Here is a 55,573-nt window from a genome sequence, read left to right as displayed (position 1 = left end):
GGCGAGCTGTCCATCCTCGCCGACTCCTGGCAGATCACCGCCAAGTGCCTGCGCCCGCTGCCGGAGAAGCACATCGGCCTCACCGACCCCGAGGCGCGGGTCCGCCAGCGTTACGTCGATCTCATCGTCAACGACGAGGCCAGGAAGATGGCGCGCATCCGCAGCGCCACTGTGCGCGCGGTGCGCGACTTCTGGCACGAGGAGGGCTACCTCGAGGTCGAGACGCCGATGCTGCAGCCGATCCACGGCGGCGCGGCGGCCCGGCCGTTCAAGACCCACATCAACGCCTACAACATGGAGCTCTACCTTCGCATCGCGATCGAGCTCTATCTCAAGCGTCTTGTGGTGGGCGGCATCGAGAAGGTCTTCGAGATCAACCGCAACTTCCGCAACGAGGGCGCCGACTCGACGCACAACCCCGAGTTCACGATGCTCGAGGCGTACGGCACCTACCTCGACTACAACGACATGGCCGACCTGACCCAGCGCATGTACCAGAAGGCCGTCGTGGCCGCGCTGGGCACCACGGTGGTCGTGCACGACGGCGTCGAGATCGACCTCGGCCTCAAGGAGTGGCCGCGCATCACCCTGTACGGTGCGGTGTCGGAGGCCGTGGGCGAGGAGATCACCACCTCCACCTCCCTTGAGGAGCTGCGCAAGATCGCCGACCGCCGCGAGGTCCACTGGGATCCGAAGTGGGGTCCGGGCAAGCTCGTGCAGGAGCTGTTCGAGGCGCTGGTCGAGCACACGCTGGTGCAGCCGACGTTCGTCATGGACTACCCGCTGGAGACCTCGCCGCTGACCCGCCAGCACCGCGACAACCCGCTGCTGACGGAGAAGTGGGACCTCATCGGGTTCGGCACCGAGCTGGGCACCGCCTACTCCGAGCTGATCGACCCGATCGAGCAGCGGCGCCGCCTGGTCGAGCAGTCGCTGCTGGCCGCCGGCGGCGACCCCGAGGCCATGCAGCTCGACGAGGACTTCCTGCAGGCGCTCGAGTACGCGATGCCGCCGACCGGTGGCATGGGCGCGGGCATCGACCGGATGATCATGGCGTTCACCGGCAAGAACATCCGCGAGACCATCCTGTTCCCGCTGGTCAAGCCCACTCACTGAGCATTCTGCGGGGCGGCGGCGCGGCCACACGTCGGCGCCGCCGCCCCGCGCTTTTATGGTGCGGCCGTTCCGCGCTGTACGGCGCGGCCGCTTTTACGGCGCGGCCGCTTTTACGGCGCGGCCGCTTTTACGGCGCGGCCGCTTTTACGGCGCGGCCGCTTTTACGGCGCGGCCGCTTTTACGGCGCGGCCGTTGCGCGCTTTTCACGGCGGGGGCCGCTCCGCGCCTTGCACGGTGCGGCCGCCGTCCCCCACTCGGCGCCTTCTCGACCGAAATCTGCCCGGGCCGCTCTGGAATGCGCGTTGGAGCGCTCAGGAGCGCGCCTCCGGGGCGTGCACGGCCGGTCCCCGGTAGTAGCCGTCGAACGCCATTCTGGCCCGTCCGGTTTCCGACAACTGATCGTCTGTAAGCACCGGGTCAAGTCCGCGGTCCGCCACCTCGCTTCAGCTGGTCCCGCCGCATGAGCGCGCCGGACGACCGGCTGATCACCATGACGGGCGGCGGGCAGGCCGGCTCCGCCCTGCGGTCGCGCTACTCGGGCGGCGCCTCGATCGGCGTCTCGCTGTGCTGCCTGAGCCGCTCCTGCATGCGCGGGGTGGAGGGCAGGCTCACCGGCACGCGCAGCCCGCTGCGGCCGGGTGGGCCGGGCGGAGGACCGATTCGAGTCGCTGACCTGGGGATCTTTCACTCAGCGTCACCCTGAGGTCAGGGGCGCGGCGTCATTGAGCGGCGGCGCTCGGCGAGCCGTCCCCCGCACATGCGGAAGAGCGGTCCGCGTGCGCTCGGCTCGCGGTAACGCGCGTGCGGATCACGCTGATATTCACCATCGAACGGATCGATTCCCGAAGATCGACGGCCGCCTGAGCCGTTGTTTCCCGAAGGGGGTGAGGCTCGCGAGACCGCTCAGGAGACACCGATCTGTAGCGCTTTATCGTCAGGGCGTCACATATTTCGGATCATGTCAATAGTGCTGGTCAAGTATGGAAGACGTCATTGCTTGACGACCTTTCCGAGATGCGTTTACGGTCTGCGAGGAGCAACCTGGGTCCGGTCGAGAGGCCCACGTTCTGCGCTGTTGGGGGGAGGGCTCCCGATGGAAGTGCTCACTGAGGATGTTCAACTCAGCCACGCCGATCTCGCGTTGCTGGCGGAGCTGGCCAAAGGGGTCACGGTCGACAGGGTCGGCAGGCGGCTGGACATCAGCGGCCGCACCGTACGACGGCGGCTGCGGGTCATCTGCGACCGCATCGGCGTCGCCACGGCGATCGAGGCCGTGGCCTGGGCGGCCCGCCGCCAGCTGATCTAGCCGCGCCGATCAAGCCCGGCGGTCAGGGCCGGGCGACGGGCGCTCATTGGCGGCGGATCAGTCGGCGATGCGGACCGCGCCGGCGTAGGGCCTGTTCGCGATGGAGGCGATACGGACGACGTCGCCGGTGCGCGGGGCGTGGATCATCATGCCGCCGCCGAGGTAGATGCCCACGTGGTGCAGGTCGCTGTAGAAGAACACGAGGTCGCCGGCCCGCAGCTCAGAGCGGTCGATGTGCCGTCCGGCCGTCCACTGGCTGCCGGTGTAGTGCGGCAGCGAGATGCCGACCTGCTGGTAGGCCGCCATGACCAGGCCGCTGCAGTCATAGGAGTTGGGGCCGTCGGCGCCCCAGACGTACGGCTTGAGCTGCTGCGTCAGCGCCCACCTCGCGGCCTGGGCGGCCTTGCCGCTGCCCGGGATGGGCAGGTCGACGCGCTGGGCACGGGTGCCGGGCCGGCCCGCCTCGCCGAGCGCCCGGCGGAAGAGGTTGCTCTCGACCTTGGCGACCAGCTTGGTGATCTTGTCGCGCTTGGCGCCGAGGTCGGAGATCAGCTTCTGGACCTCGTCGATGCGGGTCTTGGCGCTCGCCCTGGCGCGCTCCGCGGCCTGCCGGGCCCTGGTGACCTGGTTGACGGCCTCGCCCTGCTGCTGCTCCAGCACGTACGTGGTGGCGGCGCGGTCGAGGAACGTGTCGGGGTCGTCGGAGGTGGCGAAGGCCAGGATGCGGCTGAGCCCGCCGGTGATGTAGGCGTTCTCGGCCAAGGCGGCCGCTTTGGCGCGCTTGGCGGCGAGATCGGCCTCACTGGCGGCCAGGGTCTTCTTCGCGGCCTCAGCGGCCCTCTTGGCGCTCTTGAGCTTCTCCCGCTGGCCGTTGTACTGCTCGGTCAGCTGCTCGATCTCGGTGTGCATCTTCTCGACCTGCTTGGCCAGGTCTTGAAGCGAGGGCTTGGGGTCGGCGGATGCCGAGCCGACGGGGGTCGCGGCCATGAACGCCGCGAGTGTGACACTTATTACACCGAGCAGGCGGGACCGCCGTGCGGCGCGTTTCGGAGGGCGGGCGTGCTTGCCCGCCGTCGTCCTCTCACGCTCGCGCGTACGCTTCACCAACCAGCTCCTTCCATCGGCGCCTGCCGGGTTAGCTGACGGGTTCGGGCCGGAGCAGCCCTACCGGTGGTGCGGATTCACCCCGGGTGGCGTTGGGGGCGCCACCGGCGGTTCCCCGGCTCCTCCCTGCGGAGGATTAGGCGTGTCGCCCGCGCGCGACACGCGGGGAACATCGTCGCTGGACACTAATGCACTCCGGGTTCGTGCTCAACCAGAACTGCCGACTCTGTTGAGGTTTCACAACCGAAGGGTCACAAGGTGATCTCGTGCCTGGCCGTACAGAACCGGTTTTATGCCGGATTTGGCGCAACTTCGGATGGGCTGCACGCCTGCTCGGAGCGCGTGCTCGGATGAGCACGAGTTGTTACAGCATGGGGCGAGACGTGGGAGTTACGGCCGAGCCGTAATGACATCTGTACCCTGGAGGGCCATGGAGCAGGTGGCCGAACTGACAGCAGCCGAGACCGCGGTGGTGGTCCGGCGTGCCCGCACACCCGATGTGCGGGCCATCAGGAGGCTTGTGGACACCTACGCGGGAGCGGGCCCGCGGCTCCTGAAGAAGGCCACCGTCACCCTGTACGAGGACGTACAGGAGTTCTGGGTGGCCGAACGGGGCGGGCAGGTCGTCGGCTGCGGCGCGCTCCACGTGCTCTGGGAGGACCTCGCCGAGGTCCGGACGGTGGCCGTGGATCCGGAGTGCCGGGGCATGGGCGTCGGCCGTCGGATCGTCTCGGCGCTCATACAGCAGGCGAAGGATCTGGGTCTGAGGCGTGTATTCTGTCTGACTTTTGAGGTCGACTTCTTCGCCCGGCTCGGCTTTCGCCAGATTCAGGGCACGCCGGTCTCACCCGAGGTGTACGCCGAACTGCTGGCCTCGTACGACGAGGGTGTGGCGGAGTTTCTCGATCTCGAACACGTCAAACCGAACACCCTGGGCAACACCCGCATGCTGCTCCATCTGACATCGGGTGACGCGGACCCTGACCAGACGGAAAGGTGATTGTTGATACCTATGTCGATACGTTGGGCAGCACAGGCATGTGTCCTGACACGTGCCACATGCGCACTTGAAGCGAGGTGACACGGTGAGCACCGGACAGCCGCCGTATCCACAGGACGAATCCGGCGAGAATTCTGCACCCGGCACCCCTTACGGGCCGCAGAACGCGGGCCGCCACCCCGGCGCGCCCGACCCGGACGCGACTGTGGTCGGCTACCGGGCGGACGACGCCTACGGGCAGCAGCCCCAGTACGGACAACAGCAGTACGGCTATGGCCAGCAGCAGCCGTCCCAGCCGGGATACGGCCAGCAGCAGCCCCCCTATGGCCAGCAGCAACCCCCTTACGGCCAGCCGGGCTACGGCCAGCAGGCGCAGCCGGGCTACGGCCAGCAGGGCTACCCCCAGCAGGGCTACGACCCCCAGCAGCAGGCTTACGGGCAGCAGCCGCAGTCCCAGCCCGGCTACGGCCAGCAGGCCCCCTCCGGCCAGCAGGGCTACGACCAGCAGGCGCCGTACGGGCAGCAGCCCCAGTCGCAGCCGGGCTACGGCCAGCAGGGCTACGACGCCCAGCAGCAGTACGGCCAGCAGGGCTACGGCCAGCAGCCGCAGTCCCAGCCCGGCTATGGACAGCAGCCCCCGTCTCAGCCCGGGTACGGTCAGCAGCCGCAGTCCCAGCCTGGTTACGGTCAGGGCTACGACGCCCAGCAGCAGTACGGGCAGCAGCCCCAGTCGCAGCCCGGCTACGGTCAGCAGGGCTACGACGCTCAGCAGCAGTACGGGCAGCAGGGCTACGGGCAGCAGCAGCCGTCCCAGCCGGGCTACGCGCAGCCCGGGTACGGTCAGCAGGGCTACGACGCTCAGCAGCAGTACGGGCAGCAGGGCTACGGCCAGCCGCAGCCGTACGGTCAGCAGGGCTACGGGCAGCCCGGTTACGGTCAGCCCTACGGCCAGCCGATCGGGGTGCAGCCTCCGGGCGCGCCGGCGCCGCTGGCGGAGTGGTGGCAGCGACTGCTCGCCAGGCTCATCGACGGTGTGGTCTTCGGTGTCGTGATCGTCGTGGTGTCGCTGCTGCTGACGCCGCTGTATCCCTCGTACAGCTCGATCACGGGCGTCGCGAGCGGGCTGGCCTCGGCGCTGCTGTACACGGTGGTCTCCGCGGTCCTCATCACCTTGATCTACACCCTGTACGACTTCCAGCTGACCAGGATGAAGGGTCAGACGCTCGGCAAGATGGCGCTCGGCATCAAGGTCGTCCAGGTCGGCGGGCAGCTCCAGCCCGACGGCGTGCCGACCGGCCCCGCGCTCAAGCGCTCGGCGATGACGGTGGGCGGCTACATCTTCTACTGGGTGCCCTTCGTCGGATGGCTGATCACGCTGGTCGCCTACGGGCTCAACGGCGCGTCCCAGCTCTGGGACAAGCCGCTGCAGCAGACGTTCGCCGACAAGTTCGCCAAGACCGTGGTCGTCAAGGTCAGGTAGACCCCTCAGAAGTCCTCACAGGCGTCACAAGGGCCTGCTCGCGCCGGCCCTTGTGTTATGTCCGCAGACCCCGGAGAAAATGGTGAGGGCCCCCCGTGCTCCGCGAAGACGTGAGGTGGGAGATATGGCCGGGACACCGCAGGTACCGGACGCACCTCCCGCTGAATGGTGGGAACGCCTGGCCGCCCGGCTCATTGAAGCGCTCGTCTTCGGGGTCTTCTATTACATTCTGTTCATTGCGCTGTGGGCCATCTTGCGGACTGTCGGGATGTCGGAGATGTTCGGCGGCCGGCTGCCCGGAGTGGCAGGCTGGGCGGTGGCCGGGCTGGGTTATGCCGCTTACGACTGGTGGGCCCATTCACGGCGCGGGCGTACGTTCGGCAAGGCGATCATGCGCATTCGCCTGGAGCCGGCCGGCAGGCCCGTAAGCTGCTGAAACGGTCGCTGGTCTATCCCGCCCCGCTGATGCTCATGGGCATTCCCGTGGTCAATCTGCTGACCGGAATGCTGCTCTTCGGCGTGGGGCTGCTCATCCTCATGGACAAGCCGCTGGAGCGGGGCCCGCACGACAGAGCTGCTGGAACGCGGGTAGTAAAAGATCTTCGCTGAGCCTTGTGTACCAGGGGCGATGTCTTTTCGTAAAATTTTCGCTTGATCCGGTAAGGAGCCTGGAGAGACTGGCATTAGGCTATGGGGCGTCCGGGTTGCCGGATGTTGGCGCCCCTGCGACACGCAGGGCATCTGTGTGCCGCTATGGTCGGTTGCGGGTGGCATCGCACCGTGCGTCATGAGGAGCCGGGCTCTCGAGGTGACGCACCGGACGCTTTAAGCGCCCCCGAAACCCCGCTAGCCGTGGAGGCGAAGGACGAATGGAAGCCCTAACAGAGGTATTGTCAGCGCTCATCCCCCCGGCGGTGGTGGCGGGCGCCTTCATCTTTGGCGTAGTGAAGTTGGTCCGCTCCGAGGCTCTGGGGGGCCGCCGAAACCGCGAGGATCAGCCCGAGGGCCAGAACTGATCGGCCAGTCAGCCGAATCCCCGTAGCGCTGAATTGTCTCCACGCCTTTCCGGGTATATGTTTGGGCAGGCGAATGAAACAATGCTCCGCGAAAGGATTGCGTACATGGCCAAGCAGATCCAGGAGATTCTCATCGATGACCTCGATGGGGGCGAGGCCAATGAGACGGTCAGCTTCGCTATTGACGGCTCGTCCTATGAGATTGACCTCAGCGACCTTAACGCGAAGAAGCTGAGGGACGCTCTATCGCCTTTCGTGCAGCACGCGCGCAGGGCGGGCTCGGCCACCACGCGTCGTCGCGGGCGCAGCGGCAGCCGGGCCATGAGCCGGGAGAAGAGCTCGGAGATCCGTCAGTGGGCCAAGGCCCACGGCCTGCCCGTCAGCGAGCGCGGCCGCATCGCCTCCACCGTCGTGGAGAAGTACGAGGCCGCGCACTGACGCCGCTCTCTAACAGAGCGACAGCCGACCATGCGCTTATGATGTTCGCCTTGGACCCCGGCGACCGCCATAAGCGCATGATCGTATCCCCGGCGTCCACGAATCCGGACTTCGGTGGATGATGATCGCGTAAGGCGCCCATATCCGGGCGTAATGGGCACGCGCGTTCCTTGGCCATCCCCGGCGCGTTTCCGCGCCGGGGCCGCGATATGCGGGCGAGCGCGCGCCGAAAGCCGTGTGGGGCGGCCGTGCCGCTTTCAGCGTACGCTCCGTGTACGCCGCGGGGCGGCCGCCCACATTGCCGTTCGCCGGCCGTGCCCCCGCCGGTGCGGCGCAAATCCCGGGCCGCCGGTTAAGCCGGCCGCTGAACTCTTCACGCGCTGTAGTGTAAAAGCGTGATCCACGGTTACCGTACGCGGCCGTAAACACGAAGCGTACGGATGCGCGGGCATCCCGATATCCCGCTCCCGCGCCCCTCCCGGGCATATGACGCGACTATGAGCAAGGCTCGCGCAATGCCGGTTCCCCTGCATCCCCCCGCAATGCGGCCATCTCGCGAGCAGTTCGTTTCCGATTGCCGTGCACGTGTGTGTGCAAGGATCACGAGAGAATGCATCGCATCAACCGCCGAGCGCGTCTCATCATGCGGGATGGGTTCGGTAACCGTCCTGATCGGATGGCGGAATACCGATTACCGACGGTACGGGCCTTCCGGGAGCGCGGTGCGCGCACTGTGGTTGATCGTGTTCGATGCGTAACGGGCTCGCTTGGCCAAGCCTCGCATCACGACATACGATGATTACGTAACAGATACGGACGTTGCATCAGTGCTGATGCGCGGGCGAAGTGGCGTCCCCAACGCCGCGTCGTACGAGGCGTCCGGCGGCCAGATGCGTGTGTGATCCGCATGCGCCGCGAGTGGCAATTCCAGTCGTTCCTGAGAGACGGCTTAAACATCGTTCGCTTGCGGCGTAGCGGGAACACGTCACCCCCGATCAGTAGTTGGATGGAGGGTGAACGCCCTGCTCTCGGGGAACGTGTCTGCTATAGAGCGTGTCAGCGGCAGAGGGCACGGTTCGCCGAGCCAGGGCTAGCATGCGGGAGGACGGGACCGGATTTACCGGCCTGACTGACCGCTCTGTGAGGAGCGACGAGATGTTCGAGAGGTTCACCGACCGAGCGAGGCGTGTTGTCGTCTTGGCCCAGGAAGAGGCCAGGATGCTCAACCACAACTACATCGGCACTGAGCACATTCTTCTTGGTTTGATCCATGAAGGTGAGGGCGTGGCCGCCAAGGCTCTCGAGAGCCTGGGCATCAGCCTTGAGGGTGTGCGCCAGCAGGTCGAGGAGATCATCGGCCAGGGCCAGTCGGCTCCGTCGGGGCACATTCCGTTCACCCCGCGGGCCAAGAAGGTCCTCGAGCTGTCGCTCCGTGAGGCTTTGCAGCTGGGTCACAACTACATCGGCACCGAGCACATCCTGCTCGGGCTCATCCGCGAGGGTGAGGGTGTGGCCGCCCAGGTGCTGGTCAAGCTTGGAGCTGATCTCAACCGTGTCCGGCAGCAGGTCATCCAGTTGCTCCACGGTTACCAGGGCAAGGAGCCGGCCGCGGCGGGCGGCCCCCAGGAGTCGGCCCCGTCCACGTCCCTGGTGCTCGACCAGTTCGGCCGTAACCTGACCCAGGCCGCCCGCGAGGGCAAGCTGGATCCGGTCATCGGCCGCGAGAAGGAGATCGAGCGGGTCATGCAGGTCCTCTCCAGGAGGACCAAGAACAACCCCGTTCTCATTGGCGAGCCCGGCGTCGGCAAGACCGCCGTCGTCGAGGGCCTGTCGCAGAAGATCGTCAGGGGCGAGGTGCCCGAGACGCTGAAGGACAAGCAGCTCTACACGCTTGACCTCGGCGCCCTGGTCGCCGGCTCCCGCTACCGCGGTGACTTCGAAGAGCGCCTGAAGAAGGTGCTGAAGGAGATTCGCACGCGCGGCGACATCATCCTGTTCATCGACGAGCTGCACACGCTCGTGGGTGCGGGCGCCGCCGAGGGCGCGATCGACGCCGCCAGCATCCTCAAGCCGATGCTGGCCCGCGGCGAGCTGCAGACGATCGGCGCGACCACGCTCGATGAGTACCGCAAGTACTTGGAGAAGGACGCGGCACTCGAGCGGCGCTTCCAGCCGATCCAGGTGGCCGAGCCGTCGCTCAGCCACACGATCGAGATCCTCAAGGGTCTGCGCGACCGCTACGAGGCACACCACCGCGTGTCCATCACCGACGACGCGCTGGTGGCCGCCGCGCAGCTGGCCGACCGCTACATCAGCGACCGCTACCTGCCCGACAAGGCGATCGACCTCATCGACGAGGCCGGCTCCCGCATGCGCATCCGCAGGATGACCGCGCCGCCGGACCTGCGCGAGTACGACGAGAAGATCGCCAACGTCCGCCGCGACAAGGAGTCCGCGATCGACGCGCAGGACTTCGAGAAGGCCGCTGCACTCCGCGACCAGGAGAAGCAGCTCCAGCTCAAGCGCGAGCGGCGGGAGAAGGAGTGGAAGGCCGGCGACATGGACGTCGTCGCCGAGGTCACCCAGGAGCTCATCGCCGAGGTCCTGGCGACCGCCACCGGCATCCCGGTCTTCAAGCTGACCGAGGAGGAGTCGCAGCGCCTGCTCCGCATGGAGGACGAGCTCCACAAGCGGATCATCGGCCAGGACGACGCCATCAAGGGCCTGTCGCGCTCCATCCGGCGCACCCGCGCCGGGCTGAAGGACCCGCGCCGTCCCGGCGGTTCGTTCATCTTCGCCGGCCCGTCCGGCGTCGGTAAGACCGAGCTGTCCAAGGCGCTCGCGGAGTTCCTCTTCGGCGACGAAGACGCGCTGATCAGCCTGGACATGTCGGAGTTCATGGAGAAGCACACCGTCTCCCGGCTGTTCGGCTCGCCTCCCGGCTACGTCGGCTACGAGGAGGGCGGTCAGCTCACCGAGAAGGTGCGGCGCAAGCCGTTCTCCGTGGTCCTGTTCGACGAGATCGAGAAGGCCCACCCCGACATCTTCAACTCGCTGCTGCAGATCCTGGAAGACGGTCGCCTGACCGACGCCCAGGGCCGGGTGGTCGACTTCAAGAACACGGTCATCATCATGACCACCAACCTCGGCACCCGCGACATCTCCAAGGGCATCGGGGTCGGGTTCGCGAAGTCCAACGACACCGAGTCCAACTACGAGCGGATGAAGGCGAAGGTCCAGGAGGAGCTCAAGCAGCACTTCCGGCCCGAGTTCCTCAACCGTGTCGACGACATCGTGGTCTTCCACCAGCTCACGCCGGTCGAGATCATCCAGATCGTGGATCTGATGCTCGCCCAGGTCGACGCCAGGCTGAAGGACCGCGACATGGGGCTCGAGGTCTCGCCCGAGGCCAAGCAGCTGCTCGCCGACCGCGGCTACGACCCGGTCATGGGCGCCCGGCCGCTGCGCCGTACGATCCAGCGCGAGCTGGAGGACTCGCTGTCGGAGAAGATCCTGTACGGCGAGCTCCGGCCCGGTCAGGTCGTGAAGGTGACGGTCGAGGGCGAGGGCGACGACGCCAAGTTCGTCTTCAAGGGCGAGACCGCCTCGAAGATCCCGGACTCGGCCGCCGCGATCGCAGCTCCGATCCAGAACTGACGTCCCTTCCTTAGGGGCTGAACCGGAAGCCCCCGTGTGAGTCGCTCGCACGGGGGCTTCCGCGTGCCTGGGGTCTTTTCGCGGGTGGCTGTGCGGGGGCGCTCGGTTCTTCGACAGGGACGGCGTCGGCGCGCCGCTGGGGCGCTTCTTGAGGGCGCGCTGCGGGCCGCCGCCTCCCGGGGCTTGGGCCTCGCCGCTGGGCACGAGCGTGCTTGAGCAGCCTTATGGCGTGCACGGGACCGGGACTGCGGGACGCTCCGCGGGGCCAGGCCGTCCGGGACGAGCTCGCCAGACCCGCTTTCCAGGGGAGCGCCGGCCCGCCTGCTGGGCGGCCGGGTGTCGCGGGTGGTGTGGGGGTGCGGGTCCGCCTGCCCGCGCCCTTGTGGCGTCCATGCCGGGTGCCCGCGTCACGTCACGGGCGGATCAGCTTTCCGTAGGCGGCGCGGATGTCCGACTTCGAGGACTTGACGTACATCTCGCTGGGCGGGCCGGTGTCGATGCCGCCCCAGTAGGTGTAGTGGATGCGGCGCGGGCAGGCGGAGCCGCCGATCTGCACGCTGCGCGGGCCGACGCGCTTGCCGGTGCGCAGCTCGTAGACGCGTACGGGGACCTTCCGCTTCTTGAACGTCACGTAGCTGGGGCTGAAAGCGGTCAAGCTGGTGGTGGACCTGTACGGGCAGGTTCTGACCGAAGAGCCGTACGTGGTCTCGCCGGCGCAGATCACCAGGACGGCCTTCGCGGGGTCCTTGGTCACCCACGAGGAGGGCAGCTTCTTCCTGTGGCCGCTGTTGCCGATCAGGATCGCGCGGTGCGGCCCCCTGCCCCGGTACGGCTTCGCGCCGGAGTAGGGCGCGGGCCTGCTGCAGTACTTGGGCTTGCCGCCCTTGAGCAGCTTGCGGACGTTCGCCAGCTCGATCTCCAGGCCGGCCCGCTTCCTGCCGTCCTTGGCCCTGGATGCGAGGTCGTCCTTGGGGTACTGCTTGAGGAGCTGCTCGTACTGCGCCTTGGCCTTCTTCCACTTCTTGTCCTTCGCCAGGGCGTCACCGCATTCGACGATCGCAGCGGGCGCGACCTTCGGGACGATCTCGGCGGCGCGGGCCAGCACCCCGCCATCGGAAGGCCGTTCACCGAGCCAGTCGGTGATCGTCTTGGTCTCGCAGGCGTCCTTGGTCGGCAGGGCCTTCAGGAAGTCGTCCAGGACCTTGCCTGCCTTCGCCTCCTGGCCGGCGGCCTCTTTGAGCGCCTGCGACAGGTGGCCGAAGCCCGACTCCAGGGCCTTGGTGTCGCCGGTCAGGGCGGTGTTCAGGTCGCCGGCGGCCTGCGCGAGGAAGAGGTCGGCCCTGCGTCCGTCCACGCCCTGCCACAGCGCGCCCGGGTGCGCGTGGTAAGTCTCGAGCGTACGGGCGGCCAGCAGCCGATCGGTCGAAGCCTGCCGCTCGGCGGTCACCAGCAGCTCGCAGGCCGCGCCCTCGTTCTCGGCCCGGGCGGTCAGCGGGGAGTCGGCCACCCGGTGCCCGGCCCAAAGCCCTGCCAGAGCCGACAGGGCTCGTGTGCAGTCGCCGTCACGGTGGGCCGCCGCGGCCTCCTGGTGGATACGGTAGGCGTCCAACCGCAGGTAGCCGGCGGCCAGCAGGACGACGAGGGCCGCGGCCAGCCCGACGAGCCGTTGCCGTCGCTTCTCCTCGGGGTTCTCGCGTTGTAAGCCCCTGCTCGCCAGCCACCAGCCGTGGGCGGTGACGAGGACCCACCACAGCAGCACCACGTACTCGAACCAGGTGACCCGCGCGACCAGGGCCAGCACGACGACGAGCGCGATCGTGACCGCCACGGAGCCGAATGCCAGCCCGCGCCGCCGCATCATCAGGTATCCGACGCCCAGCAGCGAGGCGTTCCCGAGCGCCACGGCCAAGGGGTCGGAGGTCGGCCCAGATTCAGGTGGAAGGTCATGGGCACTCGCCGGTCTCGGATCCATCGTGGCGCCTTTCTCGTACGAACGGCTCACGGCCCTGCTCGGATCACCGCCATTGTCGGTGCGGAGGTTTGGGAGGGGTCCCGGACCAGGCGGCCCTGATCACACGATGCGATGTTCATGTGGCCCAGCGCAATACCTCTTCCGGCTTTCTGTCCGGGTGGTGGCCCAGTGGGGGCTTGTGAGGCGCTGAGGGGATGTTTGGGAGGCTTTCGGCGTTTGTCCTAAGGTCAGGGCGGGTGGGAGGTTCCCCGGGCGCTCCGAGGCGGCCACAGGCGGTCTTCACGGTGAATGATCCCGGTTTGTGATGACCGTTGCGTAATTGTTGGGTGGCCGGGTATGCCACCACCGGAAGTAGTACTACACTGCGTAGAGCATCGCCAAGTCTCACCAAGTGAGCCACAAGAGCGTTATCCCGAGCTGAGGCTGCTCCCAGCGGAGTAGCGGACGATCGACTCAGGGCGGACGCGCATACGACCCGCAGACAGGCAACATGCTCACCTGGCTCGCACGCAACGAGGCGGGCGACGGGACACAACAAGCAAGCCGTGGAGGAAACCGATGCGCCTGCGTCACGATGACGGAACGCTCGTTCACCTCGCCTACAACGCAGGCGTCCACCCCGCTGAGGACCTGGAGAACCTCATCGCGCACCTCACCCGTTACGCGGTCCCGGTGCGCAAGCGGCTGGGCGTTGAGCGCATGGGCATCGGGTTGTGGCTGTCCCCGAGCGTCGCCGACCACCTCATCGCCGACCGGATCGAGCTCGTACGGCTGCGCCGCTCCCTGGAGGAGCGCGGCCTTGAGGTCGTGAGCCTCAACGGCACCGGCGGCCGCAACCAGGAGGTGCCCGGCCCCGACTGGGCCAAGCCCGAGCGCTACCGCTACACGATGGCGCTGGCCAGGATTCTGGCGTTCCTGCTGCCGGAGGACGTGCAGTTCGGCAGCATCTCCACCATCCCCATCGGATGGCGCCGCGACTGGCCCGCCGACCTGCACGCCATCGCCACCCGCCGCCTGGAGCGGCTGGCCCGCGAGCTGCGCGGCATCTACAGCACGACCGGCAAGACGATCAGGGTCGGCTTCGAGCCCTGGCCTGGGTGCGTGCTGGAGACCACCGAGCAGGCGCTCGAACGGGTCGGCGGCATCGACTCCGAACACTTGGGCGTGTGCCTGGACGCCTGCCACCTCGCCTGCGGGGCCGAGGAGCCGGGCCAGGCGCTCAAGGGGCTGGCCGAGGCGGGCGCGCCTGTGGTGAAGCTCGGTCACGTCCACAACCACACGGGCGAGACGCCCAGCACCGGGGCCGTGCTGCACGACACGCTGACCGCCATGCTGTCGGGGGCGGTGAGCGGCAGCGCTCACATCGAAGTGGAGACCCACAACCTCACCGTGCCGGGCCGCGCCAAGGGGCCTGGTGCGCTGGTGTCGCTGCTGGCCGAGGAGCTGGACTGGGCGCGTACGAACCTGACCGCCCTGGGGCTGCAGCTGGCCGCCTGAGCGGCTCGATCTGCAAAGGCCCGGCCGGTGCTTCTTTCGCCGGCCGGGCTTTTTGCGTGCCGGGGCGGTCAGAGGTTGCCGAACCAGCCCGGGGTGTCGAGGCGCCACGGGTTCGCGGGGGTCATGGTGCGAAGGTCCGCCTCCAGGGCCTGCAGGCGGTCCTCGCCCAGCTCGGCGGCCCAGCGGGCGCGCAGGGTGCCGAAGATGCGGGCGGAACGGGTGAGCGCGTCGGCCCCGCGCGGCGTGAGGCGGACGATCTTCTCGGCGTGCAGCTCGTCGATGATCATTCGGAACGCGAGCAGCAGGCGCAGGGGCAGTTCGAAGCCGGAGCTTGACACGATAGACAGCGCCGGTCGGAGACTCCGGGCGGGGTGATGACGACGTTCGCCTCGCCGACGCAGGGCGGGGCGTCACGGGCGATGTGGCGGGTCGACGCGCACCCGGGAGCCGTGGGGCCGGTGCACGACTTCGACCGCGAGCAGGTGTGGAGCTGGATCGCCGGGGCGGCGACCGTGGAGCTGGGCGGAGAGACGTACACGGTCGGCGCAGGGGACACGGTCGTCATGCCGGCGCATACCGTGCGGCGGGTGCTGGCCGACCCCGAAACGGGCTACAGCGCCGTCGTGATGGCGCCCGCCGGGGCGCGGGCGCTCGCGGCCGACGGCAGCGGTGACGAGTACGGCGTTCCGCCGTGGATCGCGTGAGGGGGAGCGCGGTGAGCGTTGTGACGGCGAAAGAGGCGCGCCGGGCCGAGACGCCGAACGGCGTGATGACCACGCTCGCCTCGCCCGCGCAGGGGCAGGCGGAGGCGGCGTTCTGGCGGGTGGAGGCGCGGGTGGGGCGAAGGTCTGCAACCCTGGTGGTACGTCGGAGCCCGACGCCTGCCACCTCGCGCCTAAGGACGACGAGCGCATCGTCCCCCTGTGGGGCAGGTGAGCCGGTTCGCCCGGTGAACTCTCCTGATCGGCCTGCCAGGAGGTGCGGGGGAGGCCGAACTGTGGGTCCGGTTCGCCCGGTGAGCTTCCCTTGGTGGAATCGTCAGGTGGGCAGGCGGTAGGTACCGTCGTCCAGCACCTCGGCCAGGCCGTCGGCGATGAGGCCGTCGAGTGCGCGTTCGCGCTGGACGGCGTCGTCCCACACCACGTCGAGCGCCGACTTGGGCACCGGGCCGTGGGCCTCGCGCAGCACGGCGAGGAGGCGGCCGCGGCACTGGCGGTCGGTGCCGGCGTACGTCTGGCCCTTGCGGGCCGGGCCCTCGTGCGGCGGCTTGCCCGCGAGACGCCAGGCGCACAGCGAGGTGATCGGGCAGTCGGCGCAGCGAGGGGAGCGGGCCGTGCACACCAGCGCGCCCAGCTCCATCACGGCCACACCCCAGCGGGGCGCGCCCAGTTCGGGCAGCAGGCTCTCGGCGAGGCGGCGTTCGGCGGCGGAGGTTGCGGCCGGCGGGTATTCCTCGCCGCGGATCGCCCGCGCGAACACCCGCCGCACGTTCGTGTCGAGCACCGCGTGACGACCGCCGAAGGCGAAGCTGGCCACGGCCGCCGCGGTGTACTCGCCGATGCCGGGCAGCGACAGCAGCGTGTCGTGGTCTGAGGGCACCTCGCCGCCGTGCTCCTCGGTGATGGCGCGGGCGCAGGCGTGCAGGCGCAGCGCCCGGCGCGGGTAGCCGAGCCGGCCCCAGTGGCGTACGGCCTCGCCCGGCTGCTCGGCGGCCAGCGCCTTGGGGGTGGGCCAGCGTTCCATCCACTCGTGCCAGACCGGCAGGACACGGACGACCGGCGTCTGCTGGAGCATGATCTCGCTGACCAGCACTCCCCACGGGGTCGCGTCGGGGGCGCGCCACGGGAGGTCTCGGGCGTTGTCCTCGTACCAGTCCAGAACGGGGGCGTGCAGGAGGTTCGGCTCAACCACGCGGTCAAGCGTATTCGGAGATTAAGGCCGTCGGCGTGTCGTCACCGAACGTGGTCGCTCTCTCACCATCCTTGGCGTATGGACCCGGATACTATGCGTGGCGACGGCGGTGACATCTACTGGCGGCGCCGGATGAGCGTGCTGATCGCGGTGCTCGTCGTGGTGGCCGTGGTGGCGTGGGCATGCTCAAGCGGCGGCAGCGGGCCGGAACGTGAGTCCAGCGCTCAGTCGTCACCGAGCGTCAGCCCCACGCCGACCGTCGACCCGCTGCTCGCGGGCCTGCGTACGCTCGCCATGGGCACCGCCAGCCCGTCGCCCACGCCGACGGCCAGCCCCAAGGCGTCGCCCTCCGAACGGAGGCGACCAGGTGAGCCGTGCTCGGACAAGGATCTGGTGCTCAGCCTCCAGGGCAGCGGTAAGGAGCCGATCTACAGCGGCGACGCCCGGCCGTCCTTCCTGGTCACGCTGGTGAACACGGGGCCGGTCATGTGCACGGCCGACGTCGGCCCCCGGTCCATGGAGATCCGGATCACCTCCGGGACGGACCGCATCTGGTCGACGGCCGACTGCGTGAGCGGCGAGGGCACGGAGATCAAGCAGTTGCGGCGCGGGGTGCCGTACGTGCGCATGCTGGAGTGGAACCGGCGGCGGTCCAGCTCCGACTGCCGGGCCGAGCCGCCCGCCGCGCTGCCCGGCACGTACGTGGCCATCGCGCGGATGGGCAGGCTGCGCAGCCACAAGGGCGTCTTCCACCTGCGCTGACCACGAGCACCGCTGGGGTCACGGGCGGTCGTAGCGGGTCACCACCACGCCCTTGTCGCAGACCCGCGACTCCACCAGCCGCAGCCCCAGCCGGTCGGTGCCGTTCGGGAACAGCGGGCGGCCGCCGCCCAGCACCACGGGGTGCACGGCGATGTGGTACTCGTCGATGAGTCCGTGCCGGGTCAGCGTGCCTGCCAGGCCCGCGCCGCCCATCAGCAGGATGTCGGCGCCGGGCTGCCGCTTGAGCTCGGCGATGCGCTCGGCAGGGTCGGTGCGGATCACTTCGGCGGCCCACTCGTCGTGCTCCAGGGTGGTCGAGACGACGATCTTGGGCGTCTTGCGCCAGACGGGGGCGAACGTCAGGTCGTGCGGGTCGTCGGACAGGGCTTCGGCGTTCGGCCAGTAGCCGACCATGATCTCCCAGACGCCTCGGCCGTACAGGAAGGCTCCGGCCCGCGCGCAGAGCTCGTTGGAGTACGCCGACAGCTCCTCGCCCATCATCGCCCAGTCGAACTCGCCACCGGGGCCCTCGATGTGGCCGTCGATGGAGGTGTGCACCCAGAACAGGATCTTCCGCATGGTTTCCGTTTCCCTTCAGTGGTCGTTGTCACCAAGGGGTCGGAGCGGGTCGGCCGGTCTCGACATGGGACGCGAGAAATCCCCCGATGTGAAATAAGTCATTCACCGTGCGGCCCGGCCGGAATAGCCGTGCGCTCCGGTCGCCGGGGAGTAGCCGTGCGCTCCGGTCGCCGGGAGTAGCCGTGCGGTCCGGCCGCCGGGAGCAGGAGGCTGTTGGAGCTCGCGAGAGTGGGTGCCTGGGCGCAGTGGGGCGCTTTTGCGTCGTGGTGGGTGGCCTGGGTCCGGCGCGAGGGGCTGTGCGCTTTGGCGGGGAGCCCGGTCGGAGATTCGGTGCGCTGGTGGGCGCTGCCGGGCGACAAGGCTCACGTGAGACGGAGAAAGGGGGCGCTGCTCGGCGGCCGGGTGGGAAACCACGTCACCCGAGGAGGCGCGGAGCCGGAGGGTAAGACGTTGCGTTCGAGGATGGAGGGTCTGGCGTCAGACGTGGTGTTCGAGGATGGCGGGTCCGGCGTCAGACATAGCGTTCGCGGATGGCGGGTTCGGCGTCAGACGTGGTGTTCGAGGACGGAGGAATCGCGTCAGACGTAGCGTTCGAGGATGGAGGATTCGGCGAGGCGGGAGAGGCCCTCGCGGACGCTGCGGGCGCGGGACTCGCCGACGCCGCCGACGGCCTGGAGGTCGTCGATGCTGGCCGCCAGCAGCTTCTGCAGGCTGCCGAAGTGGTTGACCAGGCGGTCGACGACGACGGCGGGCAGCCGGGGGACCTTGGCCAGCAGGCGGAAACCGCGCGGGCTGACCGGGCTTTCGAGCTGGTCGCTGCCGCTGTGGCCGAGCACGCGCGCCACCGCCGACAGATCGAGCAGCTCGGAGCCCGACAAGTGGTCGAGGTCGTGCATGGCCTCCTGCAGGCGGCGCTGGCAGCAGCAGGCCGGGGCGGGGAGGTAGTCGCGGATGACCAGCTCGCGCTCGGAGTCGACGCCGGCCACCAGCTCGTCGAGCTGGAGCGAGAGGAGCCGGCCGTCGGTGCCGAGCTCGACGACGTAGCCCTTGATCTCGTCGGAGATGCGGCGGACCATTTCGAGCCGCTGTGCCACGGCCGCGACGTCGCGCACCGTCACCAGGTCTTCGATCTCCAGGGCCGACAACGTGCCGGAGACCTCGTCGAGCCGGTGCTTGTAGCGCTCGAGCGTGGCCAGCGCCTGGTTGGCCTTGGACAGGATCGCGGCCGACTCTTCGAGCACGTAGCGGATGCCGTCGAGGTAGAGGGCGATGATCCGCATCGACTTGCTGATCGCGATGATCGGCAGGCCGGTCTGCCTGGCGACGCGCTGGGCGGTGCGGTGGCGGGTGCCGGACTCGTCGGTGGGGATGGACGGGTCGGGAACGAGGTGGACGGCGGCGCGGACGATCTTCTGGTCGTCGCTCACCACGATGGCGCCGTCCATCTTGGCGAGCTCGCGCAGCCGGGTGGCCGAGAATTCGACGTCGAGCTCGAAACCGCCGCTGCAGAGCGATTCGACGGTGCGGTTGTAGCCGAGGACTATCAGCCCGCCGGTCTGCCCGCGCAGGATGCGTTCGAGGCCGTCGCGCAGAGGAGTGCCCGGCGCTACAGCGGCCAGCGCTTCGCGACGGCGGTCGTCAAGACTCCTATCCACCTGACCCCCGTGTCGATCGGTCACCTCAGCTTAGCCGCGCTCACGTGACGTGTGTGAGTGCGTCCCAAACGTTCTCCGCCTGCACCACCTCGAACCCGGGAGCGAACGCGACCGGCCCGACCGGCACCAATGCGCGCTGGCCGCCGCGCTTTCGCCCGCCCTCGTCGAGCGATCCGGCGGGAACGAGTGCCCTCTTGAATCCCAGTCTCGCCGCTTCACCCAGCCGCCTGCGAACGTCTTTCACCGGACGCAGCTCGCCCGCGAGCCCGACCTCGCCGAGCGCCACCAGACCGGAGGGCAGCGGCTTGTCGCCGGCCGCGCTGGCGACGGCCAGCATGACCGACAGGTCGACGGCGGGATCGGCCAGCCTGATGCCGCCCACGGTGGCGGTGAAGACGTCGCAGCCGCCGAGCCGGGCGTTGAGCCGGCGCTCCAGCACCGCCAGGATCATCTGGACGCGATAGGGGTCGAGGCCGGACGAGGTGCGGCGGGGCTGCTGGGCCTCGGTGCGCGCGACCAGCGCCTGCACCTCGGCGGGCAGCGGACGGGTGCCCTCGACGGTGACGGTGACGCACGTGCCGGGCACCGGCTCGCTGCGCCGGGAGACGAACAGCCCGCTCGGGTCGGTGATGCCCTCGATGCCGCGCTCGTGGAGGTCGAAGCAGCCGACCTCGTCGGTGGGGCCGAAGCGGTTTTTGATCGCGCGGACCATGCGCAGCCGGGAGTGGCGGTCGCCCTCGAAGTTGAGCACGACGTCGACGAGGTGCTCAAGGGTGCGCGGACCGGCGATGGAGCCCTCTTTGGTGACGTGGCCGACGATGAGCGTCGCCATGTTGCGCTCCTTGGCCAGCCGCACGAGGTTGGCGGCCACCTCGCGCACCTGCGTGACCCCGCCGGGCACGCCCGTGGCCTGGCTGGTGCCGATGGTCTGGACGGAGTCGACGACCAGCAGCCGCGGCTGCACCTTCTCCACGTGGGTGATCAGGGCCGACAGCTCGGTCTCTGCGGCGAGGTAAAGGTTTTCTTGGATCGCGCCGATGCGGTCGGCCCGCAGCCGCACCTGGGCCGCGGACTCCTCGCCCGTGACGTAGAGGACGGTGGTGCGCTCGGCGATACGGGCGGCGGCCTCGAGCAGCAGCGTGGACTTGCCGATGCCGGGCTCGCCGGCCAGCAGCACCACGGCGCCTGGCACCAGGCCGCCGCCGAGCACCCGGTCGAGCTCGCCCACGCCGGTGGTGCGGGCCGTCGCCACCTCGGCCTTGACCTGGCCGATGGGCAGGGCGGGAGCGGTGGTGGCACCGGCCTGCACGACGGTGGCGCCGGCGCGGGCGCCCTCTTCGTCGACCGTGCCCCACGCCTGGCACTCACCGCACCTGCCCACCCACTTGGGGGTGCGCCAGCCGCACTCGGTGCAGCGGTATCCGGGCTTCTGGGCAGTCTTGGCCATGAGCAGCAGGCTAGCGCCAGGCACCGACAATCCCACCCGTCCCGCCCGTAACCGCGACCGGCGCGGCGCGCCGGCTGATGAGGCCGATCAGGACAGGCCCAGCTCGGCCTCCGGCAGTCGTTCCGGCCCGGGGCAGGACCGGCTCGGCCGATCGCCTCAGGACAGGCCCAGCTCCGCCTCCAGCAGGCGCTTCGGCTTGGCGCCCACGATCTGCTTGACGGGCTCTCCGCCCTCGAACAGCAGCATCGTCGGCACGGTCATGACGCCGTAGCGGGTCATGATCTCGGGGTTCTCGTCGGTGTTGAGCTTGCCGACGGTCAGCCCGTGCTCGGCCTCGATCTGCTCCAGTACGGGACCCACCATCCGGCACGGCCCGCACCACTCGGCCCAGAACTCGACCAGCACCGGCTCGTCGCTCTTGAGCACCCGCTCCTCGTAGTTGTCGGTGGTCAGCGTGATCATCTTCATCCCCTTACGAAGCAACCAGGACAGGACTGGGCGAGCTGGGCGGCCACCTCGGCGCGCCGCGCGAGCAGCACGCGGATCTCCCGGTCGATCTCGTTGAGCTTGCGCTCGTAGACCGCGACCGACTCGGCGCAGGAGCCGCCGGTGCTGTGACCACGGCGCAGGCAGTCGACGAACGGCCGCGTCTCCTCCAGGGTGAAGCCGATCTGGAGCAGGGCGCGGATCTCCGAGACGAGCCTGACGTCGTCCTCGGTGTAGGTCCGGTAGCCGTTGGACGCCCTGCGGGCGTGGAGCAGCCCGTGTTTCTCGTAGTAACGGAGGGAGCGGGTGCTCACCCCGGTGCGTTCCGCCAGCTCACCGATGCGCATGCGGCCAGGCTAAACGTTGACACTCGTGTCAAGGTCAAGCGTTCAGAAGTAGCGCCAGCGCAGCACGTTGGGATAGTCGAGCTCCAGCCCCGGCGTCTCGGCGATGGCCTGCTCGGCCACCTCGGGCGCGAACTCGATGCGCAGCACCGCCTCCAGGTCGGCCCTGCGCTGGAAGACCATTCTGAGGTCGAGCGGCCTGCGCTGCCAGCCGTGCCGGTCCCAGAACGCCTCGACCTCGCGCGCGGAGTAGGTCGGCACCGTACGCGAGAACCACCGGCCGAACGCGCCCCGCGTCGCGTCGAGGTCCACCACGAACGCGGCGCCGCCCCTGCGCATGACCCGCGACAGCTCGCGCAGCCCTGGCTCGCACCCGGGGCCGAAGAAGTACGCCCAGCGCGCGATGGCGACGTCCACCCCGGCGTCCGGCAGCGGCAGGTCCTGGGCGGCGGCGGTGTGGACGGTCACGTTGGGCAGCGCGGCGCAGCGGCGGCGGGCCAGCGCGGCCAGGTCGCCGTGCGGCTCGACGCCGATCACCCGCGCCGCCTCGGCGGCGAGGATCGGCAGGTGGTAGCCGGTGCCGCAGCCGATGTCGAGCACCGTGGCGCCGGCCCAGGGGCGCAGCGCGCGCATGGCCACGTCGGCGGCGCCGTCGGGATCGACGGCGCGGTTCTCCAGCTCGTAGATCTGCGGGGTGTTCCAGATGTTCGGGCTGGGGATGGCGCCTTTCACGATCCGTGGCATGCGTTCCACGCTAGGGCCTTTCGCGCACTCGTCCGGACAGGCCGTCGGTACGGCTCGTCTGTACGGGGCAGAAGGCACATACGGACAGGGCAGAAGGGCCTGACGCGCCAGATCGGCTTCTCCGGCTTAGGCTGGCTACGTGGCTGATGTCATCCGTGTGCCCAATGCGAAGATCGCATTGTCCACCGCCTCGGTATATCCGGAACGCACTCCCGACGCGTTCGAGCTGGCCGCCCGCCTGGGCTACGACGGCGTCGAGATCATGGTCGGCGCCGACCCCGTGAGCCAGGACATCGACGTGATCGAGCGGCTCTCCGATCACTACGAGGTCCCCGTCCTGGCCATCCACGCGCCCTGCCTGCTGGTGACGCAGCGGGTGTGGGGGCGCGACCCGTGGGCCAAGCTGCTGCGGGCCCAGAAGGCGGCAGAGCGGCTCGGCGCGTCCACGGTCGTGGTCCACCCGCCCTTCCGCTGGCAGCGCGAGTACGCGCGCGAGTTCGAGACCGGGCTGGCCAGGATGCGCGACGAGACGGACATCACGTTCGCGGTGGAGAACATGTTCCCGCTGCGCGCCAGGGGCAACGACGTGGTGCCGTACGCACCCGACTGGAACCCGATCGACTACGACTTCCCCCAGGTCACGCTCGACCTGTCGCACACCGCCGTGTCGGGCTCCGACGCCATGGAGATGGCGACCAAGCTCGGCGACCGGCTCGCGCACCTCCACCTGGCCGACGGCATCGGCGTGACCAACAAGGACGAGCACCTCGTGCCCGGCAGGGGCAACCAGCCGTGCGCGCAGATCCTGGAGCGGCTGGCCGGCAACGGCTACTCCGGGCTCGTGGTCCTTGAGATCAACACGAGGAAGGCGGCCAGCCGCACCGAGCGCATCGACGACCTCGCGGAAGGGCTGGCCTTCGCCCGGCTGCACCTGGCGGCGTCCACGTGAGCGGGCCGCTCAAGGACCTGGCGCGGACGTTCGACCGGGTGGCCGACGCCTACGACGAGGGGCGGCCCGGCTATCCCGACGAGGTCTACCGCGCGATGACCGAGGTGTCGGGCGTCGAGCTCGACGGCGCGACGACGGTCGACGTGGGTGCGGGCACCGGCATCATGACGCGGGCGCTGCGGGCGCGCGGCTCGCGGGTGATCGCGGTGGATCCCGGCGAGCCGATGCTTGCGCACCTCGTCGCCAAATCGGGCGGACGGGGAGCCGGTCGAGGGCGCGCGCAGGACGAGCGAGGGCGTGCCCGGCGAGCCGGACAGGGCACCGGGCAGGCCGGGCAGGGCGGCGGCGAGGACGGCTATGCCGGCGGGGAGGAGGCGCCGCTCGCGGCCGTGCTGGGCGACGGTAACGCGCTGCCGCTGACCGACGGCGTGGCCGACCTGGTGATGTACGCCCAGTCGTGGCACTGGCTCGACCCGGCCGCCTCCATCGCCGAGGCGCGGCGGGTGCTGCGGCCCGGCGGCGCGATCGTGGGCTGCTGGAACTTCAACCACGCGTCCCAGGCCGACTGGCTGGCCGCGTACGAGACGAGGCTGGCCGAGGAGGTGCCCACCTACTACGGCCCCGCCGTGGAGGAGTGGTCGGTGCCGCCGATCGCGTCGGCCTTCGAGGTGGTGGGGGAGCGCTGGATCCCGTGGACGCGGCTGGTCGGCATCGAGCACTTCCTGCTCGACCTGCGCTCTCACTCGTACATGGCGGCGCTGTCGCCGGAGCGGGCCGACGAGGTGGTGGCGCGGCGGCGGGCGGAGCTGCGCGCGGCCTTTCCCGAGGGCGTGCTGTCGGTGCCGATGCGGGTCTACCTGGCGGTGGGCCGGTGACGCGCTGCCTGGAAACGGGCGGGCGCCCCTCGCTGCCGGGCGTACGGACCGGCGGGGCACAGCGCCGCCCGGCGACGGGCGCGAGAAGCGGGGCGAGGCGATGACCGCGCAGCGGCGGCGGCCGGGGCGCAGGCCCGGCGCGGTGGACACGCGCGGCGAGATCCTGGCGGCGGCGCGGAAGGTGTTCGCGGAGAAGGGCTTCGACAAGGCGACCGTACGCGGCATCGCGCGCGAGGCCGGCGTCGATCCCGCGCTCGTGCACCACTACTTCGACACGAAGGAGGGCATGTTCGCCGCGGCCATGCAGCTGCCGATCACGCCCGAGCAGGTCATTCCGCTGCTGCTCGAGGGGCCGCGCGAGGAGATCGGCGAGCGGCTGGTCGGCATGTTGCTGCGGGTGACGGCCGAGCCGGAGATGCGCGAGCCGATGGTGGCGCTGCTGCGCTCGGCGATGACCAACGAGCAGGCCGCGACGATGTTCCGCGAGTTCATCCTGCACGCGCTGCTCTACCAGGTGGCCGACCGTCTGGGGGTGCCGCATCTGCGGGTGGAGGCGGCCTTCGCGCAGATGTTCGGCGTGATCATGGGTAGGTACGTCCTCAAGCTGGAGCCCCTGGCGAGCGCGAGCATCGAGGAGCTGGTCGAGCTGCTGGCGCCGACGATTCAGCGCTACTTCTACGGGTAGAGCATTGTTCTAGAATGGGCGGCGACCTTAGGGTATGTCGCGTGAGCCAGTAAAGTTACTCGTGGGTAGGATCGGCCTATGCCTGCGCAGCGGGTGACCGTACGCTGACAGCCAACGTCGTCTGTGGGAGGACCCGTGCTCTGGGTTGCCATCATCGGGCTCGTCATGACCGTCCTGGCGGTGGCCGTGGCCGGTCGAAGGGTGCTGTTCCTGTACAAGCTCGCCACCGTGGGCCCGCCCGCGCCCGAGCGGATCGAGTACGCCAAGACTCACGTGGGCGACGAGATCAAGGCGCAGCTCGTCGAGGTCTTCGGCCAGAAGAAGCTGCTCAAGTGGACGCCGTCGGGCGTCGCGCACTTCTTCGTCATGTGGGCGTTCTTCATCCTGCTGACCGTCTACATCGAGGCGTACGGCGCGATCATCCAGGGCGCGATCACCGGGCGGCCGAATTTCCACATCCCGCTCATCGGCACCTGGGGCGTGCTCGGCTTCCTGCAGGACTTCATCGCGGTGGCCTGCCTGCTCGGCCTGGTCGCGTTCGCGGTCATCCGGGTCAAGAACTCGCCCAAGCAGCTCGGCCGGCGCTCCCGCTTCTCCGGCTCGCACCTGGGCGGCGCCTGGCTGGTCCTGTTCATGATCTTCAACATCATCTGGACCCTCTTCCTGGCCAGGGGCGCCGCGGCGGCCAACGGCAACTTCCCCTACTCCTCGGGCGCGTTCGTCTCGCTGGCGCTCGGCGACGTGCTTCCGCAGAGCGCGCTGCTGGAAGAGATCGGGCTGCTGCTGCACATCGGCTTCATGCTGGTGTTCCTCATCATCGTGGTGAACTCCAAGCACCTGCACATCTTCACCGCGCCGCTCAACGTGCTGTTCTCCCGCCGCCCCGACGGGCTCGGCGGCGCGCCGGAGCTGCGGGTGGACGGCAAGCCCGTCGACTTCGAAGACGAGGACCTCGACCCCGAGCGGCTCGGCCGGGGCAAGATCGCCGACACCACGTGGAAGGGCTTCCTCGACTTCTACTCCTGCACCGAGTGCGGCCGCTGCCAGTCGCAGTGCCCGGCGTGGAACACCGACAAGCCGCTGTCGCCGAAGATGCTCATCCTCGACCAGCGCGACCACGCCTTCGCCGTGGCGCCGTACCTGATGGCCGCGCAGAACGGCGTCGAGCACAAGGACGCCGACGTGCTCGCGCTGCTGGAGAAGCCGCTGGTCGGCGAGGAAGGCGTGATACACCCAGACGTGCTGTGGTCGTGCACCAACTGCGGCGCCTGCGTCGAGCAGTGCCCGGTGGACATCGAGCACATCGACCACATCCTCGACATGCGCCGCTACCAGGTCATGGTGGAGTCGTCGTTCCCGTCCGAGGCGGGAGTGATGGTCAAGAACCTGGAGAACAAGGGCAACCCGTGGGGCATGTCCGAGATGAAGCGGGCCGACTGGATCGAGGAGCTCGACTTCGAGGTCGAGGTCGTCGAGGACAAGATGCCCGAGGACGCCGAATACCTGTTCTGGGTGGGCTGCGCGGGCGCGCTCGAAGACCGGGCCAAGAAGACCACCAAGGCCGTGGCGGAGCTGCTGCACATCGCGGGCGTCAAGTTCGCGGTGCTCGGCCCGATGGAGGCGTGCACCGGCGACCCGGCGCGGCGGCTGGGCATGGAGTACCTGTTCAACATGCTCGCCCAGCAGAACATCGAGACGCTCAACGAGGCCGGCGTCAAGAAGATCGTGGCCACCTGCCCCCACTGCTTCAACACGCTCGCCAACGAGTATCCGCAGCTCGGCGGCACGTACGAGGTCGTGCACCACACGCAGCTGCTGGCCAAGCTGGTCGATGAGGGCAAGCTCACCCCGATCACCCCGATCGAGGAGAAGATCACCTATCACGACCCGTGCTTCCTCGGCCGCCACAACAAGGTCTACTCCCAGCCGCGCGACATCATGGCGAAGGTGCCCGGAGTGCAGACCCAGGAGATGCACCGCCATAAGGACCGCGGCTTCTGCTGCGGCGCGGGCGGCGCGCGCATGTGGATGGAGGAGCGCATCGGCAAGCGCATCAACACCGAGCGCGTGGACGAGGCGCTGACCACGAACCCTGACACGGTCTCGACCGCCTGCCCCTTCTGCATGGTCATGCTCGGCGACGCGATCAACGAGAAGAAGAACAACGGCGAGGCCAAGGAATCGCTGGAGGTCGTGGACGTCGCGCAGCTCCTGATCAAGTCCGTCAAGAGCCCGTCCTGACCGCGACATGTCGGACTCCTCCACACCTGATGTGGAGGAGTCGCATGTCAACGCACGTGACAGGAAGAAATTCGGCATCCACATAACGGGAAAATCACGGTAACCTCAACGTCGCATGGCTCTATTCGGACGGGGAGGGGGCTAGTGATGGGCGTCGTCGTCACAGACGCCGAAGTCACCCTTGCCGACGTGCTCTCCCTGCGCCTCGCCATGGACGGACCTCTGGAGGAAGGCACCGAACTCGTTCTGCGGCACCGCACCACGGGCGTGGAACGCGCCGTGCGGCTCGGCACGCCGGGCGCCCGGGCGCGCGAGGCCTCGCTCGCGGTGTCGCTGGAGCCGCTCGGCCTCACCGCCGGCCGGTGGGACGCCTACCTGCGCCGCGGCGGCAAGCGCACCAGGCTGCGCAGCATCGACCCGGGCTTCTCGCTCGACCACCTCGACGCGTACGCGCTGTGCCGCCGCACCCTCGCCTACCGCTCCTACCGCACCCGCAACGGCTACCTCGCGCTGAAGATCTCCGAGGCGGAGCCGGTGGCGGAGGTGCGCTCGGTCTGGTTCAGGGAGGGCCGCTTCGAGGTGATGGGCCTGCTCGCCTACACCGGCCTGGAGGACGACGACTCGCGCCACGAGGCCGTGCTGACGCTCAGCCGCAGGCAGACCGGCGCCCGGCTGAAAGGCAACGCGACCGTGCAGGGAGTGCGCTTCCACGCGGCCGTGTCGCTGGTGGACGTGCTGGCCGCCGACCCGGAGGGCGCCGCGGGCTCCGGCACGTGGGAGCCGGTGCTCGAAGTGGAGGACGTGCCCACGGCGCTGCGGCTCGGCTCACGCCTCGACGACGTGGACGGCAAGCGGCGCCGGCTGCACTACCCGTCGGCCCGGGTGGACGGCGTGCTGATCAAGCCCTGCTACACCGCCGACGACGAGCTGCGGATCGAGGTCGGCGGATGAGGATCAGCCTGGTGCTCGCCTCCGCGTACGGTATGCGCGGTGACGTGCGCGCCATGCTGAACCTGGCCACGGCCCTGGCCGAACGCCACGACGTCGAGGTGATCAGCGTCAGGCGGCAGAAGGAGAAGCCGTTCTTCCCCATCAGCTCCAAGGTCTCACTGCGCAGCGTGGTGGACGCCAGGCCCGGCGTGCGCCACCTGCTGCCGCGCGGCCAGGTGCGTACGGAGGTCGCGCTCTGGCGGGTGCTGCGCAACCTCAGATCCGACGTGGTGATCACGACCAGGCCGGGCATCGGCGTGCAGGTGGCCAGGCACGCGCCGCGCGAGACCCTCAAGATCGCCCGCGAGTGGGGCAGGCCGGCCGTGCCGGGCCCCGTCAAGCGCTACTATCCGCGCCTGCACGCCGTCGTGACGGCCACCGAGTCGGCGCAGGAGGAGTGGACCAGGCTGCTCGACGACGGCGGGCCGCCCGTCCACTGCGTGCTCGACGCGCTGCCCTGCGGGCCGCGGCCGCGCTCGCGCATGGACAACAGGATCGTGGCCGCCGGCGGCCGGTGGGTGCCGGTCAAGGCGTACGACCGGCTGATCAGGGCGTTCGCGATCGTGGCCGACAAGCGGCCCGACTGGCGGCTGCGGCTGTACGGCGGCGGCCCGGAGGAGCGGCTGCTGCGCTCGCTGGTGCGGGAGCTGAACCTGCACAACCACGTCTACTTCATGGGCACCACACCCGACCTCGCGGGCGAGTTCGCCAAGGCGTCGATCGTGGCCAGCACCTCGCGCAGCGAGGACCTCGGCATGGCGGTGCTGGAGGCGATGGGCTGCGGGGTGCCGGTGGTGGCGTACGAGGGGGCCAGGGGGCCCAGGGAGTTCGTCGCGACGGGCTACAACGGCGTGCTGGTGCCCGAGGACGACCCTTCGATGTTCGCGGCGGCGCTGCTCGCGCTGATCGACGACGAGCGCCGGCGGCGGTCGCTGGCGGCCGGGGCGCGCGACACGGCGCTGCGGCACTCGGCCGACGAGATCGCCGAACAGTGGGAGAAGCTCATCTCCGGGCTTCGCTAGATCACCTGGGCCATACCTCTTACGGGTACCGTAGAAGCATGCATGGGTACAGCGGAGACAAGCAGGCATATCTCACCCGCCTGCGGCGAATCGAGGGGCAGATTCGGGGCCTGCAGCGCATGGTCGACGACGATGCCTATTGCATCGACGTGCTGACCCAGGTCTCCGCGGCGACGAGGGCCCTGCAGGCGGTGGCGCTGGGGCTGCTCGAGGAGCACATCTCCCACTGCGTGGCCGACGCCATCGCCACCGGCGGCCCTGAGGCCGATGCCAAGGTCAAGGAGGCCTCCGCGGCCATCGCCCGCCTCGTCCGCTCGTGACGCCTTCGCCCGGCCCGGTCTGTGCGGTCGTGCTGTGGGGCCTCCGCCTCCGCGCCTGATGCCCGTGCCGCCCGTGACGCCCTCAGCGCGGCCGTGGCGCACACGCCCCGTGTCCGGCCTGGCGTGTGAAGGTCGCTCAGGGGGTGGGGCGGGCTCGTGTCTGAGGGGATGGTCCGAGTGTGCGCGCCCGCGTTCGGTCTGGCGTGCCGGGAAGATCGTTTTGGGAGAGGGGAGGGCTCATCCGTGAGGGGGATAGTCCGAGTGGCGGAATGACTAGTTATGTGAAACCCCGGAAACCGGTGTTCCCGACCCCCTTGGGCCGGGAACTAGGTCCCCGGGGCTAGTAATCGTGATGGTTCTTCAGCGGCTCGCCGAAGTCCGCAATCCGAGCGCGTCGTCGAGTTCGTCCAAGGTCAGCCGCCGCTCGCTACCGGCCACGGCCGTGAGCACCTCGGCGTAGAGCGCAATCTCGTCCAACGCGACACGGTCGTGGACCCGAGAGTCCAGGTCATCGTGCCCCACCGCGTCGTCCTTCCTTCCGCAGCCCACACCCTCTACGAGGTTACGGCGCGGGCCCTTCCGGCGACATGGCCCATCGGAGTCATTCCTTTCGTCGCCTAGGGGCCCCAGGGGGATCATTTCCCGTTTCCGAGATCACAATTCAGCTAATCGGGTGTTATCGGAAGGGTTGAAACGATAGTGGGGAGGTAAGGTGGAAATAGCGGTATTACTGGTTTACATGTGACCTGTGTGGTGGTCGTCACGTTCATGGACGATCTTACGCACCAGCGCCGTCTGGCTCGCCAGCCCGCGCTCGGGCATCTTGGCCCCCGTCAGCCGCTCCCACGCAAGCCCCGTCGCGTACGCGGCCCCCAGCACGGCCGCCGCGCTCGCCCGGTCGGGCGGCGCCACCTCGATGACGGGAGCGGGCGCCACGGACACGCCGCCCCCGCGTACGGGGAAACCCTCGGGCTCGGTCCGTTCGGCCGCCGAGGTGCTCGTCAGGCCCGCGCGGCGCAGCTCCTCGTACGCCATCCGCAGCCGGTGGTCCAGCCGCCCCGGCAGCACGCCGCGCGAGTCCGAAAGGTCGGCGAGGAACGTGGCCGCCGCCTCGCGCGGGTCGGGCATGAAGGACAGCGCGTCCACGAGGTCGTACACGGAGTGGGAGAAGTGACCCTCGGGGTCGTTCTCGACGAGCAGCGCCCGGCACAGCCGGGGCGGGCAGCGTTTCAGCCACGCCTGCCGCAGCGCCGCGTCGTCCTCGTGCGGCTCGTCGATCTCGGCCTTGCGCAGCATCGGCTCGACCATCGTGAGCAGCGCCAGCGCGCGCGGCCTGAAGCGGGTGTCGAGCAGCAGGATCTGCGCGGTGTCGGCCATGACGGCGGCCAGCCTGAGCGCCGCGCGCGGCTGCCCGGCCCGCAGCCGCTCGGCGACGAGCGTGGCGAGGTCGAGCAGCGGCGGCGCGGGCAGCCAGCGCACCCACTCGTCGCCGGGCAACGACCGGCGCAGATACTCGCCGAAGACGGTGATCAGCCGCTCGTTGCCGTCGAAGGCGGGCGCGTACGCGCACCACATGATCGTGCCCCACACGGCGGCGACCGTGCTGGGCACGTCGGAGGCGAAGATCTCGCCGAAGGCCGTCAGCGGGTAGTCCAGCTCCGACTTGCGGCCGCAGGCGCGTACGAGCTGCCTGACCTGCTCGGTGAGGCCCTCGGGCACGTCGGGACCGATGAACGACTGCGTGGAGCCGGGCTCGGCGTGGAAGTCGTAGCCGTGCGGCACCACCTCGTCGGGCAGCGCCGCGGCCGGGTGCGCGTCGCGCCGGGCCCGCAGCCTGCGGGGCGGTGGCGCGAGGTGCCAGCGGCCGTCGGCGGGGTCGTACAGGTGCCAGCGCGCGTGCGCGCCGAACAGCCACCGGTCGCCGTCGGGGGTCACCAGGATGCGGGCCGCCAGGACGTGGGCGCGGTCGGGCACGGACAGCCCCTGCCAGCGCGGATCGGCGACCATGGTGCGGACCTCCGCCTCGGTGGCGGTGAAGGCATCCCAGGGTCGCACGGCGGTCATCGTACTGGGCGAAGGTGGATCATCCATCGGCATTTCGCGGCAGAATGGCCGCTATGAGGGCGAAGGTTGCAGGGATCGTGGCGGTCGTCAGCGTGCTCTCCAGCTGCGGTGCGGATGCGCCGGCACAACCGACGCTCTCAGGGCCGGGGATTCTCACGCTACAGAACGCCACCGCGCCGGCGCCCGGCGGGGAGGTGGGCGAGGCGTCCACGGAGTTCGACGACGCGGCCGATCTGTCCATGTGGACCAAGCTCAGTGACACCGAGAAGGACATCGACAGGATCGCCAAGCTCGATGTGAACGAGACCGTGAAGGGCGCGATGTACCTGGAGCCGAAGACCTCGGCCTGGTTCGACGCCTTCCGCGGGCCCTTCGTCTACCAGGAGCTGGCCGGCGACATCGTCATGTACGCCAAGGTCAAGGTCACCGGCAAGAAGGGCGGCAAGCCCAAGCGGCTGTTCTCGCTCGGCGGCCTGATGGCCCGCCAGCCCGGCTCGTACGCCAAGCCCAACTGGGTCTCGATCACCACCGGCACCGCGGAGAAGAGCGGCCAGGTCGAGGTGAAGTACACCCAGGACGGCAGCTCCAAGCCGGAGGAGCTGGCGGTCAAGGACGGCTGGGTGGAGCTGGTGCTCGGCCGGGTCGGCCGGGTGTTCGTCGCCCTGTACAAGGAGGAGGGCGGCACGTGGAAGGTCGGCAAGCGCTGGCCCTCGACGCTGCCCGACGTGCTCCAGTGGGGGGTGACGGCCTACACCGACTGGGACAGCTACAGCACGCTGAAGAAGGACGCCGCCAAGGGCAACGCCAAGCAGGTCAAGGGCACGCCCGACCTCAAGCTCACGGTCGACTTCGTCCGGTTCCTGCGGCCGGAGCTGCCCGACTACGCCGATCCGCTCAACGAGGCGTCGGTCTCGGACGAAGTGCTGATCAAAGTGATGACGCCTGCCGGTGCCTGATCGCCTTGGCCTGGTAGTTGTCCGGCGTACGGGCGAAGGAGGCGCGGTCGTCGTCGGTCAGCTCGCGCACGATCTTCCCCGGCACGCCCGCGACCAGCACTCCGGACGGGATCTTCTTGCCCGGCCCGACCAGCGCGCCGGCCGCCACCAGCGTGCCCGCGCCGATCCTGGCGCCGCCCAGCACGATGGCGCCGATGCCGATCAGCGCGCCGCGCTCCACGTACGCGCCGTGCACCATGGCCTTGTGGCCCAGGCTCACGCGGTCTTCGAGTATCGCGGGCTCTCCGGGATCGGCGTGCAGGCACGACAGGTCCTGGACGTTGCACTCCTCGCCGATCTCGATCCGCTCGTCGTCCCCGCGGAGAACGGAGCCGTACCAGATGCTGGACGCCCGTCCGATGCGTACGCGGCCGACCACCACGGCGCCGGGCGCGATGTACGCATCGGGGTGTATGTCCGGGGTTGCTCCGCCATCCAACGCTGCTATGTACATTCGAGGCATCTTATTTCCAGGTCGGGGTATGGCGTTCGGGTTGCGGCTGTGGGCCGATGGCAGGAAAGTCGTTTCCTGACGTCTCGTCGCCAGACCCTCACAACCCGCAGTTTTCCCCCGCCTCACGCGAACCCTTAGGTAACCCCCATGATGAACCAGCACGAGAACTTTCCCGATCTGATGCAAGAGGAGACCTTCGAGGTCGTCATGCGCGGCTACAACCGCCGCCAGGTCCACGACTACATGATGCGCACCCGTAACCAGATACGGGATCTCGAGGAACGGCTGGCGCGGGCCATAGAGCAGGCGGAGCAAGGCCGGATCGAGCTGGCCGAGGCCCGGCGGCGGATGGTCGAGACGCCCCAGAGCTACGAGGACCTGAGCCCGCGGCTCGCGCAGATCCTCCGGCTCGGGGAGGAGGAGGCCCAGGCCAAGCGGGAGGACGCCGAGGCCGAGGCCGCCAGGGTGCGCGAGGAGGCCAAGACCGAGGCCGACCGGCTCGTCACGTCGGCGCGCGAGACCTCCGACAAGATCCTCACCTCCGCCCAGGCCGAGGCCGAGCGCCGGGTGAGCGAGGCGACGCAGGCCGCCGAGCGCATGCTGGCCCAGGCGGGCAGCGACGCCGAGGAGCAGCTTTCCGCCGCCCGTACGGAGTCGGAGGAGACGCTGGCCAACGCGCGGGCCGAGGCCGAGCGGCTGGTCACCACCGCCCGCGAGGAGTCCGAGCAGCTCCTGGCGTCGGCCCAGGCGCAGGCCGAGCAGATCGTCTCGGGCGCGCGGGCCGAGGCCGACGCGCTGCTGACCGGCGCCCAGCAGCGGGCGGCGGCGATCGACGAGCAGGCCGGCCGCCGGGTCGACTACCTCACCAACACGCACACGGAGGTGGTGCGGAGGCTGACGGAGATCAGCACGGTGCTGGGCGACCTCATGGTGGCCGAGTCGAACGCCGGGCCGCTGGTGCCCGAGTCGGCGGTCTCCACCTCCCCCGCGCTCCCGCAGCCGCAGCAGGGCATCGAGCCGCCGCAGGAGCCGCAGGACGACGTGCGGGTCATCATCGAGGATGGCGAGACCGCATCGGAGCCGGCCTCCGTGCCGGCCCCCGATCCGGCCGGCACGGAGGTCTCTGACGACACGGACGTGCACATCGTGCGCCTGCCGGAGACTCCCGCTCACAAGTGACCGCGGTGCGAGCGGAAGCCTCCGCCCCCGATAGGGTCGGAGGCTTCCGCGTTCGTGGCCCCTCCTGATTTGGGGGCCCGGTACCGGGGCCGCCGAGACGCTGGACCCGGCACCGGGCTGCTCGCGTGCGGGTGGCGTGACGCTCCGCCGCCCGCGTCATGGAGGCGCGGGGCCGGCCCGTTCCTGCTCGCCGGCCCGCCTCTCCTGGTCCCGGAGCTGGTCGCGCAGCCCCTCCGGGTCGTCCGCGTCGATGGTCATCGCGCATCCTGCCTCGCGCTGCGCCGCGCTCAGCGGATGGTGTCTCGTGGCCCACCAGCGGCCCGCGTCGCTCCGCCAGATGGTCCACTGGGGATGCTCCCGGGCGATCTCGGCGAGGTGCCGATCAAAGGACATCGCTGTCCACCTTCCCGGGCCCCGAGCGAGGTTCCATCTCTCTTAAGAAGATGCGCCACCTCTCTAGAGAATTCAATGATCGCGGGGGTCAGGTCAACGTTGCCTTGACAAATCACCTTGAATCATGCGTCGAAGTCGTATTGGAGTACATACGCGGCCGAGTCCAGGATCATCTCGTTCAGCTCGACCGGCCGCCCGTCCGACGCGTACGCGGTCCGCGCGATGACGATCACCGGCGTGCCGCCCGGCAGGTCGAGCAGGTTGCTCTCGCGGGGGTTCGGCATGCGGGCGCGCACCTCCTCGGTGAAGTGGGCAGGGGGCACGCCGAGCTCGGCGAGCCTGGCGTACACGCCGCCGGGCCCGGTGTCGGTGAGGGTGATCGCGCTGCCCTCGACCAGGTGGGCGGGGAAGTAGGAGGTGGCGAGCTGCACGGGCCGCGCGTCCACCAGATAGCGCCGCCTGCGCACCCACACCTGGTCGCTGTCCAGCACCCGCGCCACGTCCTCGGCGGCTCGCTCCAACGCCACCTCCACCCGGTCAACGGTGAACGGACGCCCGCGCGCGTCGGCGTCCCAGATGGCCCTGCCCTGCCCCCACTGCTCCCGCGACAGGCGTCGTGCGCCGTGCCTGCGGATCGGTTTGAACTGCCGCACGTAAACCCCCGAACCTCGTTTGGGCACCGCCAGCCCTTCGTTGATCAGTACGGCAAGCGCCTGCCTGGCGGTGGCTCGAGCGATTGCGTATTCGGCCATCAGTGCGTTCTCGCCCGGCAGTCGGTCCCCGTCGCGCAACTCGCCGGCATGAATCCGGGCGCGGAGACCGTCGGCGATGCGTCGATAGATAGGGGGCTCGTGGGGTACCGGGGATTCAGACAACTTTGATCACCCTCTGTCACCAACCAGGTTGTGGCGTCTCCAGAGAACTTGCCCCGTCTTGTCCACGATCGCACAGATGCAGGCGATGGTCGCGGGCAGATTTTGGACGGATCGTGCCTGAGTGGTGAATTCCGCGAGGTTTTAGCGGACCGTTACTGTGGAACGGTCCGGGCCGGTATTCGATCCGCCCACCAGCGGCGAGTAACCAAAGAGAAGATCGCGGCGCCCGCCGCATTGAGGAGCACATCGTCGACGGACGAGAAACGGCCCAGGCGCAGGACGTACTGAAGCGTCTCGACGATGACCGAAAACCCCGCGGCGAGGGCCGCGACCCTGGCCGTCGAGCACATCGCGCGGCTGCGCACCGGTAGCAGCGCGCCCAGCGCGGCGAAGACCAGCAGATTGCCTCCGACCTGCACCAACACCTCCTCCCACGGCGCTCCGGCGAGGTCTGCGAGGTCGCTGAACGGCACCAGCGAGACCCCGTCGGCGCCGCCCGCGGGAGTGAGGATCATCCAGATCCATGGAGCGGTCCCGACCGCGATGCCCACGTCGGCGACGGAGGTGCGCAGGGGCATGGGATGGCCGGAACGGGTGCGATGGCGGGCGAGGAGCACGATCGCCAGCAAGGCCAGCGGAAGTGCAATCGTCCCAGCAATTATGACGTTTCCCCACAATTCCCATGTCCGTGCCATCCGACCATGATGGCGATGATCTAGGGATACCGGAAGATGTCCCTTCGGACAGGTCTTAAGGGACGGTCGCCCCTTAAGGCATGGCGCCTAAGAGACGGGCCTAATACTCCAGCCGCACTTCGAGATCTCGATCTGGTCGAGGCTGAGACGTGAGACGGCCACCGCAGTGATCATGTGGGTGTGTGGAATCCAGATGATCGGCGGTGGCCGTGGCAGCCACGGTAGCCGAAATCGACCCGCGTGTATGGGCCGATGCGTTCGATGACCTGTTCGCGCAGGTAGTGGCACCGTTCTTCGGCCGGCGTGAGCCGCGGATCAGAGCGCGTGGTTACCTGCTGGGCCTGCTGAGTTCGCTGGAACGCAAGAACGGCTGGTCCCTGGCCGAGTTCGCCGGAGACGCGACACCCGACGGGATGCAACGACTGCTCAACCACGCCCGCTGGGACGTCGATGCGGTCCGGGATGCACTGCGGGCCCAGGTCGCCGAGCGGCTCGGGTGCCTGGACGGGGTGCTGGTGGTCGACGACACCGGGTTCGAGAAGAAGGGCCGCCGCTCGGCCGGGGTGCAGCGCCAGTACACCGGCACGGCCGGAAAGATCACCAACTGTCAGGTCGGAGTGTTCGCCTCCTACCTGCACCCCGGCCGGCAACGGGTGCTGATCGACCGGGAACTGTATCTGCCCGCTTCCTGGTTCACCGCACCCGAGCGGCGCACCGACGCCGGCATCCCGGAGCAGGTGGAGTTCGCGACCAAACCGGAGCTGGCCTGGAGGATGATCGAGCGGGCCGCCGACGATCCGCTGCTCACCTTCGCCTGGCTCACCGCGGATGAGGGCTACGGCGACAACCCCGTGTTGCGTGAGCGGTGCCGCAGCCGGGGTTTGAGCTACGTGTTCGCTGTCTCCTGTGACCACCCGATCGTGCTGGCCGGCCGGAAGATGCGTGCCGATGAGGTCTTCGCCGCGCTGGAGGAGCAGGCGTGGCAGCGTTACTCCTGCGGCCAGGGTGCCAAGGGCCACCGCTACTACGACTGGGCGTGGATCCCGCTCGGCCCGGCCGAGTGGCTGCTGGCCCGCCGCTCCATCACTGATTCCGGCGAGCTGGCGTTCTACACCTGCTGGGCCACCGGCCCGGTCGCGCTGCCGGAGCTGGTGCGAGTGGCGGGATCGCGGTGGAGCGTGGAGGAATGCTTCCAGGCCACCAAGAACGAGGTCGGCCTGGACCATTACCAGGTCCGCAAGCACCTGGCCTGGTATCGGCACGTCACGTTGGCCATGGTCGCTCACGCTCACCTGGCTTTCCTCGCCGCCGGCCCACCCGGCGCAACGGGCGCTCAGCAGGGCGAGGCTTTCTCGGGCCTGGCCACACAGGGGGCCCTGCCGACAGGGACGATCACAGCTTGAGGGTGCGAACGGTGACGATTCCGGCGAGCTGATCCCGCTTACCGTCAACGAGATCCGGCGTCTGCATGCTCATCTTGCCCAGCCCCGGCACCCTGCCAGTCATCGAATCCGCTGGTCACAGTGGCGACGTCGGCATCAAGCCCGCGCCCGCCGCTGCCATTACCAGCGACAGCGACGAATCATCGATCACTAAATGCGGCTGGAGTACTAAGAGACGGGCCTAAGAGACGGGCCTAAGAGACGGGCCTAAGAGACGGGCCTAAGAGACGGGCAGGTGCCGGTCGAGGAATTCCAGCGCCACCCGCCAGGCGCGCTCCGCCGCCTCCGGGTGGTGGAACATCGGCGCCTCGCTGTTGTGGAAGGCGTGCCCCGCCTCCTCCTCGATGTACATCACCACGTTCGGACGGCTCCGCGCGGCCTCCTCCACCACCGCCACCCGATCACGCGAGATGAACGGGTCGTCGCCGCCGAACACCAGCAGCAGCGGCGCGTCGATGCGTTCGAGCAGCCCGGTCGACTCGGGCACCGCCGAGCCGTAGAAGGACAGCACGGCCGCCAGCTCGATCTGGGTGGCCAGCATGAACGCGACCGTGCCGCCCAGGCAGAAGCCCAGCGCGCCCACCCCGCCGCGCACCTCCGGCATCGCGCGCAGGTGGGTCACCGTCAGCGCGCAGTCGGCCACCCCCTGGGCCAGGTCGAAGTCGCGGGCCAGCTCGATGGAGGTCGCGGTGCCCTCCGGCGTGTGCTCGCCTCGCCAGTGCGGCCTGATGCGCCAGAACAGGTCGGGCGCGGCCACCACGTAGCCCTTTGCGGCCAGCTCGGCGGCGACCTTCTCGATGTACGGGCCGACGCCGTAGATCTCCTGGATCAGGAGAATCCCGGGCCCGCCGCCCGACTCGGGCAGCCAGGTCCGTACGTCGAAGGTGCCGTCGTGGGCGCTTATCCGATCGGTGCGGGTCTGCATGTCCACCAGCATCGCGCATGGCGCCCGCCGCGTTCCGGCGAGACGATGCGAACGGCGGGTCCGTGTCGTCAGCGTCGTCAGCGTCGTGTGCGTCGTGAAGTCCGCGTCGTGTCGCCGGTGCCGTGCCGTCCGTGCCCCGCGAGGCCCGCCGCCGTCCGCGAACCGATCGACACCGGGAAGTGGAGGAGAGATGAGGAGAACGTGGTGCTGACCCATTTCATCGGCGGCCGGCCGGTCGCCGCGGGGCCGGGCTTTCCCGTCCACGATCCCGTCACGGGCCTCGTGGTCAGGCACGTCCACGAGGCCGATCCCGAGGTGGCCGACCGGGCGGTGCGCGCGGCCAGGGAGGCGGCGCGCGACTGGGCGGCGATGCCCGTCGGCGAACGCGCGGGCTGGATGCGCCGCCTGGCCGAGGGCATCGAGGAGCGCTTCGACGACCTGGTGGCCGCCGAGATCGCCGACACGGGCAACCCGCTCGACCAGACCCGCACGCTCGACGTGCCGCGCGGCATCGCCAATTTCCGCGCCTTCGCCGAGATGGCCGCCCAGCGGCCGGAGGAGGCCTTCCACCTGTCGGGCACGCTCAGCTACACCGTGCGCAGGCCGCTCGGCGTGGTCGCGGTGATCGTCCCGTGGAACCTGCCGTTCCTGCTGATGACGTGGAAGCTCGCGCCCGCGCTCGTCTGCGGCAACACCGTGGTCGTCAAGCCGTCGGAGCACACGCCGGGCTCGGCGGCGGTCTTCGCGGAGATCTGCGCCGGCGCGGGGCTGCCGCCCGGCGTGGTGAACATCGTCTTCGGGCACGGGTCCGCAGGCCAGCTCCTCGTCGAGCATCCCGACGTGGACGCGGTGACATTCACCGGCTCCACCAGGACCGCCGCGGCGATCATGCGGACGGCGGCCCAGCGGGTCAAGCCGATCTCGTTCGAGCTGGGCGGCAAGAACGCCGGGCTGGTCTTCGAGGACTGCGACCTCGACAGGGCCGTGGAGGGCACGGTCCGCTCGGCCTTCACCAACGGCGGCCAGGTCTGCCTGTGCACCGAGCGCATGTACGTGCAGCGCCCGATCTTCGAGGAGTTCTGCGCCCGCCTGGCCGCCCGCGCCCAGGAGGTGGAGCCGCAGCCCATGATCTCCGCCGCGCACCGCGACAAGGTGCTGTCCTACTACGCCCTGGCCCGCTCGGAGGGAGCCAAGGTGCTGGCGGGCGGCGGCGTGCCGGTGTTCGGCGACCACCGTGACGGCGGATACTACGTCGAACCGACGGTAGTGGCAGGCTTGTCGGAATGGTCGAGGTTCAACCGGGAGGAGATCTTCGGTCCCGTGTGCCACGTCGCGCCCTTCGACAGCGAGGCCGAGGCCCTCGACCTCGCCAACTCCAGCGAGTACGGCCTGGCCGCCACCGTCTGGACCACCAGCCTGGACCGCGCCCACCGGGTCGCCCAGCGCCTGGAGGCGGGGCAGGTCTGGGTCAACACCTGGGACGTGCGCGACCTGCGGGCGCCGTTCGGCGGCGTGAAGCTCTCGGGCATCGGCAGGGAAGGCGGCACCCGGTCGCTCGACTTCTACTCAGAACCCACCACGATCACCATCAAACTGGAGCAGCCCGATGCATGACGAATGGTCCCAGGCAGTGGACGTGCACGCCCAGGCCGCCGACCGGCTGGCCGAGGCGGCGCGTACGGGCAAGCCCTGCGAACCGATCAGGGACCTGGTCAGCACGGCGGCCGACGGGTACGCCGTACAGGAGATCCACACCAGGCGGGCGCTCGGCGAAGGGCGGCGGCTGGTCGGCAGGAAGGTCGGCGTCACGAACGCGCAGCTCCAGCAGCGCTTCGGCATCGACCAGCCCGACTACGGCATGCTGTTCGCCGACATGTCCTACTGCGACGGCCTGCCGGTCCCGTACGAGCGGTTCCTGCAGCCGCGCGCCGAGGCCGAGGTGGCGCTGGTACTCGGCGACGACCTCACCGGCGGTCCTTTCACGGTGGCCGACGTGATCAGGGCGGTGGACTTCGCGCTGCCCGCGATCGAGATCGCCGACTCGCGGATCGCCGACTGGGACATCACGCTGGCCGACACCGTCGCCGACAACGCGTCGGCGGGGGCGTTCGTGCTCGGCAGTACGCCGGTGCCGCTGACCGGGCTCGATCTGCGGGCGGCGGGGATGACGATGACCCGTAACGGCGCGGAGGTCTCGACCGGCTCGGGCGAAGCCTGCCTCGGTCACCCGCTCAACGCCGCCGTCTGGCTCGCCACCCGGCTCGGCCGCACGGACTACGCGCTGCGGGCCGGAGACGTGGTGCTGACCGGCGCGCTCGGCCCGATCGTCCCTGTCGAGCCCGGCGACGTGTTCGAGGCCCGCATCGAGGGCCTCGGCTCGGTACGGGCGGTGTTCGGCGCGTGAGACCCCCGCCCAGGGCCTTCCGGGTGCCCGGCAAGGCCACGCCCGCAGGCCGGCACCCGCACGTCAAGCGGGCCGGCGACTTTGAGATGCAGGCGGTCGCCTACCACCCGCAGGAGCGGGCCTTACCGTCGCCGGGCTGAAGGGAGTCTCCCCATGCGCCTGCCCATGCTGGGGCTGCCGGCGGCCGGGCTGGCGGTGCTCATGGCGGCCGGCTGCGGCGGCGCGGTGCCGCAGGCCGGCGACGCTGCGCCGGTCGAGGTCGGGGCGATCATCACGCAGACCGGCGTGTACGCCGCGCTCGGCGACGAGATGGAGACCGCCATGCGGCTCTACCTCGACGATCACGGCGGACGGCTGGGCGGCAGGCCCGCCCGGCTGATCGTGGCCGACGACGCGGGCAGCCCCGAGAGGGCGAGGAAGGAGGCCAGGCGGCTGATCGGCGAGGGCGCCGACGTGCTCACCGGGCTCATCTCTTCGCCTGTCGCGGTGGCGGTGGCCGATGAGGCGGGCAGGGGAGCACGCGGAAGGGCCGTCCTGGGGCCGGGCGGGGGAGAGGGGGCCGACGGAGCGGGTGCGGTGCCCGTCGTGGTCGCCAACGCCGGTGCGGACGAGCTGGGCGGGCCGCACGTCTTCCGCGTCTCGTACACCAACCGCGAGCACGGCCGCGCGGCCGGCCGGTACGCCGCCGAGCGATACGGCCGGCGGCCCGTTGCGCTCATGGCCTCCGGCTACTCGGCGGGCGAGGAGACGCTGCGTGGCTTCGTCGAGGGCTACGGGGCCGAGCCGATCGCCCGCGTCATGACGCCGCCGGGCACCGTCACCGAATTCGAGCGGTACCTCGCCCGCGTCCCTGACGAGGCCGAGCTGCTGTTCGCCTGCTACGCGGGTGGGGAGGCGGTGGCGTTCGCCCGGGCGTACAAGCGGCTCGGCTACGACGCCAAGGTGCCGCTGCTGGCCTCCATGAACCTGACCGACGAGGACGTGCTGCGCGCGATCGGTCCCGATGCCGAGGGCATCACGAGCGTCGGCATGTACGCGCCCGCGCTGGACAACCCGGACAACGCCGCCTTCGTCGCCCGCTGGCGGGCCAGGACCGGCCGCGACCCGTCGGCGGTCGCGCTGCAGGGCTGGGACGCGATGCGGGTCATCGACGCCGCCCTGTCCAGGGGCGGCGATCTGACGCGGCGGCTGGGGGAGCTGGGCGAACTGGCGGGTCCGCGCGGCCCGTTCCGTCTGGACGAGCGGCACGAGCCGGTGCAGAACTGGTACGCCAGGGAGTACCACAATGGGGTGAACAGCGTTACAGCCACCATTCCGCCATGAACAGGAGCGAATCCCGTGGATCGCGACCAGTGCCTCGCCCTCGACGCCCAGGACCCGCTGCGGGCGTTCAAGGACGAGTTCGTCCTTCCAGAAGGCGTGATCTACCTCGTCGGCAACTCGCTCGGCGCGCTGCCGAAGCGTACGGCGGAGCGCATGCGGCGCGCGGTCGAGGACGAATGGGGCGGCCAGCTCGTCGGCGGCTGGAACCACGCCGGATGGTACGACCTGCCGCTCACCCTCGGCGACCGCCTGGCCCCGCTCATCGGCGCGGGACCGGGCCAGGTCGTGGTGGGCAACACCACCTCGATCGCGATCTTCCAGGCGGTGGCGGCGGCGCTGCGGCTGCGGCCCGACCGCCGGGTGATCGTCTCCGACGCCCAGAACTTCCCCACCGACCACTACATGGTGCAGGGCCTGGCCGGGCTGGTCGGCGGCTATGAGATTCGCGACCTCGCCGAGGGAAGCTTCGCCGACGCCGCCGTGGTGCTGCTCTCGGAGGTGGACTACCGGACCGGAGCCCGCAGGGACATGGCCGAGGTGACCGCCGCCGCGCACGCCGCCGGTGCCCTCATCGTGTGGGACCTGTGCCACAGCGTGGGCGCCATGGAGGTGGACGTCTCGGACGTGGACTTCGCGGTCGGATGCACGTACAAGTATCTGAGCGCGGGGCCGGGCGCGCCCGCCTTCCTCTACGTCAACCCGCGCCACCACGGCACGGCCGAGAACGTGCTGTCCGGCTGGCACGGGCACGCCGCGCCGTTCGCGTTCGAGACCGACTTCCGGCCCGCCGACGGCATGCGCAGGTTCGTGATCAGCACCCCGCACGTGCTGTCGCTCGCGGCCCTGGACGCGGCGCTCGACGTGTGGGAACGCGTGCCGATGGCGCAGGTCAGGGCCAAGAGCAAGGCCCTCACCTCGCTCTTCGTCGACCTGGTCGGCGACCGGCTGGAGCTGGCCTCGCCCGCCGACCCGGAGGCGCGGGGCAGCCAGATCAGCCTGCGCCACCCCGACGGCTACCCGATCATGCGGGCGCTGATCGACCGCGGCGTGCACGGCGACTTCCGCGCGCCCGACACGCTCAGGTTCGGCTTCGCGCCGCTCTACCTCGGCTACACCGACGTCTACGACGCCGCCGCGACCCTGCTGGAGGTGCTGGACAAGGAGCTGTGGCGGGACGAGAAGTACGCCGTCCGCCTCGCCGTCACCTGACGCCTCGCCGCCCGCGCGGCCGTCGCCCGGACATCGTCGCCGGGCCACGCGACGGCACGCCTGCGCGGCGCGCCCAAGGGATGTGAAGGGCGGGCGGGGCGACGGGTCAGAGCGCGTCGAGAGCCTTGATCGCGCGCTTGGGCGCGACCGCGCGGTAGCTCTCCTCCACCCAGTCGAGCAGCACCTCGGTCTCGGGCAGCTCCGCCATGAACGGCACCGTCACCCAGCCTGCCTTGCCCAGCCCGTAGCCGCTGGGCTTCGCGCCGGGGACGGTCAGCGCGTGGCCGTGGGCCTCGGAGAGCAGCTTGACGGTGAACGCCGGCTGCCACTTGCCGGTGGGCTCGTCGAGGCCGAGGAAGACGAAGACCTTCTTGCCGACCTTGACGACGGTCTCGCCCCAGGGGTGGTCTTCGTGGGCCTCGGGCAGGCCGAGCGCGAACGCCAGCAGCTCTTCCCGCACGTCATGCCAGTCGCTCATGCCTCACCCTAACCCGGCCGGCGGAATTCTTCGAGCTTGCGTTCGATAACGTCTCTGACCCGGTCGCGGGCCTCCATCCTCGGCACGCCCGCCATCAGCAGCCGGTCGTAGTCGGTGTCGAGATGCCGGATGGAGGCGATCACCGCGAGCGTGATCGCGTTCTCGTCGAGCGCCTTCGCGGCGGCCGACCTGCCCACCCGGCCGCTGCCACGCTGGCCCGCGTGCTCGGCGATCTCGCGGGCGCGCGGCTCGGGGCAGCCGGGGAAGAGCCTGGCGATCTCGGCCGCCATCTTCGCCTGGAACTCGACGTCCTGCTCGGCCCTGCGGACGCGGTCGCGCTCGCGGCGGCGCAGGCGTACCTCCTCGTCGGCCAGGCAGCGCTCCTCGGCGGCGGCCAGCGCGGCCTCCTCGACCAGCAGGCCCTTGCGCTGGTAGACCTTGCGCCGCCGGTTGTACTGCACGACGACCGCTGACAGGCCGCTCTCCTGCTTGGCCCGGCGGCTGAGCGCCGCGTTACCGGACGGCAGGAACACCAGGTGGTCGAGGTCCGCGCAGGTCAGGCAGTGGGGCTCGTCGTCCTCCATGATCAGATAGGGGCCGGTGTCGCCGCAGGACGCGCAGGTGAACGGCTCAAGCGGGGCCACCACCATGAGGTCGGGCGCCTTGCTCTGCGCCTCGGTGAGCCGCCGCACCCGGGCCTCGCTCAGGTCGGGCGACAGCCAGTGCACCCGGAACGGCGCCTGGTCGGGACCCTTGACGAAGCGCAGCTCGCGGCGGTCGCGGGTGCCCGCCACGTACGGGGTCTCCACCGGCCGCAGCCCCTTGGCCAGCGCCCACTCGCGCAGCAGCCCCGCCGTGACGAGCAGCCGGTCCTCGTCCACCGCGGCCAGCTCCGCCAGCGTGCCGGCGCGGCCCTGCCGCCAGACGTCCACGTGCCTGGTGTGCAGCCAGCGCAGGCCCGTCACCACGTCGATGAACGTCACGTACTTGCGGGTGGTCAACGCGATCTCGGCGGCTTGGGCGACCCTGCGGGCCAGGTTGGGCTTGGACACCCTCCAAGTTTGTCGTGAGATGGCGCGGCGCGAAGCTTTCCTTGCACCGCTTGCGGCAAGTAACTCCTTCGGACTCGGGCCCCGGAGGAGAGCCCTGGAGGAGAGAACGTTGCGTCTGTTCTGGCCTGCCCTGCTCCTGCTCGCCACCTCGTGCGGCCTGGCGGAGGAGGGCACGCAACCCGTCGTCACGGGACGTTTCGGCAGCAAGCCGGTCGTCGCCCTCCCGAAGGGCAAGCCGGGGCGGACGCCGCGTATCACGGTGCTGTCCACGGGCAGCGGGCGCCGGACGATGCCGGGCGACGTGGTGCTCGCCGACGTGGACATCCGGCGCTGGTCGGGCAACCGGCCGTACATGAGCACCTACGACGGCGACCAGCCCACGACGGTCGTCTTCGACGGCCGCAAGGTGCCGGAGACCTGGCGGCGCTCGCTCATCGGGCATCCGGCGGGCAGCCGGGTCATGCTGATCAGCCCGGCCGGTCAGGCGCTCGGCCCGAACGTGCCGTCGGCCGGCCTCGACCCCGACGACACGCTGGTGCTCGTGTTCGACATCATCGGCGGCTACCCGCCGGACGCGCGCCTGGTCGGGCGGACGCTGCCGGTCGTGCCCGCCGACCTCGCCCCCGCCGACCCGCCCCGCGTGCTCATCGACGGCTCGGGCGGCGAGGTCGCCGCGGGCTCGAAGGTGGTCGTCCAGTACGTGGCCGCGTCCTGGCCGTCCCGCCGGGTCGTGGACTCCTCCTACCGGCGGGGCGGGCCGAGCGCGTTCACGCTGGAGCCGGGCGCGGTGCCGGCCTCCTGGGTCGGCGCGCTGGCCGGGCGGCGGGTCGGCAGCAGGATCGCGGTGCCGTCGCCGGGCGAGCGGCCCAGGCTCTACGTGATCGACATCCTCGACACCGTCACGCACGCGTAGGCCGGGCGGCCCTCGCGCCGCCCGGCCTGGTCAGATGAGGAGTCGGGTCAGGTCAGCTGCAGTGCTCCCACGGGCTGTCGTACGTGGACGAGCCCGCCTTGCCGCCCCACTTGACGCATGTGCTGGGAGCGGCCGCCTTGACCGGGCCCGCGTAGTAGCTGAAGTTGCCCGAGTCGGTCTTGCGGGACTTGCCCTGCACCTCGAGATAGGCGCTGACGGCGGTGGCCTTACCGATGTTCTTCGCCTTCAGCGTCACCACGCAGTTGTTGGCGTTGCTGGAGTTGTAGAGCAGGTAGACCGTGCCGTCGGTGCCCAGCTTGGCCGAGTCGATGACCTTGAAGCCGGAGCCGCACACCTGCTCGGGCTTGTACGGGTTCGTCGATCCGCCGCTACAGCCGTTCTGCGAGGTCAGGGTCTGCTGGGGGTACCCGAACGTGACCCCGTTGAAAACGGCCCGCTGGATGTTGGACGGATAGTTGTCGCCCAGCCGTACCTCGTAGTGGAGGTGCGGCGAGATGTTGTTGCCCGGCTTGCTGGTGTTGCCGACCGTGCCGATCTTCTGGCCCTGGGAGACGGACTGTCCGACGCTGACCGTACGGGTGTCCAGGTGCGCGTAGTACGTCGCCCAGCCGCCACCGTGGTCGATCTTGACCAGGTTGCCGAAGCCGTTGGTCGAGCCTTGGTGCGACGAGATCACCACCGTCCCGGCGGCAGCGGCGACCACGGTGTCGCCCTTGTCGGCGTCCGCGGTGCTGCCCCGGTTGAAGTCGATCTCGTACGAGCGGTGCGCGCTGCTCGCGCTGGAGTTGCCCGTCCACGTCTGGCCACAGGGGAAGGGGAGCTGGAAGTTCGTCGCGAGGATCTGGGCCTCTTCCGATTCCGGTACGGGATCGGCCGCCGCCGGGGACGCTGCGCCGAGGCCGGCGATCAGCACCAGGGCCGCGGCCATTGCTCCGTAGAGCTTCATGGGGTGATCCTTTCCGTGGGATCTCTGAGACCCAGGGTCCGTACGAGCCGCACAGAAAACGTCCACAACCGATACAAACGGCTGTCAGGCCCCTGTAGAGGAGCTGATGCGGATGACGGTCACCTTCCACGTGCTCGGCCCGCTGGAGGTCCGCCGCGACGGACAACCCGTCCGGATCTCCGGCAGGAAGCCTCGGCTGCTGCTCGCCACGCTGCTGCTCGACGCAGGCCAGGTGGTGGCCGCCGACCTGCTCGCCGAGGTGCTCTGGGCACAGCGGCCGCCGCGCTCGGCGCAGGCCAACCTGCGCACGTACGCGAGCTCGCTCCGCGCCGACCTGGGCGATCTGCTGCGTTCCGACGGCGGCGGCTACGCCATCGACGTGACCGCGTCTGAGCTGGACCTGCTGGCCTTCGAGGAGCTGGTCGATCAGGGCGAGTACGACGCCGCGCTCGCCTTATGGCGCGGCGCGCCCCTGTGCGACCTGCCCGGCAGCCCCGTCTGGGACCGCCGCATCGAAGCGCTGCGCGACCTGCGCGCGCGTGCCGCGGAGGCGCTGATCGAGCGGCGCATCGCGGCGGGCGACCACGACGGCGCGGTCTCGGAGCTGCGCGGCCTGCTGGCCGAGCAGCCCTACCGGGAGGACCTGTGGGGGCGGCTGCTGCTGACCCTGCACCGCGGCGGCAGGAAGGCCGAGGCGCTGCGGGCCTACGCCACCGTGCGCGGCCGGCTGGTCGACGAGCTGGGCGTCGAGCCGGGGACGGAGCTGCGCAGCGCGTACGAGCTGATACTCGCCGACGAGAGCGCGACCGTCGTGCCCCGCCAGCTCCCGCCCGACCTGCCCGACTTCACCGGCAGAGCAGATGAGGTGGCGAGGCTGAGCCGGCCGCATCCCGTCGCGGTCGTCTCGGGGCCGCCCGGCTGCGGCAAGTCGGCGCTCGCCGTGCACGTCGGGCACGCGTTACGCGCGGCCTACCCATCCGGGCAGCTCTACCTGGAGCTCGGCGACCGCGAGCCGGGCGACCTGCTGGCCGAGGCGCTCAGGGCGCTCGGCGTCGCCACGCCGCCGCCGACGGTGGCCGAGCGGTCGGCGCTGCTGCGCTCGTTGCTGGCCGAGCGTCCCATGCTGGTGCTGCTCGACGACGCCCGCGACGCCGCCCAGGTGCGCCCGCTGCTGCCCGGCAACGGCAGCGCCGTCATCGTCACCAGCCGGCGCCGGATCACCGAGCTGCCCGGGGCCGCGTTCGTCCAGCTCGGGCCGCTCCCGCCCGGCGAGGCGCTGTCGCTGCTCGCGAAGGTCGCGGGCACGGACCGGGTCGCCAGGGAACGTGAGGCGGCGCTCGCCATCGTGGCCGCCTGCGGCCACCTGCCGCTCGCCGTCAGGAACGCGGGCGCCCGCCTGGCCGCCCGCCCCGGCTGGTCGCTGTCGGTGCTGCGGCAGCACCTGGAGGACGACTGGCTGGCCGAGCTGCGCGACGTGCGTGAGGGCCTCGACCGCGGGTACGCGCGCCTGCCCGACGAGGCCGCCCGCACGCTCGCCACGCTGGGCCTGCTCGGCCCCGCCGCACAGCCCGGCTGGGTGATCGACGCCGCGCTCGGCCGCCACGGCGCGGGCGAGGTCACCGACCTGCTGGTGGAGGTCAACCTGCTGGACCCGGTCGGCACCGACGACACCGGCCAGCCGCGCTACCGGGTGCCCGACCTGATCGCCGAGCACGCCCGGCGGCAGCCCGGCGACCCCGCCGCCGTGGGACGGGTGCTCGCCGCGTGGACCGCGACCGCCGAGCACGCCATGGCCCGCCTGCCGACCACGGTGTTCAGCCTCACCGCCGCGGGGGCGCCGCGCTGGCGGCTGCCGGGACCCGTGCTCGACCGGCTCACCGCCGACCCGGTGACGTGGTTCGAGGCCGAGCACGAGACGCTGGCCGCCGCCGTGGAGACGGCGGCGGGCAACGGGGCGGCCGAGTCGGCGTGGGGGCTGGCCGCCGCGATGGTGCCGTACCTGGATCTGCGCTGCCACCTCGGCACCTGGCGGCGCACGCACACCGTCGCACTGGCCGCCGCCCGCGCCGCCGGCGACCGGTACGGCGAGGCCGCCATGCTCAGGGGCCTTGCCCAGGTGGCGCTCTACCAGGATCGCTACGACGAGGCCACCGACGCCTTCACCCGCTCCCGCCAGATCTTCCGCGACATGGGGGACCGCAGGGCCGAGGCCACCTCGATCTGCGGCCTCGGCGCGGTCAGCCAGTTCCGCGGCCGGCACGCGCAGGCGCTCGGCCACTTCCGCCAGGCCCTCGCGATCTTCGAGGCGACCGGCGACAAGCCCGGCGAGGCGTACGCCCGCCAGGCCATCGGCCGGGTGTGCCTGAAGTCGGGTGACCTCGCGCAGGCGTCGGAGTCGCTGGGCCTGGCCATGCGGCTGGCCCAGGAGCTGGGCGACTCCCACAGGGAGGGCTGCGTGTGCGTCCAGATGGGTCACCTGCACCAGGCCATCTCGTTCCACCGGCACGCGCTGGAGATCTTCGAGTCGCTGGGCGACCGGCACTGCGGGGCGTACGCGCTGCAGAGCCTGGCCGGCCTGCAAGCGGCCAACGGCGACCTGGCCCGCGCCTCCTCCGGGCTCGAACGCGCGCTGCAGATCTTCCAGGAGCTGGGCGATCGCAGCGGGGAGGCGTCGAGCACGCAGCTCCTCGGCGAGCTGCACCGCTCGGCGGGGCGTACCGGGCTGGCGCGCGACTACCTCAGGCAGGCCGACGCCCTGCGCGCCAGCCTGTGAGCCCTACGGCCGGGACGCTGTGCGGCGGCGACCCCGGTGTGCTCCACGAGCCTGGTGTGTTCTACGGTCGGGACACGATGCGGCGGACGAACCTGGTGAGCCGTGACTTGTGGCGCCGGCCGGGCGGCGGCGGTGCGTCGCGCAGCGCCTGGAGCGCCTGCGCCGCCGTGGGGCGCTTGGCCGGGGAGTGGTCGAGCATCATGCGCACCACCTCGGGCACGTCCGGCCCCTGGGCGTCGGCGCTGGTCGGGAGCTGGCCGGTGAGCAGCTGGTAGGCGATGGCGCCGGCCGCGTAGACGTCGGACGAGGTGGTCATGAGGTCGGGCCGCTCCTGGCACTCGGGCGCCACATAGTGGGCGTCGAGCACGTTGCCCAGCTCGTGGGCCACCGTGTAGTTGCGCGGGCCCGGCTTGGCGTAGTCGAAGCCGGTCAGCACCGCGTGGCCGTCGTCGGTGACCAGCACCGCCGCGGGCGTGAGCGCCCGGTGCACCACGCCGTGGAGATGGGCGTGCGCCAGGCCGCGCAGCAGGTCGGTGATGACGCCCATCGGGGCGGCCTTGCCCATCGCCAGGTGCAGCGCCTCGCCGTGCACGTCGTCGAGCACCAGCACGAACCGGCTCTCGTCGTCGATCGCGAAGAAGTCGCGCGAGCGCACCACGCACGGGTGCGGCGGGATGCGCGCCAGCGTCTGATACGCGTTCGCGATGCGCTGCCGCTCCGCCGCCCGCGACTCCTGATCGGCCAGCGGGTCGGCCTGGTAGACGCGCAGCAGCACGGTCTCGCTGCCCGGCAGCGTGGCGTTGAACGCGCGGTATTCGGTGACCTTGGCATCGCCGCCGAGCTGCTCCTCCACCTCCCAGTTGCCGAACCTGGGCGGCGCGGTGCTGCGGCGCACGGTCTGGTTGAGCGCGTCGAGGATCGCCGTCATGTACGGCCGGATGTCGGGGCTGCAGCCGCGCCGCACCCGCGAGACGTCGCTCAGCGTCGCCACCAGGTTGGGCAGGTCGGTGACGTTGACCGCGTCGCGCCCGGCGGGATCGATCAGCTCGGCGTCCGGTGAGGTGAGCACGACCAGGCTGTCGACGTAGACCCGCTCAAGCTGGGTGGCACGGGAGACCAGCAGGCCCTTGAGCGCCTTGGCGGTGCCCCGCAGCTTGGTCACCGGCGAGCCGAACGCCTCCCTGCGCGGCGGGAACCAGCGCGTGCCCGACACCTCGATGCGGCCCCTGGTGCCCTTGACGTCGACCACCACCAGCGAGTGGCCGGTCAGGACGAGCAGGTCGACCTCGAACACGTCGTGGCCGCGCGGGACCTCGATGTTGTGCAGCAGCAACCAGTCGGCGGGCGCGTGGTCTCGCAGATATGCGATCACGCGCCGCTCGGCGTCGTTGACCGGACGTCCTCCGCCGACGATCTCTGCCATGAACACTATCCTCGCACGGGATCGGGCCCGGATCTTCGCCGGGCGGCGAACCGCCCCGGCGGGATTCCCGCACGTCATCACAGGTGCCCCCGGTCCTCGTACGTGGTCCGCGGCGGCCCTTTCAAAAGCGTTTTCCTGCTGCCGGATACCAGCGCCAAGCGGCGGTCGATCGTTGTCCAAAGACCGGTGATCCTCCACCCCATACGCGGCGTGGCCCGGCGGCGGCACCGGTTCAATAGCGGATCCCGCGGAGTGCCGATCGTGCACCGCCGCCGCAGTGCCGGAAAAGCGGCTCAAAAAATCCAGGCGGCTCTTTGACCTTGCCGAGAGATTTTCCAGTTGCGCTTTTCGAGGGTTCCCGTGATGGTTATTCGCGGCACCTAGCAGCCCTGCAACGAACGACCACGGCGTCGGTAAATTCACGCCGTTCCATGGAGGAAAGAAAACATGATCCGTCGCATTCTGGCCGGTGCCGCTGTCGCGGCCGCAGCCTTCGGCTTCTCCGCCTCCGCCGCGTCCGCCGGCGTCGGCCCCAACCCGCACAACGAGGGCGCGAGCTTCGTGAGCCAGTTCCAGATCCTGGACGACGTGCTCAACGACGTCGGCAACCACTCGCTGAACAACCTCGAGATCGCCATCGGCCAGCTCCTCGACGAGGTGAACGTGAGCGCGCTGAACGGCAACCAGCCGAAGGTGGGCGACAAGAACATCAACACCCGGATCGACAACGGCGACGCTCGCGCCCAGTAGCCCGGTGGGCGCGCGGGCGGCGAACCATCGCCCCCGCCGCCGGTGCACAGGTAAAAAGTGCAGGCCCGCGATGGCATTGACGCCGCCCAGCCATCGGGTGCGCCCGCGGATAAGCGGGCGCCGGTTTCCAGAATCGTGACCGGCGAAACCTGATGCCAAAGAATCGAGGCGTCTTCTTGACCTCCGTAAGGTCTTTCCGGGTTGCGGGCCCCGCCACCTGCCGCGATTGTTATTCGCGGCACCTCACAGCCCTGCACGAACGACTATGGCGCCGGAAATTCCGGGCCGTTCCATGGAGGAAAGCAAACATGATCCGTCGTATTCTGGCTGGTGCCGCAATCGCGGCCGCTGCTCTTGGCTTCTCCGCCACCGCCGCGTCCGCCGGCGTCGGCCCCAACCCGTACAACGGGGGCCAGGCCATCCTCAGCCAGTTCCAGATCCTGGACGACGTCCTCAACAACGTCGGCAACCACTCGCTCAACGACCTCGAGCTCAGCATCGTCAAGGTCCTCGACGAGGTGAACGTGAGCGCGCTGAACAACAACCAGCCGGCGGTCGGCGACCACAACAAGGACACGAAGATCAAGAACGGCCAGGCTCAGGCCAGGTAAGACCGGTCGCGGAGGCAGGGCAGGTGCGCCGGCCGTGCGACCGCACCCGGCCGCACGGCCGGCCGCTCTTCCCGCCTTCTCCTGGCGCGTCACAGAACTGAACGATCGTGGGGACTCGCAAGGTCGCGGAGCGCTTCCCGGAGCGCCGAAACGCTCGGCAGGCGATCGATGAATCGTCCAGGTACGGCCGGCGCCGTCGCGAACGCCATCCGGAAATCGGCCGGAAAAGGTGCCGATCTGGTTATAGGCGCTTTCCGCGGGAGGACCGGAATTCACCTGGTCGGCCGGGAATCAGCACCACAGGTTTCACGCGTTCCTTGACCTCCATTACGAGTCGCATCTCCCATATCACCACGATCACCGTCAGCGGCGCCGCACAGCCCTGAACAAAAAAACCTGGCGTGGTAATGCCGCGCCGTTTCATGGAGGAAAGCAAACATGATCCGTCGTATTCTGGCCGGCGCCGCTGTGGCGGCCGCGGTCTTCGGCTTCTCCGCGTCCGCCGCGTCCGCCGGCGTCGGGCCCAACCCGAACAACTCGGGCCAGGCCCTGCTGACGCAGTGGCAGCTGGGCGACGACGTCCTGAATCACGTGCTCAACCACTCGGTCAACGACCTCGAGGTCGGCTTCCTCAGCTTCCTCGACGAGATCAATGTCGCGCTGCTGAACAACAACCAGCCGAGGGTCGGTGACGGCAACGTCAACACCGGCATCGACAACGGCAACACGCAGGCCCGGTAAGACCCTGGGCGCGCAGGCGGGGAGGGCGCGGCGGCCCCACACCGGACGGGCCGCGTGGCCAACCGCTCTCCCGTGACCTGGGCGATCCGGCGAGGCCGGCCGTGGAGACTCGCGAGGCCACGGCCCGGCCCTGCCGGTGGACCGAACGTTCGGTGATCCGTACGCCTCCGGCGCGATCCCACCAAGGACCGCCCGGGGGCGTACGGCCTTTTCACGTACTAATCCTTTTCACGTACTAATAGGGTGCACCGCCTTAGCGGGAGTGCACGGCCTTGCCGGGAGTGCGCGGCCGGCTCCCCGGGAGGCGGGCCGTTTCACGGGCATGCGGCCGGCTCCTTAGTACTCCAGCCGCACTTCGAGATCTCGATCTGGTCGAGGCTGAGACGTGAGACGGCCACCGCAGTGATCATGTGGGTGTGTGGAATCCAGATGATCGGCGGTGGCCGTGGCAGCCACGGTAGCCGAAATCGACCCGCGTGTATGGGCCGATGCGTTCGATGACCTGTTCGCGCAGGTAGTGGCACCGTTCTTCGGCCGGCGTGAGCCGCGGATCAGAGCGCGTGGTTACCTGCTGGGCCTGCTGAGTTCGCTGGAACGCAAGAACGGCTGGTCCCTGGCCGAGTTCGCCGGAGACGCGACACCCGACGGGATGCAACGACTGCTCAACCACGCCCGCTGGGACGTCGATGCGGTCCGGGATGCACTGCGGGCCCAGGTCGCCGAGCGGCTCGGGTGCCTGGACGGGGTGCTGGTGGTCGACGACACCGGGTTCGAGAAGAAGGGCCGCCGCTCGGCCGGGGTGCAGCGCCAGTACACCGGCACGGCCGGAAAGATCACCAACTGTCAGGTCGGAGTGTTCGCCTCCTACCTGCACCCCGGCCGGCAACGGGTGCTGATCGACCGGGAACTGTATCTGCCCGCTTCCTGGTTCACCGCACCCGAGCGGCGCACCGACGCCGGCATCCCGGAGCAGGTGGAGTTCGCGACCAAACCGGAGCTGGCCTGGAGGATGATCGAGCGGGCCGCCGACGATCCGCTGCTCACCTTCGCCTGGCTCACCGCGGATGAGGGCTACGGCGACAACCCCGTGTTGCGTGAGCGGTGCCGCAGCCGGGGTTTGAGCTACGTGTTCGCTGTCTCCTGTGACCACCCGATCGTGCTGGCCGGCCGGAAGATGCGTGCCGATGAGGTCTTCGCCGCGCTGGAGGAGCAGGCGTGGCAGCGTTACTCCTGCGGCCAGGGTGCCAAGGGCCACCGCTACTACGACTGGGCGTGGATCCCGCTCGGCCCGGCCGAGTGGCTGCTGGCCCGCCGCTCCATCACTGATTCCGGCGAGCTGGCGTTCTACACCTGCTGGGCCACCGGCCCGGTCGCGCTGCCGGAGCTGGTGCGAGTGGCGGGATCGCGGTGGAGCGTGGAGGAATGCTTCCAGGCCACCAAGAACGAGGTCGGCCTGGACCATTACCAGGTCCGCAAGCACCTGGCCTGGTATCGGCACGTCACGTTGGCCATGGTCGCTCACGCTCACCTGGCTTTCCTCGCCGCCGGCCCACCCGGCGCAACGGGCGCTCAGCAGGGCGAGGCTTTCTCGGGCCTGGCCACACAGGGGGCCCTGCCGACAGGGACGATCACAGCTTGAGGGTGCGAACGGTGACGATTCCGGCGAGCTGATCCCGCTTACCGTCAACGAGATCCGGCGTCTGCATGCTCATCTTGCCCAGCCCCGGCACCCTGCCAGTCATCGAATCCGCTGGTCACAGTGGCGACGTCGGCATCAAGCCCGCGCCCGCCGCTGCCATTACCAGCGACAGCGACGAATCATCGATCACTAAATGCGGCTGGAGTATTAGGAGGCGGGCCGTTTCACGGGCACGCGGCGGGCTCCCCAGGAGACGGGCCGCTTCACGGGCACGCGGCCGGTCAGCGGTCTGGGTCGCCGCGGCCGACCTCCACGCGGACGAAGCCGAGCAGGTCGGCGCGGTCCAGCGGGTCGATGCGCACGTACGCGCCGGTGTGCGGCGCGTGCACGATGCGCTGATCGTCCACCGCCAGCGCCACGTGCTCGGGTCCCGGCGTCTTCTTGTCGCTGTCGTAGAAGACCAGGTCACCTGGTTCCAGCAGGTCACGCGTGATCCTGACGCCTGCGCGCCACTGCTCGTACGTGGTGGTGCCGATGAGGGCGCCCGCCCGCGCGTAGGCGTACTCGGTCAGGCCTGAGCAGTCGAAGCCCTTGGTGGCGGCGCCGTGCCCGATGCCGTAGCCGGGGCCGTTCACCCCGCCGCCGCCCCACGAGTACGGCGTCCCGATCATC

At 69.9% G+C, this 55,573-nt stretch carries 54 protein-coding genes and 1 riboswitch (2 of these 55 cut by a window edge); of the genes, 33 read left to right on the top strand and 21 right to left on the bottom strand.

Annotated features, from left to right (window positions below):
* The 3 genes from lysX to ACFMQL_RS12370 form a co-directional block, all read left to right on the top strand.
* Positions 1-1,116, top strand: the 3' portion of a protein-coding gene (lysX, locus tag ACFMQL_RS12380) for a bifunctional lysylphosphatidylglycerol synthetase/lysine--tRNA ligase LysX (RefSeq protein WP_364063992.1). The gene continues 366 nt to the left of window position 1, outside the view; the window shows 1,116 of its 1,482 coding nt (coding positions 367-1,482); the start codon falls outside the window, past its left edge; its stop codon occupies positions 1,114-1,116.
* Between the two features lie 460 nt (positions 1,117-1,576).
* Positions 1,577-1,819 carry a hypothetical protein gene (locus ACFMQL_RS12375; RefSeq protein WP_378785733.1) on the top strand — a complete coding sequence of 81 codons (243 nt, stop codon included), beginning with the start codon at positions 1,577-1,579 and terminating at the stop codon, positions 1,817-1,819.
* A 390-nt stretch (positions 1,820-2,209) separates the two neighbouring features.
* On the top strand, positions 2,210-2,422 hold the full coding sequence (locus ACFMQL_RS12370) for a LuxR C-terminal-related transcriptional regulator (RefSeq protein WP_364063986.1): 213 nt from the start codon (positions 2,210-2,212) through the stop codon (positions 2,420-2,422).
* Positions 2,423-2,479: 57 nt separating this feature from the next.
* On the opposite strand, the gene ACFMQL_RS12365 is transcribed toward ACFMQL_RS12370, so the two are convergent.
* Positions 2,480-3,409 carry a C40 family peptidase gene (locus ACFMQL_RS12365; RefSeq protein ID WP_364063984.1) on the bottom strand — a complete coding sequence of 310 codons (930 nt, stop codon included), beginning with the start codon at positions 3,407-3,409 and terminating at the stop codon, positions 2,480-2,482.
* Positions 3,410-3,531: 122 nt separating this feature from the next.
* Positions 3,532-3,679, bottom strand: a riboswitch (cyclic di-AMP (ydaO/yuaA leader).
* 277 nt (positions 3,680-3,956) lie between these two features.
* On the opposite strand from ACFMQL_RS12365, the gene ACFMQL_RS12360 reads away from it, so the two are divergent.
* The 6 genes from ACFMQL_RS12360 to ACFMQL_RS12335 all read left to right on the top strand — a co-directional run bounded on the left by ACFMQL_RS12360 (position 3,957) and on the right by ACFMQL_RS12335 (position 11,117).
* On the top strand, positions 3,957-4,526 hold the full coding sequence (locus ACFMQL_RS12360; RefSeq protein ID WP_378785732.1) for an amino-acid N-acetyltransferase: 570 nt from the start codon (positions 3,957-3,959) through the stop codon (positions 4,524-4,526).
* Positions 4,527-4,611: 85 nt separating this feature from the next.
* The gene (locus ACFMQL_RS12355; protein ID WP_378785731.1) at positions 4,612-6,006 is read left to right on the top strand and encodes an RDD family protein; all 1,395 of its coding nucleotides are present in this window, start codon (positions 4,612-4,614) and stop codon (positions 6,004-6,006) included.
* 124 nt (positions 6,007-6,130) lie between these two features.
* Positions 6,131-6,442 (top strand): RDD family protein, encoded by a 312-nt coding sequence (locus ACFMQL_RS12350; RefSeq protein WP_378785730.1) that lies wholly within the window; start codon positions 6,131-6,133, stop codon positions 6,440-6,442.
* A 35-nt stretch (positions 6,443-6,477) separates the two neighbouring features.
* Positions 6,478-6,615, top strand: coding sequence for a hypothetical protein (locus ACFMQL_RS12345; RefSeq protein ID WP_378785729.1), 138 nt, complete (start codon positions 6,478-6,480; stop codon positions 6,613-6,615).
* Between the two features lie 512 nt (positions 6,616-7,127).
* Positions 7,128-7,460: an Lsr2 family protein gene (locus ACFMQL_RS12340; RefSeq protein ID WP_364063975.1), complete on the top strand. Its 333-nt coding sequence runs from the start codon at positions 7,128-7,130 to the stop codon at positions 7,458-7,460.
* A gap of 1,155 nt (positions 7,461-8,615) precedes the next feature.
* Positions 8,616-11,117 carry an ATP-dependent Clp protease ATP-binding subunit gene (locus tag ACFMQL_RS12335; RefSeq protein ID WP_364063972.1) on the top strand — a complete coding sequence of 834 codons (2,502 nt, stop codon included), beginning with the start codon at positions 8,616-8,618 and terminating at the stop codon, positions 11,115-11,117.
* Between the two features lie 412 nt (positions 11,118-11,529).
* Here the strand turns inward: ACFMQL_RS12335 and ACFMQL_RS12330 are convergent, their stop codons facing one another.
* Positions 11,530-13,020 (bottom strand): hypothetical protein, encoded by a 1,491-nt coding sequence (locus ACFMQL_RS12330; RefSeq protein WP_364063969.1) that lies wholly within the window; start codon positions 13,018-13,020, stop codon positions 11,530-11,532.
* 627 nt (positions 13,021-13,647) lie between these two features.
* Here ACFMQL_RS12330 and ACFMQL_RS12325 point away from each other — a divergent pair.
* Positions 13,648-14,586, top strand: coding sequence for a TIM barrel protein (locus ACFMQL_RS12325; protein ID WP_364063966.1), 939 nt, complete (start codon positions 13,648-13,650; stop codon positions 14,584-14,586).
* A gap of 68 nt (positions 14,587-14,654) precedes the next feature.
* Here ACFMQL_RS12325 and ACFMQL_RS12320 read toward each other — a convergent pair whose 3' ends face one another.
* Positions 14,655-14,924, bottom strand: a complete 270-nt coding sequence (locus ACFMQL_RS12320; protein ID WP_364063963.1) for a hypothetical protein — start codon at positions 14,922-14,924, stop codon at positions 14,655-14,657.
* Positions 14,925-14,960: 36 nt separating this feature from the next.
* On the opposite strand from ACFMQL_RS12320, the gene ACFMQL_RS12315 reads away from it, so the two are divergent.
* The gene (locus ACFMQL_RS12315) at positions 14,961-15,290 is read left to right on the top strand and encodes a cupin domain-containing protein (RefSeq protein ID WP_378785728.1); all 330 of its coding nucleotides are present in this window, start codon (positions 14,961-14,963) and stop codon (positions 15,288-15,290) included.
* Positions 15,291-15,624: 334 nt separating this feature from the next.
* On the opposite strand, the gene ACFMQL_RS12310 is transcribed toward ACFMQL_RS12315, so the two are convergent.
* Positions 15,625-16,497 carry an A/G-specific adenine glycosylase gene (locus ACFMQL_RS12310; RefSeq protein ID WP_364063958.1) on the bottom strand — a complete coding sequence of 291 codons (873 nt, stop codon included), beginning with the start codon at positions 16,495-16,497 and terminating at the stop codon, positions 15,625-15,627.
* 78 nt (positions 16,498-16,575) lie between these two features.
* Here ACFMQL_RS12310 and ACFMQL_RS12305 point away from each other — a divergent pair, with 78 nt between their 5' ends.
* Entirely contained in the window at positions 16,576-17,259 is a 684-nt protein-coding gene (locus ACFMQL_RS12305) for a hypothetical protein (RefSeq protein ID WP_364063956.1), read from the top strand.
* An 18-nt stretch (positions 17,260-17,277) separates the two neighbouring features.
* Here ACFMQL_RS12305 and ACFMQL_RS12300 read toward each other — a convergent pair whose 3' ends face one another.
* The 6 genes from ACFMQL_RS12300 to ACFMQL_RS12275 form a co-directional block, all read right to left on the bottom strand.
* A complete protein-coding gene (locus ACFMQL_RS12300) occupies positions 17,278-17,838 on the bottom strand; it encodes a dihydrofolate reductase family protein (protein WP_378785727.1) in 561 nt (186 codons plus the stop codon).
* 578 nt (positions 17,839-18,416) lie between these two features.
* Positions 18,417-19,493 carry a DNA integrity scanning diadenylate cyclase DisA gene (gene disA, locus ACFMQL_RS12295; RefSeq protein ID WP_378785726.1) on the bottom strand — a complete coding sequence of 359 codons (1,077 nt, stop codon included), beginning with the start codon at positions 19,491-19,493 and terminating at the stop codon, positions 18,417-18,419.
* Between the two features lie 40 nt (positions 19,494-19,533).
* Positions 19,534-20,940, bottom strand: a complete 1,407-nt coding sequence (radA, locus tag ACFMQL_RS12290) for a DNA repair protein RadA (protein ID WP_364063947.1) — start codon at positions 20,938-20,940, stop codon at positions 19,534-19,536.
* Between the two features lie 156 nt (positions 20,941-21,096).
* The gene (trxA, locus tag ACFMQL_RS12285) at positions 21,097-21,402 is read right to left on the bottom strand and encodes a thioredoxin (RefSeq protein WP_378785725.1); all 306 of its coding nucleotides are present in this window, start codon (positions 21,400-21,402) and stop codon (positions 21,097-21,099) included.
* A 2-nt stretch (positions 21,403-21,404) separates the two neighbouring features.
* Complete coding sequence (locus ACFMQL_RS12280) at positions 21,405-21,773, bottom strand: MerR family transcriptional regulator (RefSeq protein ID WP_364063943.1); 369 nt, start codon at positions 21,771-21,773, stop codon at positions 21,405-21,407.
* 42 nt (positions 21,774-21,815) lie between these two features.
* On the bottom strand, positions 21,816-22,514 hold the full coding sequence (locus ACFMQL_RS12275) for a class I SAM-dependent methyltransferase (protein WP_378785724.1): 699 nt from the start codon (positions 22,512-22,514) through the stop codon (positions 21,816-21,818).
* A 139-nt stretch (positions 22,515-22,653) separates the two neighbouring features.
* On the opposite strand from ACFMQL_RS12275, the gene ACFMQL_RS12270 reads away from it, so the two are divergent.
* The 7 genes from ACFMQL_RS12270 (at position 22,654) to ACFMQL_RS12240 (ending at position 29,596) form a co-directional block, all read left to right on the top strand.
* Complete coding sequence (locus ACFMQL_RS12270) at positions 22,654-23,463, top strand: sugar phosphate isomerase/epimerase (protein ID WP_364063937.1); 810 nt, start codon at positions 22,654-22,656, stop codon at positions 23,461-23,463.
* Complete coding sequence (locus tag ACFMQL_RS12265; RefSeq protein WP_364063934.1) at positions 23,460-24,338, top strand: class I SAM-dependent methyltransferase; 879 nt, start codon at positions 23,460-23,462, stop codon at positions 24,336-24,338. Before ACFMQL_RS12270 ends, ACFMQL_RS12265 begins: the two co-directional genes overlap by 4 nt.
* A gap of 100 nt (positions 24,339-24,438) precedes the next feature.
* Positions 24,439-25,023: a TetR family transcriptional regulator gene (locus tag ACFMQL_RS12260; protein WP_364063931.1), complete on the top strand. Its 585-nt coding sequence runs from the start codon at positions 24,439-24,441 to the stop codon at positions 25,021-25,023.
* Between the two features lie 135 nt (positions 25,024-25,158).
* Entirely contained in the window at positions 25,159-27,264 is a 2,106-nt protein-coding gene (locus ACFMQL_RS12255) for a (Fe-S)-binding protein (protein WP_364063928.1), read from the top strand.
* A gap of 147 nt (positions 27,265-27,411) precedes the next feature.
* Positions 27,412-28,215 carry a hypothetical protein gene (locus tag ACFMQL_RS12250; RefSeq protein WP_364063925.1) on the top strand — a complete coding sequence of 268 codons (804 nt, stop codon included), beginning with the start codon at positions 27,412-27,414 and terminating at the stop codon, positions 28,213-28,215.
* On the top strand, positions 28,212-29,276 hold the full coding sequence (locus ACFMQL_RS12245; RefSeq protein WP_364063922.1) for a glycosyltransferase: 1,065 nt from the start codon (positions 28,212-28,214) through the stop codon (positions 29,274-29,276). The genes ACFMQL_RS12250 and ACFMQL_RS12245 overlap by 4 nt, the downstream gene beginning before the upstream one ends.
* 38 nt (positions 29,277-29,314) lie before the next feature.
* A complete protein-coding gene (locus ACFMQL_RS12240; protein ID WP_049560737.1) occupies positions 29,315-29,596 on the top strand; it encodes a metal-sensitive transcriptional regulator in 282 nt (93 codons plus the stop codon).
* 735 nt (positions 29,597-30,331) lie between these two features.
* Here the strand turns inward: ACFMQL_RS12240 and ACFMQL_RS12235 are convergent.
* Positions 30,332-31,660, bottom strand: coding sequence for a hypothetical protein (locus ACFMQL_RS12235; RefSeq protein WP_378785723.1), 1,329 nt, complete (start codon positions 31,658-31,660; stop codon positions 30,332-30,334).
* Between the two features lie 53 nt (positions 31,661-31,713).
* On the opposite strand from ACFMQL_RS12235, the gene ACFMQL_RS12230 reads away from it, so the two are divergent.
* Positions 31,714-32,616 (top strand): hypothetical protein, encoded by a 903-nt coding sequence (locus tag ACFMQL_RS12230; protein WP_364063915.1) that lies wholly within the window; start codon positions 31,714-31,716, stop codon positions 32,614-32,616.
* Here the strand turns inward: ACFMQL_RS12230 and ACFMQL_RS12225 are convergent.
* Entirely contained in the window at positions 32,588-33,109 is a 522-nt protein-coding gene (locus tag ACFMQL_RS12225) for a gamma carbonic anhydrase family protein (protein ID WP_378785722.1), read from the bottom strand. The genes ACFMQL_RS12230 and ACFMQL_RS12225 overlap by 29 nt on opposite strands.
* A 147-nt stretch (positions 33,110-33,256) precedes the next feature.
* Between ACFMQL_RS12225 and ACFMQL_RS12220 the strand changes: the two genes are divergently transcribed.
* The gene (locus ACFMQL_RS12220; protein ID WP_364063909.1) at positions 33,257-34,288 is read left to right on the top strand and encodes a hypothetical protein; all 1,032 of its coding nucleotides are present in this window, start codon (positions 33,257-33,259) and stop codon (positions 34,286-34,288) included.
* A 156-nt stretch (positions 34,289-34,444) separates the two neighbouring features.
* Here ACFMQL_RS12220 and ACFMQL_RS12215 read toward each other — a convergent pair whose 3' ends face one another.
* From ACFMQL_RS12215 to ACFMQL_RS12205, 3 genes are all read right to left on the bottom strand, one after another.
* Positions 34,445-34,681, bottom strand: a complete 237-nt coding sequence (locus ACFMQL_RS12215; RefSeq protein WP_364063906.1) for a hypothetical protein — start codon at positions 34,679-34,681, stop codon at positions 34,445-34,447.
* A gap of 122 nt (positions 34,682-34,803) precedes the next feature.
* On the bottom strand, positions 34,804-35,556 hold the full coding sequence (locus ACFMQL_RS12210; protein ID WP_364063903.1) for a GntR family transcriptional regulator: 753 nt from the start codon (positions 35,554-35,556) through the stop codon (positions 34,804-34,806).
* A gap of 152 nt (positions 35,557-35,708) precedes the next feature.
* Positions 35,709-36,185, bottom strand: a complete 477-nt coding sequence (locus ACFMQL_RS12205) for a VanZ family protein (protein WP_378785721.1) — start codon at positions 36,183-36,185, stop codon at positions 35,709-35,711.
* A gap of 332 nt (positions 36,186-36,517) precedes the next feature.
* Here ACFMQL_RS12205 and ACFMQL_RS12200 point away from each other — a divergent pair, with 332 nt between their 5' ends.
* Positions 36,518-37,654: an IS701 family transposase gene (locus ACFMQL_RS12200; protein ID WP_364070935.1), complete on the top strand. Its 1,137-nt coding sequence runs from the start codon at positions 36,518-36,520 to the stop codon at positions 37,652-37,654.
* Between the two features lie 259 nt (positions 37,655-37,913).
* Here ACFMQL_RS12200 and ACFMQL_RS12195 read toward each other — a convergent pair whose 3' ends face one another.
* Positions 37,914-38,618: a dienelactone hydrolase family protein gene (locus tag ACFMQL_RS12195; protein ID WP_378785720.1), complete on the bottom strand. Its 705-nt coding sequence runs from the start codon at positions 38,616-38,618 to the stop codon at positions 37,914-37,916.
* Between the two features lie 201 nt (positions 38,619-38,819).
* On the opposite strand from ACFMQL_RS12195, the gene ACFMQL_RS12190 reads away from it, so the two are divergent.
* Genes ACFMQL_RS12190 through kynU form a run of 5 tightly spaced genes read left to right on the top strand, consistent with a single transcriptional unit; the run spans position 38,820 to position 43,554 of the window.
* Positions 38,820-40,232: an aldehyde dehydrogenase family protein gene (locus ACFMQL_RS12190; protein ID WP_364063895.1), complete on the top strand. Its 1,413-nt coding sequence runs from the start codon at positions 38,820-38,822 to the stop codon at positions 40,230-40,232.
* Positions 40,225-41,022, top strand: coding sequence for a 2-keto-4-pentenoate hydratase (locus ACFMQL_RS12185; RefSeq protein WP_378785719.1), 798 nt, complete (start codon positions 40,225-40,227; stop codon positions 41,020-41,022). Before ACFMQL_RS12190 ends, ACFMQL_RS12185 begins: the two co-directional genes overlap by 8 nt.
* On the top strand, positions 41,019-41,162 hold the full coding sequence (locus ACFMQL_RS12180; protein WP_364063890.1) for a hypothetical protein: 144 nt from the start codon (positions 41,019-41,021) through the stop codon (positions 41,160-41,162). Before ACFMQL_RS12185 ends, ACFMQL_RS12180 begins: the two co-directional genes overlap by 4 nt.
* A 13-nt stretch (positions 41,163-41,175) precedes the next feature.
* On the top strand, positions 41,176-42,345 hold the full coding sequence (locus ACFMQL_RS12175) for an ABC transporter substrate-binding protein (RefSeq protein WP_364063887.1): 1,170 nt from the start codon (positions 41,176-41,178) through the stop codon (positions 42,343-42,345).
* A 15-nt stretch (positions 42,346-42,360) separates the two neighbouring features.
* Positions 42,361-43,554, top strand: coding sequence for a kynureninase (gene kynU, locus ACFMQL_RS12170; RefSeq protein ID WP_364063885.1), 1,194 nt, complete (start codon positions 42,361-42,363; stop codon positions 43,552-43,554).
* Positions 43,555-43,660: 106 nt separating this feature from the next.
* Here the strand turns inward: kynU and ACFMQL_RS12165 are convergent, their stop codons facing one another.
* Together ACFMQL_RS12165 and ACFMQL_RS12160 are read right to left on the bottom strand one after the other, a co-directional pair.
* On the bottom strand, positions 43,661-44,032 hold the full coding sequence (locus ACFMQL_RS12165) for an MmcQ/YjbR family DNA-binding protein (RefSeq protein ID WP_364063882.1): 372 nt from the start codon (positions 44,030-44,032) through the stop codon (positions 43,661-43,663).
* 8 nt (positions 44,033-44,040) lie between these two features.
* A complete protein-coding gene (locus ACFMQL_RS12160) occupies positions 44,041-45,084 on the bottom strand; it encodes a DUF2293 domain-containing protein (RefSeq protein ID WP_364063880.1) in 1,044 nt (347 codons plus the stop codon).
* A gap of 109 nt (positions 45,085-45,193) precedes the next feature.
* On the opposite strand from ACFMQL_RS12160, the gene ACFMQL_RS12155 reads away from it, so the two are divergent.
* A complete protein-coding gene (locus ACFMQL_RS12155) occupies positions 45,194-45,997 on the top strand; it encodes an FKBP-type peptidyl-prolyl cis-trans isomerase (protein ID WP_378785716.1) in 804 nt (267 codons plus the stop codon).
* A 52-nt stretch (positions 45,998-46,049) separates the two neighbouring features.
* Here the strand turns inward: ACFMQL_RS12155 and ACFMQL_RS12150 are convergent, their stop codons facing one another.
* Positions 46,050-46,964, bottom strand: a complete 915-nt coding sequence (locus tag ACFMQL_RS12150) for a M23 family metallopeptidase (RefSeq protein ID WP_364063876.1) — start codon at positions 46,962-46,964, stop codon at positions 46,050-46,052.
* A 112-nt stretch (positions 46,965-47,076) separates the two neighbouring features.
* Here ACFMQL_RS12150 and ACFMQL_RS12145 point away from each other — a divergent pair, with 112 nt between their 5' ends.
* Positions 47,077-49,737 (top strand): BTAD domain-containing putative transcriptional regulator, encoded by a 2,661-nt coding sequence (locus ACFMQL_RS12145; protein ID WP_378785714.1) that lies wholly within the window; start codon positions 47,077-47,079, stop codon positions 49,735-49,737.
* Positions 49,738-49,798: 61 nt separating this feature from the next.
* Here the strand turns inward: ACFMQL_RS12145 and ACFMQL_RS12140 are convergent, their stop codons facing one another.
* Positions 49,799-51,160 carry an NERD domain-containing protein kinase family protein gene (locus ACFMQL_RS12140; protein WP_364063871.1) on the bottom strand — a complete coding sequence of 454 codons (1,362 nt, stop codon included), beginning with the start codon at positions 51,158-51,160 and terminating at the stop codon, positions 49,799-49,801.
* A gap of 447 nt (positions 51,161-51,607) precedes the next feature.
* Between ACFMQL_RS12140 and ACFMQL_RS12135 the strand changes: the two genes are divergently transcribed.
* From ACFMQL_RS12135 to ACFMQL_RS12120, 4 genes are all read left to right on the top strand, one after another.
* Positions 51,608-51,910 carry a hypothetical protein gene (locus ACFMQL_RS12135; RefSeq protein WP_364063869.1) on the top strand — a complete coding sequence of 101 codons (303 nt, stop codon included), beginning with the start codon at positions 51,608-51,610 and terminating at the stop codon, positions 51,908-51,910.
* Positions 51,911-52,218: 308 nt separating this feature from the next.
* Positions 52,219-52,521 carry a hypothetical protein gene (locus tag ACFMQL_RS12130; protein ID WP_364063866.1) on the top strand — a complete coding sequence of 101 codons (303 nt, stop codon included), beginning with the start codon at positions 52,219-52,221 and terminating at the stop codon, positions 52,519-52,521.
* Positions 52,522-52,959: 438 nt separating this feature from the next.
* Entirely contained in the window at positions 52,960-53,262 is a 303-nt protein-coding gene (locus ACFMQL_RS12125; protein WP_364063864.1) for a hypothetical protein, read from the top strand.
* A gap of 502 nt (positions 53,263-53,764) precedes the next feature.
* Positions 53,765-54,901, top strand: coding sequence for an IS701 family transposase (locus ACFMQL_RS12120; protein WP_364070935.1), 1,137 nt, complete (start codon positions 53,765-53,767; stop codon positions 54,899-54,901).
* Between the two features lie 281 nt (positions 54,902-55,182).
* Here ACFMQL_RS12120 and ACFMQL_RS12115 read toward each other — a convergent pair whose 3' ends face one another.
* Positions 55,183-55,573, bottom strand: the 3' portion of a protein-coding gene (locus ACFMQL_RS12115) for a C40 family peptidase (RefSeq protein WP_364063861.1). Its footprint extends 89 nt past the window's final position; only the last 391 of its 480 coding nucleotides appear in the window; its start codon lies beyond the right edge, outside the window; it ends in the stop codon at positions 55,183-55,185.

Source organism: Nonomuraea fastidiosa, from assembly GCF_042751225.1.
GTDB classification, from domain to species: Bacteria; Actinomycetota; Actinomycetes; order Streptosporangiales; family Streptosporangiaceae; genus Nonomuraea; species Nonomuraea fastidiosa.
The sequence above is the reverse complement of the archived record's forward strand: the minus strand, read 5'-3'. Positions and strand labels throughout refer to the sequence as shown.

Excerpts from the sequence above, each read along its gene's own strand:
- ACFMQL_RS12375 (WP_378785733.1), top strand. The coding sequence starts at position 1,577 with ATGAGCGCGCCGGACGACCGGCTGATCACCATGACGGGCGGCGGGCAG.
- ACFMQL_RS12370 (WP_364063986.1), top strand. The coding sequence starts at position 2,210 with ATGGAAGTGCTCACTGAGGATGTTCAACTCAGCCACGCCGATCTCGCG.
- ACFMQL_RS12365 (WP_364063984.1), bottom strand. The coding sequence starts at position 3,409 with ATGGCCGCGACCCCCGTCGGCTCGGCATCCGCCGACCCCAAGCCCTCG.
- ACFMQL_RS12360 (WP_378785732.1), top strand. The coding sequence starts at position 3,957 with ATGGAGCAGGTGGCCGAACTGACAGCAGCCGAGACCGCGGTGGTGGTC.
- ACFMQL_RS12350 (WP_378785730.1), top strand. The coding sequence starts at position 6,131 with ATGGCCGGGACACCGCAGGTACCGGACGCACCTCCCGCTGAATGGTGG.
- ACFMQL_RS12345 (WP_378785729.1), top strand. The coding sequence starts at position 6,478 with ATGGGCATTCCCGTGGTCAATCTGCTGACCGGAATGCTGCTCTTCGGC.
- ACFMQL_RS12340 (WP_364063975.1), top strand. The coding sequence starts at position 7,128 with ATGGCCAAGCAGATCCAGGAGATTCTCATCGATGACCTCGATGGGGGC.
- ACFMQL_RS12335 (WP_364063972.1), top strand. The coding sequence starts at position 8,616 with ATGTTCGAGAGGTTCACCGACCGAGCGAGGCGTGTTGTCGTCTTGGCC.
- ACFMQL_RS12325 (WP_364063966.1), top strand. The coding sequence starts at position 13,648 with ATGCGCCTGCGTCACGATGACGGAACGCTCGTTCACCTCGCCTACAAC.
- ACFMQL_RS12315 (WP_378785728.1), top strand. The coding sequence starts at position 14,961 with ATGACGACGTTCGCCTCGCCGACGCAGGGCGGGGCGTCACGGGCGATG.
- ACFMQL_RS12305 (WP_364063956.1), top strand. The coding sequence starts at position 16,576 with ATGGACCCGGATACTATGCGTGGCGACGGCGGTGACATCTACTGGCGG.
- ACFMQL_RS12300 (WP_378785727.1), bottom strand. The coding sequence starts at position 17,838 with ATGCGGAAGATCCTGTTCTGGGTGCACACCTCCATCGACGGCCACATC.
- radA (WP_364063947.1), bottom strand. The coding sequence starts at position 20,940 with ATGGCCAAGACTGCCCAGAAGCCCGGATACCGCTGCACCGAGTGCGGC.
- trxA (WP_378785725.1), bottom strand. The coding sequence starts at position 21,402 with ATGATCACGCTGACCACCGACAACTACGAGGAGCGGGTGCTCAAGAGC.
- ACFMQL_RS12280 (WP_364063943.1), bottom strand. The coding sequence starts at position 21,773 with ATGCGCATCGGTGAGCTGGCGGAACGCACCGGGGTGAGCACCCGCTCC.
- ACFMQL_RS12275 (WP_378785724.1), bottom strand. The coding sequence starts at position 22,514 with ATGCCACGGATCGTGAAAGGCGCCATCCCCAGCCCGAACATCTGGAAC.
- ACFMQL_RS12260 (WP_364063931.1), top strand. The coding sequence starts at position 24,439 with ATGACCGCGCAGCGGCGGCGGCCGGGGCGCAGGCCCGGCGCGGTGGAC.
- ACFMQL_RS12250 (WP_364063925.1), top strand. The coding sequence starts at position 27,412 with ATGGGCGTCGTCGTCACAGACGCCGAAGTCACCCTTGCCGACGTGCTC.
- ACFMQL_RS12245 (WP_364063922.1), top strand. The coding sequence starts at position 28,212 with ATGAGGATCAGCCTGGTGCTCGCCTCCGCGTACGGTATGCGCGGTGAC.
- ACFMQL_RS12240 (WP_049560737.1), top strand. The coding sequence starts at position 29,315 with ATGCATGGGTACAGCGGAGACAAGCAGGCATATCTCACCCGCCTGCGG.
- ACFMQL_RS12235 (WP_378785723.1), bottom strand. The coding sequence starts at position 31,660 with ATGACCGCCGTGCGACCCTGGGATGCCTTCACCGCCACCGAGGCGGAG.
- ACFMQL_RS12230 (WP_364063915.1), top strand. The coding sequence starts at position 31,714 with ATGAGGGCGAAGGTTGCAGGGATCGTGGCGGTCGTCAGCGTGCTCTCC.
- ACFMQL_RS12225 (WP_378785722.1), bottom strand. The coding sequence starts at position 33,109 with ATGTACATAGCAGCGTTGGATGGCGGAGCAACCCCGGACATACACCCC.
- ACFMQL_RS12220 (WP_364063909.1), top strand. The coding sequence starts at position 33,257 with ATGATGAACCAGCACGAGAACTTTCCCGATCTGATGCAAGAGGAGACC.
- ACFMQL_RS12215 (WP_364063906.1), bottom strand. The coding sequence starts at position 34,681 with ATGTCCTTTGATCGGCACCTCGCCGAGATCGCCCGGGAGCATCCCCAG.
- ACFMQL_RS12195 (WP_378785720.1), bottom strand. The coding sequence starts at position 38,618 with ATGCAGACCCGCACCGATCGGATAAGCGCCCACGACGGCACCTTCGAC.
- ACFMQL_RS12185 (WP_378785719.1), top strand. The coding sequence starts at position 40,225 with ATGCATGACGAATGGTCCCAGGCAGTGGACGTGCACGCCCAGGCCGCC.
- ACFMQL_RS12175 (WP_364063887.1), top strand. The coding sequence starts at position 41,176 with ATGCGCCTGCCCATGCTGGGGCTGCCGGCGGCCGGGCTGGCGGTGCTC.
- ACFMQL_RS12165 (WP_364063882.1), bottom strand. The coding sequence starts at position 44,032 with ATGAGCGACTGGCATGACGTGCGGGAAGAGCTGCTGGCGTTCGCGCTC.
- ACFMQL_RS12150 (WP_364063876.1), bottom strand. The coding sequence starts at position 46,964 with ATGAAGCTCTACGGAGCAATGGCCGCGGCCCTGGTGCTGATCGCCGGC.
- ACFMQL_RS12145 (WP_378785714.1), top strand. The coding sequence starts at position 47,077 with ATGACGGTCACCTTCCACGTGCTCGGCCCGCTGGAGGTCCGCCGCGAC.
- ACFMQL_RS12140 (WP_364063871.1), bottom strand. The coding sequence starts at position 51,160 with ATGGCAGAGATCGTCGGCGGAGGACGTCCGGTCAACGACGCCGAGCGG.
- ACFMQL_RS12135 (WP_364063869.1), top strand. The coding sequence starts at position 51,608 with ATGATCCGTCGCATTCTGGCCGGTGCCGCTGTCGCGGCCGCAGCCTTC.
- ACFMQL_RS12130 (WP_364063866.1), top strand. The coding sequence starts at position 52,219 with ATGATCCGTCGTATTCTGGCTGGTGCCGCAATCGCGGCCGCTGCTCTT.
- ACFMQL_RS12125 (WP_364063864.1), top strand. The coding sequence starts at position 52,960 with ATGATCCGTCGTATTCTGGCCGGCGCCGCTGTGGCGGCCGCGGTCTTC.